52 protein-coding genes and 2 pseudogenes (2 of these 54 cut by a window edge) are annotated in these 57,671 nt (G+C 47.7%); 46 read left to right on the top strand and 8 right to left on the bottom strand.

Annotation, left to right across the window (positions count from 1 at the left end; all coding sequences use genetic code 11):
- The 3 genes from T458_RS30075 to T458_RS30065 form a co-directional block, all read left to right on the top strand.
- On the top strand, positions 1-248 hold the end of the coding sequence (locus tag T458_RS30075; RefSeq protein WP_035316102.1) for a response regulator transcription factor. 469 nt of this gene lie to the left of the window's left edge; 248 of the gene's 717 nt are visible here — the last part of the coding sequence; its start codon lies beyond the left edge, outside the window; the stop codon is at positions 246-248.
- Complete coding sequence (locus T458_RS30070) at positions 245-1,600, top strand: sensor histidine kinase (protein WP_023554182.1); 1,356 nt, start codon at positions 245-247, stop codon at positions 1,598-1,600. Before T458_RS30075 ends, T458_RS30070 begins: the two co-directional genes overlap by 4 nt.
- Positions 1,601-1,714: 114 nt before the next feature.
- Positions 1,715-2,182, top strand: a complete 468-nt coding sequence (locus tag T458_RS30065) for a GNAT family N-acetyltransferase (RefSeq protein ID WP_023554181.1) — start codon at positions 1,715-1,717, stop codon at positions 2,180-2,182.
- A 142-nt stretch (positions 2,183-2,324) separates the two neighbouring features.
- Here T458_RS30065 and T458_RS30060 read toward each other — a convergent pair whose 3' ends face one another.
- Positions 2,325-3,812: an IS1182 family transposase gene (locus T458_RS30060; protein WP_031305284.1), complete on the bottom strand. Its 1,488-nt coding sequence runs from the start codon at positions 3,810-3,812 to the stop codon at positions 2,325-2,327.
- A 479-nt stretch (positions 3,813-4,291) separates the two neighbouring features.
- Between T458_RS30060 and T458_RS30055 the strand changes: the two genes are divergently transcribed.
- The 4 genes from T458_RS30055 (at position 4,292) to T458_RS0128225 (ending at position 8,262) form a co-directional block, all read left to right on the top strand.
- On the top strand, positions 4,292-5,806 hold the full coding sequence (locus tag T458_RS30055) for a YcdB/YcdC domain-containing protein (RefSeq protein WP_023554178.1): 1,515 nt from the start codon (positions 4,292-4,294) through the stop codon (positions 5,804-5,806).
- 39 nt (positions 5,807-5,845) lie between these two features.
- On the top strand, positions 5,846-6,385 hold the full coding sequence (locus T458_RS30050; protein ID WP_023554177.1) for an RNA polymerase sigma factor: 540 nt from the start codon (positions 5,846-5,848) through the stop codon (positions 6,383-6,385).
- Positions 6,369-7,901 carry a hypothetical protein gene (locus tag T458_RS30045; RefSeq protein WP_023554176.1) on the top strand — a complete coding sequence of 511 codons (1,533 nt, stop codon included), beginning with the start codon at positions 6,369-6,371 and terminating at the stop codon, positions 7,899-7,901. Before T458_RS30050 ends, T458_RS30045 begins: the two co-directional genes overlap by 17 nt.
- 160 nt (positions 7,902-8,061) lie before the next feature.
- Positions 8,062-8,262 carry a glycine zipper domain-containing protein gene (locus T458_RS0128225; RefSeq protein WP_427329493.1) on the top strand — a complete coding sequence of 67 codons (201 nt, stop codon included), beginning with the start codon at positions 8,062-8,064 and terminating at the stop codon, positions 8,260-8,262.
- Positions 8,263-8,313: 51 nt separating this feature from the next.
- Here T458_RS0128225 and T458_RS30040 read toward each other — a convergent pair whose 3' ends face one another.
- Positions 8,314-8,643, bottom strand: a complete 330-nt coding sequence (locus tag T458_RS30040) for a DUF3147 family protein (RefSeq protein WP_023554175.1) — start codon at positions 8,641-8,643, stop codon at positions 8,314-8,316.
- 214 nt (positions 8,644-8,857) lie between these two features.
- On the opposite strand from T458_RS30040, the gene T458_RS30035 reads away from it, so the two are divergent.
- The 5 genes from T458_RS30035 to T458_RS30015 all read left to right on the top strand — a co-directional run bounded on the left by T458_RS30035 (position 8,858) and on the right by T458_RS30015 (position 13,533).
- Positions 8,858-9,631, top strand: coding sequence for an alpha/beta fold hydrolase (locus tag T458_RS30035; protein ID WP_023554174.1), 774 nt, complete (start codon positions 8,858-8,860; stop codon positions 9,629-9,631).
- 96 nt (positions 9,632-9,727) lie between these two features.
- Positions 9,728-10,651: a DoxX-like family protein gene (locus T458_RS30030; protein ID WP_023554173.1), complete on the top strand. Its 924-nt coding sequence runs from the start codon at positions 9,728-9,730 to the stop codon at positions 10,649-10,651.
- Between the two features lie 35 nt (positions 10,652-10,686).
- The gene (locus T458_RS30025; protein ID WP_023554172.1) at positions 10,687-11,367 is read left to right on the top strand and encodes a DUF4166 domain-containing protein; all 681 of its coding nucleotides are present in this window, start codon (positions 10,687-10,689) and stop codon (positions 11,365-11,367) included.
- 120 nt (positions 11,368-11,487) lie between these two features.
- A complete protein-coding gene (locus T458_RS30020; RefSeq protein WP_023554171.1) occupies positions 11,488-12,183 on the top strand; it encodes a response regulator transcription factor in 696 nt (231 codons plus the stop codon).
- A 3-nt stretch (positions 12,184-12,186) separates the two neighbouring features.
- Positions 12,187-13,533 (top strand): sensor histidine kinase, encoded by a 1,347-nt coding sequence (locus tag T458_RS30015; protein WP_023554170.1) that lies wholly within the window; start codon positions 12,187-12,189, stop codon positions 13,531-13,533.
- A 39-nt stretch (positions 13,534-13,572) separates the two neighbouring features.
- Here T458_RS30015 and T458_RS30010 read toward each other — a convergent pair whose 3' ends face one another.
- Positions 13,573-15,162, bottom strand: coding sequence for a multicopper oxidase family protein (locus tag T458_RS30010; protein WP_023554169.1), 1,590 nt, complete (start codon positions 15,160-15,162; stop codon positions 13,573-13,575).
- 141 nt (positions 15,163-15,303) lie between these two features.
- Here T458_RS30010 and T458_RS30005 point away from each other — a divergent pair, with 141 nt between their 5' ends.
- From T458_RS30005 to T458_RS29995, 3 genes and pseudogenes are all read left to right on the top strand, one after another.
- A complete protein-coding gene (locus T458_RS30005; RefSeq protein WP_023554168.1) occupies positions 15,304-15,654 on the top strand; it encodes a metal-sensitive transcriptional regulator in 351 nt (116 codons plus the stop codon).
- Positions 15,655-15,809: 155 nt separating this feature from the next.
- Positions 15,810-18,241, top strand: a pseudogene (locus tag T458_RS30000) (heavy metal translocating P-type ATPase).
- Between the two features lie 50 nt (positions 18,242-18,291).
- Positions 18,292-18,951 carry an NAD(P)/FAD-dependent oxidoreductase gene (locus tag T458_RS29995; protein WP_023554167.1) on the top strand — a complete coding sequence of 220 codons (660 nt, stop codon included), beginning with the start codon at positions 18,292-18,294 and terminating at the stop codon, positions 18,949-18,951.
- 58 nt (positions 18,952-19,009) lie between these two features.
- Here T458_RS29995 and T458_RS29990 read toward each other — a convergent pair whose 3' ends face one another.
- Positions 19,010-19,342 carry a hypothetical protein gene (locus T458_RS29990; RefSeq protein WP_031305281.1) on the bottom strand — a complete coding sequence of 111 codons (333 nt, stop codon included), beginning with the start codon at positions 19,340-19,342 and terminating at the stop codon, positions 19,010-19,012.
- A 14-nt stretch (positions 19,343-19,356) separates the two neighbouring features.
- Between T458_RS29990 and T458_RS29985 the strand changes: the two genes are divergently transcribed.
- From T458_RS29985 to T458_RS29960, 7 genes are all read left to right on the top strand, one after another.
- Positions 19,357-20,010 carry a MerR family transcriptional regulator gene (locus tag T458_RS29985; RefSeq protein ID WP_023554165.1) on the top strand — a complete coding sequence of 218 codons (654 nt, stop codon included), beginning with the start codon at positions 19,357-19,359 and terminating at the stop codon, positions 20,008-20,010.
- A gap of 57 nt (positions 20,011-20,067) precedes the next feature.
- Entirely contained in the window at positions 20,068-20,487 is a 420-nt protein-coding gene (locus T458_RS29980) for a MerR family transcriptional regulator (RefSeq protein WP_023554164.1), read from the top strand.
- The gene (locus tag T458_RS0128215; protein ID WP_023554163.1) at positions 20,487-20,768 is read left to right on the top strand and encodes a thioredoxin family protein; all 282 of its coding nucleotides are present in this window, start codon (positions 20,487-20,489) and stop codon (positions 20,766-20,768) included. The genes T458_RS29980 and T458_RS0128215 overlap by 1 nt, the downstream gene beginning before the upstream one ends.
- Positions 20,769-20,892: 124 nt before the next feature.
- The gene (locus T458_RS29975; protein WP_023554162.1) at positions 20,893-21,546 is read left to right on the top strand and encodes a YczE/YyaS/YitT family protein; all 654 of its coding nucleotides are present in this window, start codon (positions 20,893-20,895) and stop codon (positions 21,544-21,546) included.
- A 157-nt stretch (positions 21,547-21,703) separates the two neighbouring features.
- Positions 21,704-22,357 carry a pentapeptide repeat-containing protein gene (locus tag T458_RS29970; protein ID WP_023554161.1) on the top strand — a complete coding sequence of 218 codons (654 nt, stop codon included), beginning with the start codon at positions 21,704-21,706 and terminating at the stop codon, positions 22,355-22,357.
- Between the two features lie 13 nt (positions 22,358-22,370).
- Positions 22,371-22,886: a GrpB family protein gene (locus tag T458_RS29965; protein ID WP_023554160.1), complete on the top strand. Its 516-nt coding sequence runs from the start codon at positions 22,371-22,373 to the stop codon at positions 22,884-22,886.
- Between the two features lie 188 nt (positions 22,887-23,074).
- Complete coding sequence (locus T458_RS29960; protein WP_023554159.1) at positions 23,075-23,674, top strand: D-alanyl-D-alanine carboxypeptidase family protein; 600 nt, start codon at positions 23,075-23,077, stop codon at positions 23,672-23,674.
- A 106-nt stretch (positions 23,675-23,780) separates the two neighbouring features.
- Here T458_RS29960 and T458_RS29955 read toward each other — a convergent pair whose 3' ends face one another.
- Entirely contained in the window at positions 23,781-25,019 is a 1,239-nt protein-coding gene (locus T458_RS29955) for an IS110 family RNA-guided transposase (RefSeq protein WP_031305278.1), read from the bottom strand.
- Between the two features lie 257 nt (positions 25,020-25,276).
- Between T458_RS29955 and T458_RS29950 the strand changes: the two genes are divergently transcribed.
- Positions 25,277-25,978 (top strand): D-alanyl-D-alanine carboxypeptidase family protein, encoded by a 702-nt coding sequence (locus T458_RS29950; protein ID WP_023554157.1) that lies wholly within the window; start codon positions 25,277-25,279, stop codon positions 25,976-25,978.
- A 69-nt stretch (positions 25,979-26,047) separates the two neighbouring features.
- Here the strand turns inward: T458_RS29950 and T458_RS29945 are convergent, their stop codons facing one another.
- Positions 26,048-26,881 (bottom strand): DUF92 domain-containing protein, encoded by an 834-nt coding sequence (locus T458_RS29945; RefSeq protein WP_023554156.1) that lies wholly within the window; start codon positions 26,879-26,881, stop codon positions 26,048-26,050.
- 165 nt (positions 26,882-27,046) lie between these two features.
- On the opposite strand from T458_RS29945, the gene T458_RS29940 reads away from it, so the two are divergent.
- From T458_RS29940 to T458_RS29920, 5 genes are all read left to right on the top strand, one after another.
- Positions 27,047-27,778 (top strand): sugar phosphate isomerase/epimerase family protein, encoded by a 732-nt coding sequence (locus tag T458_RS29940; protein WP_023554155.1) that lies wholly within the window; start codon positions 27,047-27,049, stop codon positions 27,776-27,778.
- Between the two features lie 131 nt (positions 27,779-27,909).
- On the top strand, positions 27,910-29,460 hold the full coding sequence (gene istA / locus T458_RS29935) for an IS21 family transposase (RefSeq protein WP_144083832.1): 1,551 nt from the start codon (positions 27,910-27,912) through the stop codon (positions 29,458-29,460).
- 2 nt (positions 29,461-29,462) lie between these two features.
- Positions 29,463-30,230, top strand: a complete 768-nt coding sequence (gene istB, locus T458_RS29930) for an IS21-like element helper ATPase IstB (protein WP_023554153.1) — start codon at positions 29,463-29,465, stop codon at positions 30,228-30,230.
- 273 nt (positions 30,231-30,503) lie between these two features.
- Positions 30,504-31,367, top strand: a complete 864-nt coding sequence (locus tag T458_RS29925) for a metallophosphoesterase (RefSeq protein WP_031305274.1) — start codon at positions 30,504-30,506, stop codon at positions 31,365-31,367.
- Between the two features lie 50 nt (positions 31,368-31,417).
- Positions 31,418-31,798, top strand: coding sequence for an NUDIX hydrolase (locus T458_RS29920; RefSeq protein WP_023554151.1), 381 nt, complete (start codon positions 31,418-31,420; stop codon positions 31,796-31,798).
- Between the two features lie 73 nt (positions 31,799-31,871).
- Here the strand turns inward: T458_RS29920 and T458_RS29915 are convergent, their stop codons facing one another.
- Positions 31,872-32,753, bottom strand: a complete 882-nt coding sequence (locus T458_RS29915; RefSeq protein WP_023554150.1) for a metal-dependent hydrolase — start codon at positions 32,751-32,753, stop codon at positions 31,872-31,874.
- A 231-nt stretch (positions 32,754-32,984) separates the two neighbouring features.
- Between T458_RS29915 and T458_RS29910 the strand changes: the two genes are divergently transcribed.
- The 6 genes and pseudogenes from T458_RS29910 (at position 32,985) to T458_RS29890 (ending at position 38,458) form a co-directional block, all read left to right on the top strand.
- Positions 32,985-33,422: a hypothetical protein gene (locus T458_RS29910; protein WP_023554149.1), complete on the top strand. Its 438-nt coding sequence runs from the start codon at positions 32,985-32,987 to the stop codon at positions 33,420-33,422.
- Between the two features lie 67 nt (positions 33,423-33,489).
- Positions 33,490-33,633, top strand: a complete 144-nt coding sequence (locus T458_RS57070; RefSeq protein WP_023554148.1) for a hypothetical protein — start codon at positions 33,490-33,492, stop codon at positions 33,631-33,633.
- Positions 33,634-33,786: 153 nt separating this feature from the next.
- Positions 33,787-35,883: pseudogene (locus T458_RS29905) on the top strand (ATP-binding cassette domain-containing protein); the annotation flags it as partial.
- A gap of 454 nt (positions 35,884-36,337) precedes the next feature.
- Positions 36,338-36,967 (top strand): 4'-phosphopantetheinyl transferase family protein, encoded by a 630-nt coding sequence (locus T458_RS29900; protein WP_171819345.1) that lies wholly within the window; start codon positions 36,338-36,340, stop codon positions 36,965-36,967.
- Positions 36,968-37,248: 281 nt separating this feature from the next.
- The gene (locus tag T458_RS29895) at positions 37,249-38,214 is read left to right on the top strand and encodes a hypothetical protein (protein ID WP_144083804.1); all 966 of its coding nucleotides are present in this window, start codon (positions 37,249-37,251) and stop codon (positions 38,212-38,214) included.
- Positions 38,186-38,458 (top strand): hypothetical protein, encoded by a 273-nt coding sequence (locus T458_RS29890; protein ID WP_023554145.1) that lies wholly within the window; start codon positions 38,186-38,188, stop codon positions 38,456-38,458. Before T458_RS29895 ends, T458_RS29890 begins: the two co-directional genes overlap by 29 nt.
- 72 nt (positions 38,459-38,530) lie before the next feature.
- Here the strand turns inward: T458_RS29890 and T458_RS29885 are convergent, their stop codons facing one another.
- The gene (locus tag T458_RS29885) at positions 38,531-39,520 is read right to left on the bottom strand and encodes a MupA/Atu3671 family FMN-dependent luciferase-like monooxygenase (protein ID WP_023554144.1); all 990 of its coding nucleotides are present in this window, start codon (positions 39,518-39,520) and stop codon (positions 38,531-38,533) included.
- Positions 39,521-39,758: 238 nt separating this feature from the next.
- Here T458_RS29885 and T458_RS29880 point away from each other — a divergent pair, with 238 nt between their 5' ends.
- The 12 genes in view from T458_RS29880 to T458_RS29835 are tightly spaced (at most 49 nt apart) and all read left to right on the top strand, a layout consistent with a single transcriptional unit that may run on beyond the window.
- Entirely contained in the window at positions 39,759-40,010 is a 252-nt protein-coding gene (locus T458_RS29880) for an acyl carrier protein (protein ID WP_084567892.1), read from the top strand.
- A 6-nt stretch (positions 40,011-40,016) separates the two neighbouring features.
- On the top strand, positions 40,017-40,277 hold the full coding sequence (locus tag T458_RS0128200) for an acyl carrier protein (RefSeq protein WP_031305273.1): 261 nt from the start codon (positions 40,017-40,019) through the stop codon (positions 40,275-40,277).
- A complete protein-coding gene (locus T458_RS29875; RefSeq protein ID WP_023554143.1) occupies positions 40,277-41,419 on the top strand; it encodes an acyl-CoA dehydrogenase family protein in 1,143 nt (380 codons plus the stop codon). The genes T458_RS0128200 and T458_RS29875 overlap by 1 nt, the downstream gene beginning before the upstream one ends.
- 19 nt (positions 41,420-41,438) lie before the next feature.
- On the top strand, positions 41,439-42,518 hold the full coding sequence (locus T458_RS29870) for an HAD-IIIC family phosphatase (protein WP_023554142.1): 1,080 nt from the start codon (positions 41,439-41,441) through the stop codon (positions 42,516-42,518).
- On the top strand, positions 42,515-43,507 hold the full coding sequence (locus tag T458_RS29865) for a hypothetical protein (RefSeq protein ID WP_023554141.1): 993 nt from the start codon (positions 42,515-42,517) through the stop codon (positions 43,505-43,507). Before T458_RS29870 ends, T458_RS29865 begins: the two co-directional genes overlap by 4 nt.
- Positions 43,508-43,523: 16 nt before the next feature.
- Positions 43,524-44,279, top strand: coding sequence for a class I SAM-dependent methyltransferase (locus tag T458_RS55930; protein ID WP_023554140.1), 756 nt, complete (start codon positions 43,524-43,526; stop codon positions 44,277-44,279).
- 20 nt (positions 44,280-44,299) lie between these two features.
- A complete protein-coding gene (locus T458_RS29860) occupies positions 44,300-49,669 on the top strand; it encodes a non-ribosomal peptide synthetase (RefSeq protein ID WP_023554139.1) in 5,370 nt (1,789 codons plus the stop codon).
- Positions 49,662-50,657 (top strand): ABC transporter ATP-binding protein, encoded by a 996-nt coding sequence (locus T458_RS29855; protein WP_023554138.1) that lies wholly within the window; start codon positions 49,662-49,664, stop codon positions 50,655-50,657. The genes T458_RS29860 and T458_RS29855 overlap by 8 nt, the downstream gene beginning before the upstream one ends.
- Before the next feature lie 2 nt (positions 50,658-50,659).
- Entirely contained in the window at positions 50,660-51,448 is a 789-nt protein-coding gene (locus T458_RS29850) for an ABC transporter permease (protein WP_023554137.1), read from the top strand.
- A 24-nt stretch (positions 51,449-51,472) separates the two neighbouring features.
- Positions 51,473-52,261, top strand: coding sequence for an ABC transporter permease (locus T458_RS29845; RefSeq protein WP_023554136.1), 789 nt, complete (start codon positions 51,473-51,475; stop codon positions 52,259-52,261).
- Positions 52,262-52,310: 49 nt separating this feature from the next.
- The gene (locus T458_RS29840; protein WP_023554135.1) at positions 52,311-56,933 is read left to right on the top strand and encodes an SDR family NAD(P)-dependent oxidoreductase; all 4,623 of its coding nucleotides are present in this window, start codon (positions 52,311-52,313) and stop codon (positions 56,931-56,933) included.
- A 12-nt stretch (positions 56,934-56,945) separates the two neighbouring features.
- Positions 56,946-57,671: the 5' end (the start) of a type I polyketide synthase gene (locus T458_RS29835; RefSeq protein ID WP_023554134.1), read on the top strand. 1,935 nt of this gene lie beyond the right edge of the window; the window shows 726 of its 2,661 coding nt (coding positions 1-726); its start codon is at positions 56,946-56,948; its stop codon lies off the right edge, out of view.

Genomic DNA, 57,671 nt, shown 5'->3' with positions numbered 1-57,671 from the left:
TGGGAACAGAGATTGCTGTCACTCATAAGGAATTTCTCATACTGCGTCTGCTCGAGGGCAACCCGAATCGAGCATTTTCCAGAGATGAGTTGCTCACCTTAGTATGGGGAGATGACTACTTTGGAAGCGATCGCGTGGTAGACGATCTGATTCGCCGTATCCGCAAAAAAATGACGGGGCTGCCGATTGAGACCGTGTGGGGTTATGGTTACAGACTTCGCGTGGCAGAGGAGAAACGCTCGTTATGAAGCTGCTGCATCGGCTGATGATTGCTTTCGGTCTCCTTTTGCTGATCGTGACAGGTGCCTCCGCCTATCTGATCGACTCTATGCTGCTGGATAACTTGATCGATCAACAAAGGAAGGAGCTGAAGCTAAAGGGAGAATTTTGGGCAGAAAAAGTAAGCAGCTCCTCCCAGACAGAAGAGGAAATGATCGAAGAGCTGAACCAGTTGGTGATGTCCAACAAAAAGGTGGAAATTCTTTTGCTGGGAAAACAAAAGAAAGTCATGTACACCACAATCCAAGCCAATAGCTTGAAAGACTGGATGCAGACCCTGGAACGCATGGCGGAGAAAAAGCAGGACAAAAAGTTATGGCTGGTTGGGGAAGCAGAGTATATCGTCGTTTCACAAGCGGTGAAAGCAGGCGAAAATCAGCGGCTGCTGTTGGCGACTCCAGTGCGCGGTATTAAGGATGTCAGATATGAAATCACCACTAACATTATGATAATCCTTTTCATTGGGGTAATCTGTGCCATTCTGCTGAGCTTCTTCATCACCAGCAGCCTTGTCAAACCGTTAAGCTCCCTGATGACAGAGCTGAAGAAGGTTCGCGAACGGCATTTTTCCGAGGTTAAACACATCCATGCCAGCGGCGAGATTGGCACCGTTACACAATCCGTATACTTTTTAGCGCAAGAGCTGGAGCGATTTCAGGAAGTACAAAGACAGTTCTTTCAGAATGCTTCTCATGAGTTGAAAACGCCACTAATGTCGATTCAAGGGTATGCAGAAGGGATACGGGACGGTATTTTTACAGGGGAAGCAGCAAGCCAAGGTCTCAATGTGATAGTAGAAGAAACAACACGCTTAAAAGGCATCGTGACGGAAATGATTCTTTTGGCGAAGCTGGAAAGTGAAGAGAATCTGTTCCATCCTGTTCGCTGTGCAGCGCAGGATGTCATCCAGCAAGCGATTGAGAAGCTGCAGCCCATAGCCATGCAACATGGCATGACGGTTGTCATCCATCATGACAATACGAATCCCGAGATCATGATCGATCGGGATAAATTCCTGCAAGCGGTCATCAACATCCTGGGCAATTCATACCGGCATGCCAGCGAGTGCGTAGAAGTCGGCATGTATACGACCGATCATCAAGTACACATCGAGATAACAGACGACGGCGAAGGTCTATCAGAGGAATTGCTCCCGAACCTGTTTCATCGTTTCGTCAAAGGAAAAAACGGAGAGACAGGCCTCGGCTTGGCTATATCCAGGGCGATTGTTGAACGATCCGGCGGCACCCTCACTGCTCGAAATCACGATAGCAGAGGAGCTGTATTCTCGATTGTGGTTCCTCTCAGCACCTCCAAATAACTGGAAACAAAAAATGTTTCAGCAGGAGTTTCTTTCCAAACCAAGAAAAATGGATGATGGATACTCGATTTTCAAGGAAGTTGTGAGAGTGTGACGAACGGATGGAGGAGTTAGGTGCTAAGGATCGTTACGGTACAAAAGGACTGGCAATATCAGCAGGTACATGAACTATTCGTGGAATACGTAGATTCTTTAGGCGTTGATTTGAGCTTTCAAAATATTGAGGAGGAATTGCAAAACATACCGAGGGAATACGCTCCTCCTCACGGCTGTATCCTTTTGGCTATCTATGGAGACGAAGTAGCGGGCTGTGTCGCTTTGCGAAAACTGGATGAACAACTTGGTGAGATGAAGAGATTGTATGTAAGGCCCGGTTATAAAGGGAAAAAAATCGGGAAAAGCTTGGCCGCTTCGATCATTGAGGAGGCGAAAACCCGCGGGTATCACTATATGAGACTGGATACCCTCCCTACGATGGAACATGCCATTTCCCTGTACCGCTCGCTGGGGTTTTACACCATCCCACCTTACCGATTTAACCCGATTGAAGGAACACTTTATATGGAGCTGAAGTTGACATAAGCTGCATGTAGAAATTGAGAAACGGGAAGGGCTGCTTAGGGAGAGCCCTGCAAAATCCCCTTGTTGGAGCTTGCAACTCGAGTAACCCCATTGAATTGTGTAAAAAAGAGGGCAATAACGAAAAAATGCAGTTCAATCTCCCTCAGGAGGCGGACTGCATTTTCTCTGTTAATTTTATCATCCGTTTTACATTTACGACGAAAGTCGTAAGTATTGCCTGTATTCGCATGCGAAAGAGACCACGGTACTTAGCCTTGGTCATCCCATGATACCTTTTTAGTTCCGCATTTTTATGTTCAATAATCGGTCTGCGACAAATACGTTCCTTGAACGTATCGCTTTTCTCAAACTCGATTTGCTCTTGGTAATGTTCCGCCACAATCCGAATGGAATAGGTTTTGCTCTTCGCTCCTGGCTTGAAGCATCCTTCCTTAAGCGGGCACGCCTTGCATTTCTCGGTATCGAAATAGAAAACAAGAGAACGACTATTGCCACTTTGCTTGCTTCCTTGGACAGCTTTTCGAATACTGTGTTGTCCTGCCGGACAAATAACAAAGTCTGCATCCTTGTTGTATTCAAAACCTTCTTGTCTAAGCCCTCCGTTATGTACGATCGGGTTAAGTGGTACGACGGGTTGAATCTGCTTACTTTTCATCTCTTCCAAATTATCTTTACCCGAATATGCAGTGTCAGCAATCACTTCATGTACTTCTATACCTGCGTCCAAGGTTTGATTCAAAAGTTCTTTGAATTGTTTGCCGTCATCCGAACTTCCTTCAGTAACTTCCACAGCCGTAATGATCTCTTCTTCTGTCATGGCGATATGTTCTTTGTAGCCAAAAAAGGATTTTGTATTGCTCTTCCATCCAAAGCGTGCATCCGGATCAATGGCCGACATAATGCCTTTATTGGCAAGGAGACGCTCGTCTTCCACGATGGCCTTGGCGATTCGAACTTTCTCCGAGATGGAACCTTCATGATCCGGCAACAACAACTCAACAGTTTCCCCAAGATTAGCCAGGTACTGAAGCATGATCTTCTCGGCATCCTCTTGATCTTCTTTCCTCAACCCCGGTAACTTCGGGAGTTTCTTCTCAAGCTTGGGATGCTTTTTCACCACAACACGGAACAGGCGCTTCGCCGCATCTCGAAGTACTTCAAGTGGCTTTTGTTTTTGCGAAGCTGCCAGTGTATGGGTGGAGTCCATGATGATCGTCTTTGACTTCACAAGACCTTTTTCAATGCACTGACGCACAACTGATATGAGCACCTCATCCACGGCTCCTGCTCCTAATCGATGATTACGAAAGCGAGACAGTTGGGAGGGGTCAGGAAGGTTATCCTCCGGATTTACACCTAAAAACCACTTGTAAGCGAGGTTTACCTGCGTTTCCTGAATGATGCGTTCATCCGAAAGATTGTAGAGAACTTGTAAAAACAGCAAACGAAACAGGAGTTCTGGTTCGTTAGCAGGTCTTCCGTAATGCTCACAATAAGAGGAACGAACTAAGTCATGAATAAACGTGAAATCTACGATTTCATTGATTTTTCGTAATGGGTGATCCTCGGGAATCAGTTTGTATAATTCGGCATGGAAAGATGCCGTCATTTGTTTAGAGGGCTGTAGCAATGGTTCCAACTCTTTCGTTTTCTTTTCATTGTACAACAAAACCCAGTGCCAAAGGGGGTACTGGTTGAAAACTCTACGGTTGGGGAGGAGAAGCATGTTTCCAGGCGGAGCGATTGGCGGAGTCCAGCCTAGCGGAACAGCGAAGCCCGGGGAAACGAAAGCGCAACCTATGAATAAACTCCGGAGCTGCGCGCCGTTTTGCGCTTCCCCCGGGATCGCTGTGGAGCGGACAGTTTAACTCCCTTGCGGGACGTAGACCGTAGCGCAGATCGGAAACATGCTTCTCCCCACTACAGCTACATTCACGACACATGAATCCCCAGTACCTAAAAGCACTGGGGATTCAGTTTACAGATAGTAGGTGGACTTTTGCAGGGCTCTCCTTAGGCAGTCTTTTTTTTCTGGAAGTTGAAACAAAATTTGACCTCATTCGAATAATGGGCGTAGGTAAAAAGATTACGTGAAGTGAGGGACAGAAAATGAAAAAAATTCCACAAAGCATGATTGTATTGTTGGCAGCAAGCTTGGCGGTAACGGCTCCCCTTAGCGCGAGCGCAGCAAGTGTCTTGGCAGCGGCAACCCAAGAGAGCAGCGTGGCAAAGGCAGACACAAAGTCGATGGATAAGATCAAAAAAGGGTTGGAGAAGGCAAATCGCTTGCTTCCCTATCTGAAGGATTACCCCATCATGGAAGTGGAGCTTTCTGAGAAGAGTCAGCTTATCATCGTAAACAAGTACCAGTCGGAAGGGAATAAAATTCCAAAAGTAACCCTCTCTTTTGACCAGGAGACTGGGGAGTTGCTCGGATTTCTCCAAGTAAAGGGCACGAAAGGTTTCGACTCCACTTATCCGCCTGAGAAAGCAAAGGAAGTCGCCATCGCCTTTATGAAGGAATGGTATGGAGAAGGTCTGGGCGGCTACCAGGTGAATGAGATTGCAAATGAAGGGAAAACCTCCGTCACCTTCCACAAAACGGTAAATGGCATTCCGTTCCGCAATGATGCGGTCATCCTCAGAGTAAACAGTGAAGGACACGTCGACGCCAAGGCGACGGACGGCCACCGAAAAAGTGTCGTTCTCAGCAAGCAGCCGAACATCGAATTCGGCGATCCCAAAGAAGCCTTGCCTAAAGAACAGGTAGAAAAAATGTTTGCTTCCTACATGAATCCGGTCTATGCACGGGATGTAAATGGGCAAGTGAAGCTGCTTTACAGGCCGAAGCTCGGTGAAATCGATGCTCGTACGGGAGCGTTCCGCGAATCAGACGCAAGTCAAAGCCAAATCGTCAAATTCCAGTCAAAAGGCCAACAACCTACTGCGAAAACAAAAGAAGAAGCTGCTGCATTTCTGGCTGCCAAAACCGGCTACGATATGACGAAAGAGCGAGCCGTCTTCCAGGAAATCAGCGAGGGGAAAGAAATCAATTATTTGTGGCAGACTGATTCGGGGATCATCGGATCCTTGTACGTCGACAAGCAAACGAAAAAAATCACGAGGTATCAGGTATTGGACAGCAAGCAGAAGAGCGAATCCGAAAAGAAGCTGAGCCCGGAGCAGGCCTTGCAGGTTGCCGTTACAGAACTGTCCGAATATCTTCCTGCCAATATTACGGAAATGATGCGTTTGGGAGCGGAACATTACGCTCAATACGATCATGACAGACAACAGTACCATTTCCAATTCAGCTTGATCCATGGTGGGATCCCGGTGGAAGACTCGATGGTGATGGCGGATGTCGATGCAGTGACAGGAAAAGCGGTTCTGCTTGACTGGAGGGTGCCGGACTTTGGGACACTGAATGCATCGCTTCCTGACCCCAAGAAGGCCATTTCCCAGGAAGAAGCAGCTAAGATTTATCTCCAGAAGCATCCGTTGAAGCTGTATTATTCCATGGATGAAGACAGCGAAAAGACCGCTAGCCTCGTGTACGTCACGACTGGTGAGAACGAGGTAGACGCGCTTACGGGTGAGCTGTATCGTTACGGACAAGAATAGGAAGAACCCGTGTCGGTTCTGGAACGGGGAGGGAGTCTGTTGTCAGATGATCTGGCAAAGCAGATCAGCGAAATCTACGAAGCGTATTACAATGACATCTACTATTTTCTGGTGTATTTCACTAATAAACAAGAGGACGCTGAAGATCTTACGCAGGAAGTGTTCTCGCGGCTTTTGAAGGCTTTGCCGCAGTATGATGGCCGCGTGGCGATGAAAACATGGTTGTTTTCGATTGCCAAATACGTGGCGATTGATCATTACCGCAAGATGAGGTGGCAGCGGCTGTTTTCGGACAATTGGCTGATACGCATGATGACCAAAGAAGGTCTTCCAGAGCCGGAGCTGGAGATGAAGGAAGAGCTGCGCCTCATCAAAGAGGCGCTCCAGAAACTAAAACCGCAGCTTAGGATCGTCGTGATTCTCCGCTACATCGAGGAGTACAGTGTCAAGGAAACAGCCGAAATTCTCTCTGTTCCAGAGACGAAAGTGAGAGTGGATTGTCACAGGGGGTTACAATCTTTAAGAAAAATGCTGGCGCAATCGATAGAAGGGGGGATTATCAATGGGATTGCCAGATGAAGAAGAACAACTGATCAGCAAGCTTCGGCAGATCAAACAAGAGACCAAGCCGCCCCGTCCCGAATGGAAGCAGATTGGCAAGGAACGGCTTATTCGCCAGGCGGGAACGGTTCAGCGAAGAAGGCGGGTTTCTCAAGTTTCCGCCTGCGTGGGGACGATAGGCGCAGCTGCGTTGATAGGAATTTGGCTTAGCTCTGGCCATGTTGCCGAGCAAACAACCATAGGGGAGCCGCAGGCATCCTTGCCCGCTGCCTTTGATCAAGAACCTGTAAAGAGTCAGCAGATTCCCTCTGTTGCTTCAACGGAGCAACCAGTGAATTCACAAGAGGCCCCGGCAGGCAACGATCCGGCAAAGAAGAATGTGTCGACAGATCAAGACGAACCAGTCGCAAAAGTGGATTCTACGCCGCAGACAACAACAAGCATGGAACGAAGCATGACTCCTATCGAAGAACGGGCCCTGCGCTTTTTGCAAGAAAAGCTGGGTGAAGAAAGCAAACAATATCAGATCGATCCCGGGCATTCCAGAGAAACGGATGGTTACATCGCGTTCCGCAAGCTGGTTCATGGCATTCCGCTTCAGCTGCACAGTGCAGCGGTTGAAGTGAATCCGCACACCGGCAAGATGAGTCTCTTGCTTTATCCAATTGAGGAAAGCGGCTTGGGAATCACAGCGACGTCTGAGCAGTCTTCAGTGATCGACAAGACGAAAGCGGCACAGGAGCTGGCTTCCGGACTGCGGCTTGTATATGCAGGCAAGGATCGTCCCGTTCTTCAGTACATGTCCGACCCACAACTGGTTATTGATGCGAAGACAGGCAAACCCCTCGATAACAGTCAGGGAGAGAAGCGAATAGTACCTCTCAAGACTGAGGGGAAAAGGCTGATCATTACAGATACGGACAAAGCCGAAGAAGTCATGAAGAAGGAGTTTGGCATCCCGGTGACAGGAAAGGCTTTTATGACGATTGACGAGAAGGCTATATCATTTATCTGGCAAATGAGCGACAAGCGAGAAGTCAGACTGAAAACCGCTGACGATGGTTCCTTTGTCGGCTATGAACTGGATGGGTCCTTCGAGCAAGGTGGTATTCCGCTGGCGTCGCTCCAACAAGCCCAGGATGCTGCACTGGTCCGGGTGGCGAAGTACCTCCCGTCAGATGTAGCAGAAGTACTGGTAGAAAAAGCATTGCAGGAGCGCGGACAGGCTTCCTTTACATTTATTCCCTTGTATCAGGGCGTACCTGTAGTGGATTATCCGTATCTGGTTACGGTGGAGATGGGCAGCGGCATTGTAACAGCCATCCAGGGAGATTTTTCGAGGAGTTCGCTTGTGTTGCCTTCCCATGACAAAGCAATATCACTGGATGCAGCGAAACAACAGTTCTTGAAAAAAGCCCCATTGGAGCTGGTTTACCTCAATAGCCACAGCAATCCTGTACTGGTTTATCAAGTCAGGCTGGATGCTCGAAAACCATGGGCGATTGATGCTCTCACGGGCCACACAACAGAATAGAATCACGTCCATCTTGCGTATTTCTGTCTGCAGTCGGGCAGAATAAATATCGGGACTGCGCTTGCAAACCCTAGTACAAGACCAGGGAGTGAGATGGATGGCTGATAACAACAACAACAAGAACAATCGCATGAACGAAAATGATCGCCAGGATACCAACATGCTGGAGGGCATCGACGCCAGTGAGGCTGTAGGAACTGTGGGCGGTGCAGGTGTAGGTGCTGCCGTCGGTTCCCTGTTCGGGCCGCTTGGAACTGTTGCAGGTGCGGTCGTTGGCGGTGCGGTGGGCAATAAGATGGGCGAGGGTGTCGACGGGAACGAAGACATCGCAAACAGAAACGAACAGAATGAACAACGCTAGAAAAAAAGAATCCGGTTCCTCCTGTTACTGGGGGAACCGGATTTTAACATTTTATCCTGCAATCTGTTTGTAGATCCAAAAATACAGAAAAAGAATGACAATGGCGAATAGGATCGCATACAGCGGTTTCACCCAAGCAGTCAAGAAGTAACAGGATGCAATAAAGAGAACCAGCCCGAGAGCACCAAGTATCCCGCTTTTTTGGGCCAAGTGAAATTCCTGATCATTCATGTATTTGATCTGAAGCGTCATATTGAGCAGCGTGATGATCGGAAGCGTTGTAATGATACCAGAAAGAAAAATGTTTTTGGACTTGCTAAGGTAGGTTGCCAACACGACGAGCGAACCACCCAAAATGAACTTAATAACATAGTCGAGCATGGAATGAAAAGCCTCCCAGATGAATACGAGAAATGTTGTTAATCAACTTGTCCATTATAATCCTGTTGATTGAAAAAATGTAGTCATTTGTTTACTTTCATGAAACTGGAATGAGGTCCCGAGATATTTGAAGAAAGTGGCATGCTAAAAATGCTTGTTCAGTTCCATAATGGTAATACCCTAGTGATCCTACATATACTCTGGGAGGCAGAGGATGCCAATCATAAACGTGAATGGAGCTTCACTTCATTACATAGAAAAAGGGACAGGTACCGCACTGATCTGCATTCATCCCCCCGTGTTATCCAGAAAAAATTTTAGCTGTCAATTGGAGCATCTGTCCCGTTTCTTCCGTGTAATCGCCTTTGATATCCGCGGACACGGGCAGAGTAAAGCATCCAAAACGCCTGTAACCTATCCATTGATCGCGGACGACATCAAAGCTCTCATGGATCGATTGGATATTCATATGGCATTCTTTTGCGGTTATTCGACTGGTGGATCGATTGTGCTGGAATGCTTGTTATCCCACCCCGATCGCTCACTCGGAGGAATCGTCATTGGCGGCATGCCAGAAGTGAACACAAAGCGTGTAAAACGCCTGATCGCAACCGGAGTGTTCCTCGCGAAGATAAAGGCAATCAACACCATCGCATTGGGTGTTTCTTGGTCGAATTCAATCAATATGAAGCAGTTCCGGGAGTTATATAGAGATGCGAAAAAGTGTGACGCTAAGAACGCAGAAGAGTATTACCGGTATAGTTTAACGTATAACTGTACGAAGCAATTGGGAGAAATCAATCCCCCCGTGCTGCTTCTATATGGCGAAAAGGACAAGCCATTTCATCCTTACGCTCATCTGTTGCAGCAACGCTTGCCCCAAAATGAACTGTATATGATACCAGGCGTGGATCACAGGGTGCCGACCAAGGCATATGAGGAGTGCAATGCCCGGATTGAGACATTTATCAAGAAGCATGTTACCTAGACATGGTATAATAAGGAAGTCAGAACAATAGGGTAACCGCCGTTGCCAAGCCAGGGGAGACTCTGGCTTGTTTCGGAAAGATGCAGGGGGATCAACTTGGCAAAAAGCAAACCGATCTACGTAGAGAGTACAATCCAGACAACACTGGAATCCTTGTGGACATACACACAAACCCCGGAGCTTCATGAGCAGTGGGATCTTCGTTTCACCAAAATTTCGTATCTTCCGAAGAAAACAGAAGATGAACCCCAACGATTCCTCTACCAAACGAATATCGGGTTTGGCTTCTCCATATCCGGAGAAGGGGAAAGTGTTGGTACGACCGAGAAAGATGAGACGAAGACGTCCGTCCTGAAGTTTTCGTCGGGCAATCCCATCTCATTGATTCGGGAAGGCGCTGGGTTCTGGAGATACGTCCCTTGTGAAGAAGGAATTCGTTTTTTTACCCGCTATGATTATCAGACCAGATTTGGAGCGATGGGCAGGTGGCTGGATCGGCTGCTGTTTCGGCCGTTGATGGGCTGGGCGACGGCATGGAGTTTTGACGCCTTGCGTCTGTGGCTGGAGAAAGGCATTCATCCCAATATCTCTTTGCGGCGCTCGCTAACGGAGTTGATATGTCGGATCATTCCGGCTTTTATCTGGATCTATCAAGGGCTGTTTCCCAAACTGCTTTATCCGCATACGGGAGAACTGCAGCTCCTGCAGGCCACGCATTTATTCCCAGGCTATGAACAACTGGCCTTGCTATTTGTTGGAGTGGGAGAGATCTGCTTCGGGCTGCTCTTCGCTTTTGCAGGAAAAAGCTGGAGAAAACCCCTTTACCTCTGGAATATCATCTTGCTTGTTGCGCTTGGAGTAGGAGCATTAGCAGAACCAACCGTTATGGTCGAGCCGTTTAACCCGGTTACGTTAAATCTGGGCATGATGGCGCTATCGGTATGCGGCATGCTCAGTCTTCCGGATCTGCCCAATGCGTCAGCCTGCTTGCGAAATCCTGAAAAAGAAGAACGCTACTGAACCATCTGATTTCACCGTGAGGAGATGAAAGAATCTTGAGTTCCATTTATCAAAGATTGCTGGGGCCAGACTTCGCGAAGCTTCACCCCAAGATACAAGAACGATTCGGATTTTCCAGCAAAGATCAGCGAGCCTCCATTGGTCGCGGAATCATGGAAAAAGTGTGGTACGGGAAAGCATACACGCTCCCTTTTCTCTATATTGGGACGTGGAGAAACATTATGTTTCCGCAGCAAGGGGCAGATGTCCCGTTTACTATCGAAAATTATGCTTATCTCGACAGCTTTGGCCGCGAAACCGTAACCTGGGTACGAAAATACCAATTCCCCAATCGTACGCGCCGCTTCGATGCCACCATGATCTACAGTGAGGAAAAGCAAAAAATCATTGATTACCTCGGCACTCATCAGCATTTGGCCGTGGAGATCGAGATGTCCGTAGGTGAAAATGGGGGAATGCATCTGCGATCCGGCAATCAGTATTTTTACGAGGGATGGGTTGGCTTCCAATTCCCGATGCTGTTCTCTGGCTATGCAGATGTCCAGGAATGGTACGACGAAAAAAGCGATAAGTATCGGATCGACGTGAAGGTTACGAATCCGACTTTTGGAGATCTGTTCGGCTATTCAGGAGCGTTTGACGTGGAATATCTGCAAGTGGAGCCTGAGCAGATACCCAAAGATGTGAAACCGGTTCGGGAAGAAAGAAGGGAATGAGTAGGAAAGCACTCGGTATTTGGGAGTGCTTCTTTCTTTTCCGTAAATGGGAATAATCTTGACGCATGATACGTAAGGGGGGTATATTTGGCTTGAAATCCGGACTGGGAGGTGTTCCAGATGTCCACGATCCTTATAGCAGATGATGAATCGCAAATCCTAGAAATCTTGTCTTCCTATTTACGAAAGGAAGGATACCACGTAATGACCGCCGAGGATGGCAGACTGACACTAGAGTATGTAACTGCCTATCCCATTGATCTTATTATCCTTGATCTGATGCTGCCAGATATGACGGGTGAAGACGTGTGCAGGGAAATACGCAAAAAATCACGCGTCCCGATCATTATGCTGACGGCGAAAAGTGGGGAAGCCGACAGAATCATCGGTTTGGAGATTGGGGCGGACGACTATCTGGTTAAACCATTTAGCCCGCGTGAGCTCGTCGCGAGGGTTCGGGCAATATTAAGAAGAGCAGGAGATTACCAAGTTTTGAGTGATCGCATTCAATTTGGCAATTTAAAGGTATCATTACGGGAGAGAAGTGTTGCCAAGAAGGAACAAGCTGTAGAATTAACAACCAATGAGTTTCGCTTACTTACCACCTTGCTCCGTTATCCAGGCCGGACATGGACACGTGAAGAGTTGGTCGAGGAGGTTCTGGGAATCGACTATATGGGAAGCGACAGAACGATCGACACGCATATCAAGAACCTTCGTCAAAAAATTGAAGAAGACCCAAAACAACCAGAGTACATTAAGACCGTATACGGATTGGGTTACCGCTTTGAAAATCCCGCCAAGGATAGGGGTTAACACATGAAAAGGATTTGGATGAAGCTGGCTTTGGCTTTCATGGCTGTTGGCGCCGGCGGGATTCTAATCGCCACGGTCCTTTCCATTCAGGAAATGGATTATCATTTTTCCCTGTATCTAAGCGATGTCAATCAACAGCATGAGCAGGATCTGCGAAGTATCCTGCAAGACGAGTATCAACAGGGAACAGGATGGGATGATCATACCCTTTTAAAACTTGAGACAGCATCCCAAGTCCTGACGATACAAATTGTTTTGCTTGACCAGAATGGGAAGCTTATTCGCACATTTGGCAATACGACTGGTCTCGAAATTATAAATAGCGATGACATGATGCCGATACTGGTTCAAGGAAATACCGTAGGGTATGTGGGAATCAGGTATGACAATGAGAGTGCTGTACCTTTGGAAGATCATTTCCGGATGGCCCATACGAATGCATTGCAATGGACGATGCTTGCTTTGCTTTTGCTTGTCTGCTTTGCCAGTATCTTTATAGCGAGACGCATTGCCAGACCGATCACGGATATGAGTAACGCAGCGCAGGCGGTGGCAAAAGGGGATCTTTCCGTAAGGGTGGCTGTCCCAGAAGAAAAGGACGAACTGTCCATTCTGGTCGAAGCGTTTAATAATCTAGTGCAAAACCTTCAACAGCAGGAGGAATTGCGAAAACGTCTAACGTCAGATATCGCCCATGAGCTGCGAACGCCATTGAATACATTGCTGGCCCAGACAGAGGGCATGTTGGACGGCATTTGGGAAGCAACACCCGAACATTTGGAAGCAACCCGCTCCGAGGTATTGCGTCTGACCCGGATTGTGAGTGACTTGGATCAGGTCATTCAGGTGGAAGCCGGAGCCCGGCACATCTCCGAGGAAGTCATAAATCTACACGATGTCGTGGAAAGCGTAGTGGAATCAATGACAGCAGCGTTTCAGCTACACGGTATTCAACTTACAAGCCATCTGAATACAGCTGCCTGGATGTTGGGAGATTCGCAACGCTTGGCTCAAGTCGTAGCCAACCTGTTCACGAATTCTTTAAAACATACGCCCCAGGGTGGAGAGGTAATGGTCAAGGTTGAAAAAAAGGAACAAACTATTGAAATTAAAGTAGTTGATAATGGTACGGGAATCCCTCTTGGAGATTTGCCTTTTGTTTTTGAACGGTTTTATCGTGGAGATCGTTCACGTAAAAGGGAAAAAGGGGGAGCAGGCCTTGGCTTGACGATCGTGAAGGGGATTGTGGAGGCACACCAGGGCAAGATCACCATATCAAGTGAAGAAGGAAAGGGAACCATTGTATCGATTACGTTTCCTGCGATAGAGAACATGATCAACGATGGATAAAAGACAAGGCAGAACGATTGTTCTGCCTTTTTTTCGGTTTTATTCCGGCATGTTATTTACAGTTGGATCGATGGTAAAGTCGGGTTTGAATCCATCGTATTTTACTTCTGACATCATCCCTTTTGCGGCATGCCCCAGATCATGACAGTGGAACATCCAGTTTCCGGGATTATCTGCTTTGAAGGCGACGACATATTCTTCCCCGGGTAAGATGTTTAAAGTATCTTTTACTAGAGGAGACCCCGATATTGGTTGGCCATCCTTGCTAAGAACCTGGAAGAAGTGGCCGTGCAGGTGCATAGGGTGAATGTCTTCAGGCGAACGATTTACCATTTTTACTTTCACCAAGTCTCCTTCTCTTACATCAAGAGGAGGGGTATCTGGATACGTTTTCCCATTAATGGTAAAGGTCATGTCTCCATGACTCATATCGGTATTGAGATCCATCGAATACGTAACGTCGTATTGATCATCAAGTGAGAAGGTTCCCTTTGCCGCTTCGCCGTATTTGGTGATATCAACGACAGGCAAGTCCATGGACTCCGATTTCACAGAAGCATGTTCTTCGCCTTCGTAGACAATGGGAATTGCCAGAGATTTCGCACCTGGATTCGTACTGTGCTCATCGAGGAGCCATTTGCCTGGATGATTTGCGACAAATTCCACATCGTACCGTTCTCCTGGCGCGATATTCAACAGTTGGTCTTGGGTTTCAGGCGGGTTATGAATCGGTTGGCCGTCCGTTGAGACTATTGTAAAACTATGACCGGGCAAGTGCATTTTGTGGGAGAGATATCCTGCATTTATCAGCCGAATTCTCACTTTCTCTCCCTTTTTAACGATCAGGGGTTGAATGGCAGAGCCCGTCTTGCCGTTCGCAGAGAAGATGGTGTACATCAACGGCATCATTTCGGCATCGCTCATACCGCTCATATCCATATTTGCATGTTCAGAGGAATCTTTACTCTGGCTATGCGCTGAGTGGCTGCTACCAGCACTGTGCATTTCGGCCATGCTGTCGTCCTCCATCCATTCATCCAGCACAAGAGTAAAGTCTTTATCTACCGGTTCAGCATCCTTCGGCTCGACAACGATGGAACCATACAAGCCTTTATCGACCTGATTGACTCCATTTTGGTGGGAATGGTACCAGTACGTACCAGGTACATCTACCTTAAATTCGTAGGTGAAACTTTCTTTTGGCTTCACAGCATTTTGTGTTATTCCTGGAATGCCGTCCATGTTGTTGGGAACGGGCAAACCATGCCAGTGAATGGTAACTGGCTCGGGCAGCTCATTATTCAAAACAACCTTTATCGTTTCACCTTGCTTAACACGCAATTGCGGTCCAGGGACCGTTCCGTTATACGTCCAGGCCGTTTTCATCGTGTTGTCATCGAGCATCAGCATACTTTCCTTAGCGGTCAGGGTGAATGTATTCCCTGTCAGCACTTCAAATGGTGGATCGAGTGAGGCAGACATTTGTTTGAGGTTCTCATGTTCTGCTGTACTCGCGGAATCCATCTTCGACATGTCATGACCAGGCATCTTCGTTTGATTACTATTGGAACAAGCAGCCAGCACAAGCGTAGCCGTAAGTATTGCGGGAAGTGGGATCCACTTTTTCATTCTCATCCTCCTTTACGAAATCTAGGTGAAGGGTAACATACGAATGTGAAGAAAAAATGGAGATCGAACAGAAGGAGCCGCTTGACTAATATAGGGTATGGGGGTATAGTATGATTATCTCGCGAAGGAGGGAAAAACAAAATGAGCACAACAATAGACCATATAGAAAAAAACCTTCAGGAAGATACCACTTGTTGCTCGCATGACCAATCCGAAAGAAAAAGCCATCATTCCGATCAAGTAAAAAGCAATTTAATCAGCCGTTTAAATCGAATCGAAGGCCAGGTTAGAGGCGTAAAAGGAATGATTGAAAAGGACACCTACTGTGATGATGTACTGAATCAAATCGCGTCTATCCAGTCAGCTTTAAACGGAGTAGGTAAGCTGCTGCTTGAACATCACATGAAAAGCTGTGTAATCGAACGGATTCAGGAGGGGGATACAGAAGTACTAAAAGAGCTCATGACCACCATGAATAAATTGATGAAGTAAAATGAAATGGGCAGCCGCAAGCTGCTATTATTTCGCCCTTTAATATAGGGTACAGGGGTATAGTAAAAAGTTGTTGATTTCACATACCTTATGTGGGTATATTGTGATTACCAAAAAATGAATCGCCACGATGAAAATGAGGAGGGGTAGGGAGTATGGAAGCATTACAGGCTAAGGGAAATAAGCAAGTCAACCTGCAGATTACTGGCATGACTTGTGCAGCATGTGCCATTCGGATTGAAAAAGGCTTGAACAAAGTGGATGGCGTAGCAAGCGCCAATGTCAATTTTGCCATGGAGAAAGCAAGTGTGGAGTATGACCCGGAGAAGGTTGATGTAAATCGTCTAGAGGAAAGCATTCACAAACTTGGTTACGGAACAGTCAAAGAAACGGTTGACCTCCAATTGGAAGGGATGACTTGCGCAGCATGTGCATTGAGAATTGAAAAGGGCTTAAATAAGCTGCCAGGTGTAAAGCAAGCCACTGTAAACTTTGCTTTGGAGACAGCCCACGTCGAGTATTCGCCAGGTGAAGTATCGATTCATGATTTGCAAAAGAAAGTGAATCAGCTTGGATACAAAGCCAGCTTGAAAACAGAAAAGGAAGCGAACCAGGATCACCGTGGCAAAGAAATTCAGAATCAGAAACGCAAATTGCTTTTCTCGGCCATTCTCTCATTGCCGCTTTTGTGGAGCATGGTAGGTCACTTTTCCTTCACTTCCTGGATCTATTCGCCAGAAATTTTTATGAACCCATGGTTTCAGCTTCTTCTGGCTACACCAGTCCAATTTTACGTGGGCAGACAGTTTTATGTCGGGGCCTATAAAGCATTGCGAAATGGCAGTGCAAACATGGACGTCTTGATTGCCCTGGGTACGTCTGCAGCCTATTTTTACAGCGTTTATCAGACAATCATTTGGTCTTCAGGCAATGGAGGAGCTCACCATGTTCCGGCTCTCTATTTCGAGACCAGTGCGGTCCTGATCACCCTCGTGATTTTGGGTAAATTGTTTGAATCTCTTGCTAAAGGAAGATCCTCGGAAGCCATTAAGTCCTTGATGGGACTGCGAGCCAAGACAGCAATCGTAGTCCGTGAAGGCCAGGAGATCTCGATTCCGGTGGATGAAGTTATCGTTGGCGATCTGGTTCTTGTTCGACCAGGCGATAAAGTGCCTGTTGACGGTGAGGTATTGGAAGGAGTATCGACTGTTGACGAATCCATGCTGACAGGCGAGAGCATCCCCGTCGAGAAAAAAGCGGGCGATGCTGTGATAGGAGCCACCGTTAACAAAAACGGGGTGCTTCGAATCAAAGCAACCAAAGTGGGAAAGGAAACTGCTCTTGCCCAGATCATCAAAGTTGTGGAAGAAGCACAAGGTTCCAAAGCACCGATCCAACGGATTGCTGACGTGATTTCAGGAATTTTCGTTCCGATCGTTGTCGGTATCGCGATTGTCGCATTCCTTGCTTGGTACTTCTATATTACCCCGGGCAATTTTTCAGGAGCTCTGGAAATCGCAATCGCCATCCTGGTCATCGCTTGCCCTTGCGCTCTTGGCCTTGCAACTCCTACCTCTATTATGGCAGGATCAGGACGTTCTGCCGAATTGGGAATCCTTTTTAAGGGCGGAGAGCATTTGGAACAGACGCATAAAATCGATACGATCGTTCTGGATAAGACAGGGACTGTCACAAAAGGAAAGCCGGAGCTGACGGATGTCATCACCGATGGAGATGAGACGGAGTTCCTTACACTTGTGGGGACAGCCGAGAAAAATTCGGAACATCCCCTTGCTGAAGCGATCGTGGCTGGAATTCAAGAGAAAGGACTCTCTTTATCCGGAACAGAAGCGTTTGAGGCTATTCCCGGATTTGGAATTAAAGCAGTTGTGGAAGGTAAAGAGGTACTCATTGGCACAAGACGCTTACTGGAAAGATTTGAAGTAGATGCGAAGAACGCTTACGATACGATGGCCAAACTTGAAAATCCGGAAAAACAGCTATGCTTGTCGCGATAAATAAACAGTACGCGGGTATGGTAGCTGTGGCGGATACAATTAAAGAAACCTCCAAAACGGCTGTCGCTCGTCTAAAAGATATGGGCATCCAAGTCATTATGATTACGGGGGACAACACAAGAACGGCAAATGCAATTGCTGCTGAAGTCGGTATTGATCAGGTACTTGCTGAAGTCCTTCCAGAAGGAAAGGCTGAAGAAGTGAAGAAACTGCAGGCACAAGGCAAAAAGGTTGCGATGGTTGGAGATGGCATCAATGACGCGCCAGCTCTTGCAACAGCAGATATTGGCATGGCCATTGGGACGGGTACGGACGTCGCGATGGAAGCGGCAGATGTAACACTCATGCGTGGAGACCTGTCCAGTATTCCGGATGCAATCTATATGAGCAGAAAAACCATGAGCAATATTAAACAAAATTTGTTCTGGGCTCTCGCTTATAACTCGCTCGGGATTCCTATTGCAGCACTCGGTCTGTTGGCACCGTGGGTGGCGGGCGCAGCTATGGCGTTAAGCTCCGTGTCTGTCGTACTGAATGCCCTTCGCTTGCAACGTGTCAAAGTTCGATAAGCGACACATGATTGTGCCAAAAGAACTGTAATGTGAGAGGAGAAAACATAATGGGAGAAAAAACGAAAATTGCCGTTGCCCCGGCGATCCAAGTGGGAGGAAGTCTTTTTACACCGGGGCAGCTGGCAGTAATGGGGACTATTGTTGGGCCTGACGCCAAAATCGAGATGACACCATTCAAGCAGATCTACGTAGAGATTCCTCTTGAAAGCCGCGATGCTATCGTTGACGAGCTCCAACGTTCTGGTTTGGAGGTGTATCCGGCTGGTTTTGTCACGAAGAGTCTGATTGCATGCAATTTTTGCAGAGGTGCTGAAGAGGCCGGGCTGGATATCGCGAAGGAGTTAAACAAAGCCATCGCAGGGATTGAAACCCCCACCCCGATCAAAGTAGGCTATGCAGGCTGTGCTTTAGGAACGAGCGAGCCGCTGTTGAAGGATATCGGTGTTGTGAAAATGCGAGACAGCTACGACATTTATGTGGGTGGAGATGCTAAGGGATTAAAGGCTAGCCTTGCGAATCTTCTTGTATCCGAATTGAACGAAACACAATTAATTCCTGCGATCACTACGCTGATTGACTTTTATAAGGTGAACGCAAAAGGCAAAGAAAAGTTCAGCAAATTTGTCAATCGCATTACGTTGGACCAGTTGAGAAGCGTAGTGGAGCAAGGGGATGGCGGCAATGTCAGCATCAATTACATTTGTTAACGGTAGGAAGGCTGTCGAGAAAATCGACAGCCATTTTGTTTTACATAATGTTATAGGGCTATGCCATATCTCCTGATAGTAAGCGCTTCTTAAACCATGGCTTTATCAACGGCAAAACCACAGTCGGCTGCATTGCTTTCGTATGGTCCATGTCACTTCCAGCAAGGATTTCAATATCCCAGCCTAGGTCATTCAGATTTTTTCTATTCTTCGTTACTAACCCGACAATATCAACGGCAAAATTTCCGAAATTTTCACCGTAAACGATGGTGTCTTTTTCTCCTGCAAAGGCTAGTTTGGGAATATGAAGCTTGTGTTGATTCCTGCGATCATCAAAAGTAGTGAGGCTCTGGTACAAGGAAACAAATTGTTTCGTTACAACGGGATTCATTGTAACGGTCACGTTTGCGGAGATATGAAGATCAAGATTTAATTCCGGATGTACCCAGATCAGCTAGTAACCGCAGATGCTACACATCCATCCACTTGCAAGCCTTCGTTACAATTCGTGCGTTATTGCGAGGATATGATATTCCGGTTGTGCATGAGGTAATGAGGAAGATGAAGAAGCTGGATATCGAAAATGCGCTCTGGATGATTAATCAGCAGCAGCATCATACTCAAATCGAAAAACAGAGGGTAGAAGAAATCTTGCGTATGCTGCGAAATGCCGATCTTCCGAAATACAGAAATATGAACGTAACCGATTCCATGACAATTGGAGAAGTTGCACAAATTGCTGGTGTCAAAACATCGGCTATTCGACATTGGGAACAAGAGGGGCTAATCCAATCGAGGAGAAACAAAGAGAATGGGTACAGAGTGTTTACACGTACAGAGCTAAGAAAAATTATTTTGATTAGCAGCTTAAGGAAGACCGTGTACTATATCGAGAATATGAAACAACTTTTGAATGATTTGGAAACTCAGCACTATAAACAAGTGGAACGATCTTTTCAGCTTGCCTTGCAAAACTTGAATAGTCAATTAAGGAAGCAGTTTCTTGGGAGAGCAGAGCTCATGAAATATGTAGGCTTTTATAAAGTATATTCCGATTAAACCCCTTGACTCCGTATCTACGTACAGGGTTGATAATACCAGGTAAGGAGGAAAAACATGAATGGGTTAACCATTAGTCAAGCGGCCAAAGAAGCTGGTGTTCATATCGAAACCATACGATATTACGAAAGGAGAGGACTTTTACCCAGCCCACCGAGGACAAATTCCGGATATAGAATGTTATCAGTAGAAACTGTACACGACATTCGGTTTATTAAACGAGCGCAGGATCTCGGATTTACCCTTGAAGAAATCAAGATGCTGTTATCCATTTACAAAGCAGAGGACTACTTTCCTATTGCGGAAATGCACCAATTTGCGACTGAAAAAATCAGCCAAATCGAGGAAAAAATCGAGCAGCTGAACAAATTTAAATCCATTTTGGAACTCGTGGCACAGAGGCCCTTTTCTGGCCGCACACCTTCTAAAAACGATTGTCCGATCATTCAAAACTTATCCAACGGAGGGAAGGAATAATGGCAAAAATAGAAGTGTTTGTAGCGGGAACTTATCTGTGCGAGGATATCGTCAAGCAAGTGAATCAGTTTGCTTGCTCCAAATGCGATGTTGTGATTTACGATCTACATCAATGCAGCGCGACCTCGGAAATGAAGGACATAGCAAAACAATATGGGGTCCAGTCTGTTCCGTGTGTGGTGTTGAATGGTAAAGTGATTGACGTCGAAAAAGTGAAGAAAGAGAAAATGCATGAGCACCCAGCTCTTGGGAGAGAGAGGATGGACTTGAACCGTATTTGAGTCGTGACAAATCCTGTGAATTGATTAATAATCAAAGCTACCGAATCAAAATATCGATTTTCCCCTTATCTGACCTGAAAAGGGAAATCAAATAGGGGGCGAACCCTCCATAGGGGGATCAATCATGGGTAGGAAGTTCTTGTTTCATCCGCTTGCAGTTCGATACAGTGTTTTTATGCTTGGATTGGCCGTCATGGGTTATGGGATCGCCATGATGATTGAGGCCAATGTAGGCGTTGCTCCGTGGGATACGCTGCATATCGGATTGCAAAAGACGTTTGGTTTAACCATCGGTATGTGGTCACAAATCATGGGCTTCAGCATCATTATCGCGTCCTATGTCATTGGCAAAATAAAGCCTACCGTCGGAATGTTTTTAAATATGATTTTTTTCGGTCTGTTTATCGACTTGTTCATGTGGTTGAAATGGGTTCCCATCGGGGATACACTCTTAGAACGAGTCGTCTTGTTTGCTGCCGGTCTGCTGATTTATACATTCGGTACAGGCATGTATATCTCGCCACGAATAGGGGCTGGACCACGCGACAGCTTCATGCTGGCCTTACATGAACGAATGGGCTGGGGCATCGGCAAAGTAAGAGTTGGGATTGAATGCACGGTTACGCTATTGGGATTTTTGCTAGGAGGTCCGGTATCGGCAGGGACCCTGGTGACGGCTCTGGCAATCGGCCCGTTAATCAAGCAGTTTATCCCGTTGTGGGAAAAAATGATGGCAAAACCGTACGGAAAAACATCCGAGATGACTCTTATTGACTAGCTTCTGGGAAACCACCACGTGAACCATTACGGCGTGGTGGTATTTTGTTTCAGTCGCCATCGGGAAATAAACCGATCCCGAAATGAAGATCGAATCAAGGATAAAAATGGTAGAATCAAAGGTGTTGGCATACTCAATCACGAGGAGGTACATTCGGTTGAAAAAGAAAAATAGGGAGATTCAAAAGCCAGATCTTCCCCAAAGCTTGGAGCCTCTCTCGATAAAAGAGATTGCTGATCATTCTTCCTTCGAGTTGGGGAGGATGGAAACAACAGTTGGCCCCATTCATGCGAAACACGTTCGATTTCGTGAAATTCATGTAAGAAACGTCGTGTTTGAGAAAACTCATTTGCCGTTTTCTTCTTGGATAGATGTTGTTTTTGAAAAATGTGATCTTTCCAATGCTGATTTCAGTGGTGCTAAATTGAACCGCGTGGAATTTATAGATTGTAAAATGAGAGGTGCCAATTTTGATCATGTTGTGATGCGGGATGTTTCATGGGTGAACTGTCAGGCACCCTATTCTCGGTTTAGTCTCACAGAGCTGAAAGATGTACGATTTGAAAATTGTTTCTTATCCGGTTCCAATTTTCTCGATTCATCTGTGGACAATCTTCAACTAGGTACGACGACAATCGATGATGTCCAGTTCTCCGGCACCTCTTTAAAAAATGTAGATCTTAGTGAGTGTCAATATACTTATATACATCTCCGTGAAGACGATTTGCGAGGCGCTATTGTGTCTCCTGAGCAAGCTATTTCTTTGATTGAAGTTTTTGGGGTGAAAGTGAATCACCATCCTATTTCCTGAGGAGGTCTATGAGATGAATGTTGTGGTAACAGAATACCGTGATGAATGGACACAACAATTTAGCGAGGAATCTCAAAAAATGAAGGAGATCTTTGGTGATGAGGTAATTGACATTTATCACATCGGCAGCACTTCTGTTCCCGGGTTAAAAGCAAAACCTATCATTGACATCATGCCCGTCGTAAAAGATATCAAAAAAATTGATTCGTATAACGAACAAATGCAGGGCCTTGGTTACGAATGTATGGGGGAGTTTGGTATAAAAGGAAGAAGATATTTCCGGAAAGGAGCAGAGCATCGCACGCATCAAGTGCATGTGTTTCAAGAAGATAACAAAGACGATATTACTCGCCATCTGGCGGTCAGGGATTACCTCAGAACGCACCCCGATGAGGCCAGAGCATATGGAGATTTAAAAGAAAGTCTCGCCAAACGTTTCCCGAGGGACTTCGAAGCATATAAGGATGGCAAAGATATGTTCGTCAAAGAGCTAGAAAGAAAAGCGTTGCACTGGTACAAGATGATGTAAAAAGAGGGCAAATGACCCTCGACCTCTTACCTCTCTATGTAAACGGGTGGGTTCTCAAAGGCAGGTACTCGACAATAAGCAGTCAGATTCCATAACCCTTTGCCTTTCCAATTGGGAGAGATAAAGGGTATTATTTATATTTCGGGCCGTTTATTGGCCGGACATGTTTGTTAAGAGGAGAGATTATTTTGAAACCATGTAGTAAACCCTTCCTATTCGTAATGATTATGCTTTCTCTTTTTGCTGCTCCCGTATCAGCTTTAGAAGAAACAGGCATATACACGGCATCAACGACAGAATCTGCCGCCGGAAAAACGAATGCAGAAGCAGTCAAACTCAATCTATCCCTCAGGTCAGCCGTTCTGGTGGAACCTGTAACGGGTCAAGTCCTGTTATCCATAAACGCAGAGAAAGCTTACGCTCCAGCAAGTATGACGAAAATGATGACGGCATACATTGTCGCGGAATCAGTTAAAAAAGGAGATTTTTCATGGAATGACGTTGTAACAGTCAAAGAAAATGCATCGAAAACCATCGGTTCACGTGTTTACATTGCGCAGGGGGAGACCCACACTGTCAAAGAATTATTTACGGCAATGCTCGTACATTCCGCTAATGACGCGGCTGTAGCTCTTGCGGAATACGCAGCTGGTTCTGAGCAGCAATTCGTTACAAGGATGAACCAGGAAGCCAAACGTATGGGAATGATCCATACTTCCTACATCAATGCGACGGGACTTGACCGCATAGATATGCCGAAGAACTTTCGCCCTGAGGAAACCAGCTAATATTTTGTCAAGAGTATCCTTATTATTTTCTTTGAAGTTGTGCTATATTGTTGAAAAGCATGCAAAATAACCTCTCTAAAGGGAGAGGTTATGGAAATTCATTCCATTACGCTGACTGAAAGTCAGCCTTATAAGGTTCGCTTCTCGTTAAAATGCAGTATATCCAGCGGATTAGCTTATTCACACAAGCAATCACAACCTGTTTGTGGGGCTTTCCTTCCCCCTTTTTCACGTCATAATACTCACGTAATCGCTGATTTACTGAGCTTTGTAAGAGACACCCCTTTCGTCTTCTTACTCCGCATTGTACAGCTTGGTACAGCGCTCTTCGCAAGCGTTTGGAACCCCGTTTGGTAATTCGGTTTGTGCTTGCTGTGAACTTTCCGGAGGATGTGACACTTGGGTCAACCCCAGCGAATGCGACCAATTTCTTTGCGTGGTCAAACCGTTCGATTTCCCCAATTTCGGCCAGGATTGTGGCAGCAATCTTGTTTCCCACGCCGGGAATCGAACGGAGTAGATCATATTCTTTTTTTTCTTCAGCCAGGGCATCTATTTGTTTTTCAAGCTTGGATAGATGCTCCTGGTATTGAAGTAGCAACGTGATGAACATACGTAAACTAAGCACATAACTCTCATGGACCCCTTCTTGAAAGGGGCTTTTTTCTGCCGCTGCCATCATATCTATTGCCTTTTCCTTTGCCCACTTCGGTGACCGTCCACGAACAAGCTTTGTGTTCATACACTCCGCTAGCTTGTCCACTCCTGCCGTTTTTACCGCCCCTGGTGTTGAATACATTTCCAACACTCCCAATGATACCGTTGAATACAAATCCCCAAACACACCTTCATACGTGGGAAAGACCTGGTCTAGGACAGCCCGAAATTGCAATTTTGTCTGAACATACATATCCGTCATTGCCTCATGTTGTCTCGTGAGATGACGTAAATGAAGCCAGTGCGTTTCCTGCTTTTGGTACGGTTCAAACTCCTCTTTGTAATAAAGTTCTCCTAAATGAACCGCGTCCAATTTATCGGTCTTCACTTTTCTTAGGTGCGTTTTCTTAGCCCGCTGGGCTAATAAGGGATTAAGGATATACAGGTCATAATTTTTCTCCTCTGCCCACTCTACAATGGGAAGGTGGTAGTGACCTGTAGCCTCAAGAATAATTGCTGGACGACAACCGCTGTCCTTTTCTACTTCCTTTAGCCTTCCATGAAGCCATTCCAAATCTGTTATGGTATGCGAAAAACGAAATCCTTTTCCGTATAATTTGTTCCGATCCAGAAAGATCTGTGCTTGGCTTTCTCCTTTTGCCACATCGATTCCTACAACTGGATTCACGTTCTTCCTTCCCCTCACTTCTTTTACCGGCAGCCCCTTTAGCACTTGTATGCCATAGCTTCGCATGTGATACGGGATCTTGTCCCAACCAGCCCAAACATAGTTGTACAAGTAGGGGGTGAACAGTTTCCTCCACGGGTTTTTCCCAAAAAGGGGATCGTTCTACCCGGCTACCAATAGAGTAAAGCCATTTCCATGAAAAATGGCCAGCCAGTTTTTTCTGGCTGACCTCATAATACGAAAAAGGGGAGAATCTGATGTCTGCAATGGACGTTGCGACACTGGTTAGATCTATCATCCAGGATCATCCTGAAATTCTGGAGGTTACTAGCATTCTGTCTTTTCAATTACGTGCATCAGACAAGGAGCCCCTTCTCAACACAAATTGGATGCTGGCATCTAATCAGAACAATAACAAATATAAACAGTACGCATATGAAGGTCTTGACGGGTTGAAGACAGGATTTACCGACAGCGCGGGTTATTGCTTTGCAGGTACTGCCGAGCGTGATGGGATGCGTCTGATCAGTGTCGTGATGGGAACAGAATCGATGACGAAACGATTTACAGAGACGAAAAAAGTCTTGGATTATGGCTTCCAGCACTTTGAAGTAAAACAAGTGGTAGCAGAAAACAGTCCAGCAAAAAACGTTTCGGTCAAAGAGGGAGTAAAAACAGAGGTTCCTGTGGTCACTGAACAAGCCGTTCATTTTGTTGTTCCAAAAGGGATCGATCCTTCACAGCTTCCCATGAAGACCCATATTGAGGTAGATGCGCTCACCGCTCCCTTTCAAGCAGGGATAAAGGCCGGTACCATTACATACACGTACCAAATCGAGGGGATGGATCAGGTCCAAGAGAAAACGGTGAACCTGGTCGCTGTGGAACAGATGGAAAAGGGAGGATGGTTTCGCCTGATGTTCCGTTCAATATTGGAATTTTTTACTGACCTATTTTGAGTTCGAAAGACGTAATAACGGAAAGACTTGCATCGTTCGCGGTACAAAGTCTTTCCGTTTTGTTTTCTGCTAGGCTAGGACTAATGCCAGCGCCACCAGGGCGGCTAATGCGCCGCCAACCAGCGATCCGGCGACATTGACGGCATCGTTGTTCCAGCCGGCACGGCCACGGATCCTTATGGCTGGCTTGCCGCAGTGGTGGGCCTGTTCGATTTCACGACTACAAGAACGACAGCGATACATTTGCTGCCATGTCGCACCGATCCACGAATCGGCCAGCGATCCTATGATACCTGCCAGACTGGCTATTCCGATCCAGGCCGCCGGTCTAAGTGCCGCCGTGACCGCATCCGGAGCAGATTGGCCGGACATCGCAAGCAGCATCCACGCTGCGGCACCAATAAAAAGACCGCCAGCTAGTGAAGCGCCCATGCCAAGGACAGAAACGCCTCCAGACGTGCCCGGGGGGACGCGTTGCCCCGTCTTGATTGATCTCGGAGCTGTCCGACTTAAACAGCCGATTTCTGTAGCCCACGTATCCGCTGTTACAGCCGCCATAACACCGAGGAAGGCGTACCACCAAAGCGGATGCGGAATTGCCCAATATGCCACACATAACAGCAGTCCAAGCACTCCGTTTGCGAGTACCTGTCCTGCATCGCGCCTCCCGGATTTCTCATAACCGCTTTCAGCATCTTGTTTTCTATGCTTTTTCCATTTGGACAATAAGGTCGACGAAACAAAAAAAGCAATAAGGGAGCCGAACCAGATCACACTTCCGAGCGCGTACATCACCGCGCCAAGCAAGATCGCTGCTATGAAGCCGGATCCAGACAGCGACCGTTTTGCATAAGCTGTCCCTGCGATTAAAGTGCTGCAGGCAAATCCTATTAACCACTCCACTGATTTTCCGCCCCCTTTGCTTGAACCATTATACCCCATCCTAGGAGACTACGTGCTTTGATAGGAGGTAATCGTGGAAATAAGCGATGCTTGAGCGCATGAACTAACAGGCTGTATGTAGATATGGTAAAATTAGGGTATGGATAGCAACTGGGGGGAGTCACATTGAACAAACATAGATTTGGTGTATCTGGAAGTACCATTTTAACGAGTCCCGAACAATTTGGCGAATTATTTTGGGATGATATTGACGTCATTGAAATTGGAGAGTTTCCGAATGAATCGGCTTTCCGTGCTTTCTTAGATCTTTGTAAAGAAAAACAAATGCCTTTTGGCGTTCATTCTCCGTTACTACGCAATGGAAGTAAATACGACCTGATTGAAAAGGTTTCTTTTGAACCTATTGCGGCTCGAAAGAACTTGGAGAGGGAGGCTGCATTACTGTCTCGTTTAGGGGCGGAATATATTTTGGTACATTTTCCCTATTTTAAGGGTGAAACAACGGAGAATGTAAACGAGAAGATTGAAAATGGACTGAAAGATTTGTCCAGAATTCAAAAAGAATACGGCATACCTATTGTTTGTGAGCCTAAATTAGGCATGGGACGTTCTGCTAAAGGCATACAGTACCTTGATTCTTTTCCAATAAAGAAATGGGAAAAATATAACCTAAAACTATGTATAGACATCGGTGACTATCTAATTGCAACAGGAGATGAAATCGTAACCTATCTAGAGAAGTGGAAGGATCATATCAAAGTTGTTCATTTGCATAATGTTGCGTATGAAGGCGATAGATATATTTGGATTCCTGTACATCCGAGCCATGAGGATAAAGGGAAGCAGTATAAGATCGCACATATCCTGAGTTTCTTATCAAAATGCAAAGAGATGTAACTGCTAAACTAAATTCAACAGTATCCGCCAAATAGAAATGAACACTTTTTTCTTTCACTTGGTAACCCAGTTAAGCTATGATTACTTGTTCAACATAGCTTGGCTGGGGGATGGGAAAGGTGGAAAAATTACTGTTGTATCTTCAGGTTCATCAATTAAAAGAGCAAGGATTTAAGGTGGCAGCCATCGCAAGGAAATTGGATCTGTCGAGGAACACGGTCTATAAATATCTAGATATGACTTTTGAGGAGGCATCAGATTGGGTCAATTCCCTTGGTAACAGAAGCAAAAAGTTGAATCCCTACCGGGATAGGATTCTCAGTTGGTTACATGAACATCCAGATCTGTCTTCTTCTCAGGTCGAGGACTGGTTAAAGGAGAAATATCCTTCCATTAAGATTGGAGGAAGCACAGTTCGATCCTATGTTAGTGAGCTAAGGGAAATATACCATATTCCGAAAATTGTACATATTCGTGATCACGAAGCAGTGGACGAGTTGCCAATGGGCCAACAGGCTCAAGTGGATTGGGGAGAAGTCACGGTTAAAAATATGGAAAAAAAGGACGTGAGATTATACTTCATCACTTTTGTTCTCTCCCACTCCCGTTTCAAGTATGTAGAGTGGCAAAGCAGACCCTTTACCACAAGGGATGCAATCAGATGCCATGAAAACGCATTCGTATTTTTCGGAGGAATGCCAGAGGAATTGGTTTATGACCAAGATCACCTGATCACCGTAAGTGAAAATGCAGGAGACATTATCCTGACGAGTGAATTTCAGTCTTATAAGCAAGAACGTGGATTTCGCCTTTATTTATGCCGCAAGGCAGATCCGCAAAGTAAGGGCAAGATAGAAAACGTAGTGAAATTCGTGAAAAGAAACTTTGCCAAACACAGGGTTTTCTCCAATATCGATGCATGGAACGAACGGTCTCTGGCCTGGCTATCACGGACAGGCAATTACAATGTGCACCATACAACAAAAAAGAGACCGGTTGAAGTGCACGCCCTCGAAAAGCAACACTTGAAGCCAGTCTCTCCCCTGCTCTCTTTCGAGAGCAACCGTGGATCCAGTATAACAAGAACTGTCCATAAGGACAATGTGATTAAATATAAATCCAATCGGTACTCCCTTCCTTTAGGGACATACCGTCCAAGGGGAGAGAATCAAGTATTTATCGAGATTCATGAAGAGGAACTGATTGTCAGAGCAACTCCGCAAGGAGAAGTTCTTGCACGACATCGGCTTTGCCACGGAAAAGGAGAGCTTATAAAAAGTAGACAGCACTCACGTGATCGATCTAAAGGGATTCATGCTTATAAGGAGACCATTATCCGCCAATTTCACGATCAAGAAAAAGCAATGCTGTTTATTCATGAGATAAGCGTTCGGTATCCGAGGTATGTACGTGATCATTTGCAAATCGTTCAATATGCCATCACCCATTTCCAACCTGATATTGAGGAAGCCTTGGATGTATGTGTAAAAGACCATTTATGGAGTGCAAATGACCTCCGGGATGTTGCACAGCACCTTTCCCGACTAAAAGATACCAAGCCCTCCTCAGAACCTCGTTTCGATCAAGCAATACCAAGCAACTTCCGCAACCTCTCCGCATTACAAGCCACTTCACCAACGAGGGAAATGGATAAATATTTAAAAATACTAGGGGGCATTTGACGTTGAACAGCACCGTACAGACCATGCAAAATTACTTCCGCCATCTTCGGATGGCGGAGACAGCCAATGAACTGCCTGAATTCCTTCGTAAAGCTGAAAAATTCTCTTGGACCTATCAGGAATTTCTAGAAGAACTCTTAACCTATGAATTGAAACGGAGAGAAGCAAAAAATGCGGAGAGGAGATTGAAATGGGCCAAGTTTCCCTATCAAAAGACCTTGGATGAATTTCAGATCGATGAGCAAAAGTCAATCAGTTCCCGCCAAATCAAACAGTTGAAGGAACTGAATTGGCTAGAACAACAGTACAATCTGATCCTTCTTGGTCCTCCAGGAGTGGGCAAAACCCACATTGCAATTGGACTTGGGTTAGAAGCGATACAAAAGGGTTTTCAAGTTACCTTTTCAACCATGGGAGAGTTGATCCATCTATTGAAAACCCAAGAGTACCTCACAAAATCACAAACGCAGCTTAAAAGAATAAACGAATCCGATTTGGTCATTATTGATGATCTCATGTATATGGCAATGGATCAAAGGGAGGCAAACCTATTTTTCCACCTCATAAACAACCTGTATGAACGAAGTTCAATCATATTAACATCCAACAAAGGACCCGAACAGTGGGGAGAATTAATAGGTGATCAAGGAATTACGACGGCTATATTAGATCGATTGCTTCACAGAGTGGAAGTGATCCAACTAAACGAAGACAGCTACAGAATCAAATACAGGAGCTCTATTTTCGGAGAAAAAAGTGTTCAATCTTAATGAGCAAAAAGTGTTCAAAACTACTTGACGGTTACAAGAGATCAATTTTATATTTGAACATACTCCCCATACCAACCCGAGCAAAGAATTCGTTTTGCAAGGATATTTGTGGACAAGAAATATAGTTAGGTCCAGTGGAACCAATGAGTAGCCGCTCTACGGGTTCCGCAACTAGCGCATTCGAATGGTTATTGTAACGAATCCATTTGCCTAACGTAAATCCATATTGATGGGGAAGAGAAATATTCAATGCTCAAAACAAAGGGAGAAAACATGAATGATCCAAGAATTGCCCCAATCTCGCGCAAAACGTTTATCAGCAAAGCGATGAAATGGTTGGGCGGGATTGTTGGGTTGGGTGTAGCAACAGGCGCTTACGCATATGGCTGGGAGCGAACCTGGCTGGATGTGGTTCGAATTACCCTGACAATACCCGGTTTACGAAATCGTTATAAAGGAACGAAACTGATTCATTTTAGTGACGTGCATCTCGGACATTTTATGGGAACGAATGATCTGCAAGCAGTGGTCGCTGTAATCCAGGAGGAACATCCCGATGTGATCTGCTTTACTGGTGATTTGGTCGATGAGTCCATTTCACCTCTGGCCGCTGCTGTTCCGATTCTAAGCCAACTGCAGGCCCCGTTGGGAAAATTCGCCGTGCTGGGAAACCATGATTATCGCATCGATCAACAAAAATCGGTGCAGGAAGGTTTGACTGCGTCAGGATTTGAAGTTTTAGAGAACAGACATGTAGTCGTTACAAAAAACGGAGAGTCTTTATACATTGCAGGAGTCGAAGATGTCTTGCATGGCAAACCTGACCTGGCACGGGCTATCGCCGACATACCAGAAGGGGAGAACGTGATTTTGTTAGCCCACGAACCCGATTTTGCAGATGAAGCAGCAAAACATCCGATTCATTTGCAATTGTCGGGTCACAGTCATGGTGGACAGGTGCGGTTGCCCTGGATTGGTCACCTCGTGACTCCACCTCTAGCTCGCAAATATGTACAAGGGCTGCATCGGGTAGGGCCTGACCAGATGCCAGTCTATACGAACAGGGGTTTAGGAACCACTATTTTGCCCGTGCGACTATTTTGCCGTCCGGAAATTACCGTACTTACTCTGCAGTAAACTCGTCATACTTGCGGCGATGCAAATAAAGCGTGGAAGAAGGTGAGGACATGAACTGGCATCTTCCTGTATCCGTAAAAGGAATCATCCTACATCAGGGTCGAGTCATTTTACTCAAAAATGAAAGAGAGGAGTGGGAATTGCCCGGCGGGAGGTTGGAACCAGGTGAAACGCCAGAAGAGTGTCTACGAAGAGAGATTCGTGAGGAATTGTCGATATCTTGTTCCGTACTGCGATGCATTGACGTTTGGGTTTATGAAGTGCTTGAAGGCCGGCATGTTCTGATAGTCACGTATCTTTGTGAGTCTACGGAAACAGATCGATTGAACATAAGCGAAGAACATTCCGAATGGGCGAGTGTCGAAGTGGAAAAGATCGATGAGGTTCTTATGCCAGAAGGGTACAAACATTCGATTAAGAAAGCGTTGTAAAAGTTTCTACCTCCTATTTAGATTGCGGAAGAGTGTGAAGGTATTCAACACCCTTCCGCAATTCGCTTTGCTCCTACCTGATCCCCGTCTTTTCCACTGACTCAAACAAAAACGATTCACCATTCCGATAGAAACGGGGATCATACAATCCCAAGCGCTCTTCATCATTTACAATGACGACAAAAGGAGACCATTCATACAACGTTTTTGCCCTTGGGTTTTGGGCGAACAACGTCTCCAAATCCGCATCTTCCCGGGATTCAAGGATGGCAACTACCTTCAAATCCGACCAGACTGATCCGTGTAGAAGCTGAACTTCTTGATCACGCTCGCCCACGACGGTAAACATTCCTGGGATAAAATCGGCTGTCAGCGTAGTTTGTTCAAACTTGGCATTGACACTGTTGACAAGCACTGCCCCTTGCACCGATTGAAAAATGACATGCAGGGCCATCAACACCCATACGGTGCGGAAAACACGATGGGATGAGAAGCGTCCGCGACCCAATCGAGCAAACAGCAACCCCGCTGCCATCAACAACCAGAAGACCACATCCACGATCGGGATGGTCCCCAATGTTAGTCGAACAGAAGAGAAGGGCTCAAAATAACCTGTTCCCCAGGCGTTGAAAATGTCGCTTGTATTGTGGATCCAGACAGCCAACATAGCAAAGAGGAACCAATACCAGCCACGAACGCGGAACAGTGCCCGGACAATGGCCGCGATCAGTGCCCCCCAAACTGGTACCATAAACAACGAGTGAGTAACGCCGCGATGCCACATTTGGTACCTTCCAGCCGTGTCCCACCATGAGGAAATGACGTCGATATCCGGTATCTGTGAACCAGCAATAGCGGTGGCCAGCAACGCCCTTTTTTCTTTTTTGGTCATTGTTGATTTATCTACTGCCCCGTAGAGCGTTAATCCAAAAAGCGTATGTGTAACGGAATCCATATTTCCCTCCGATGTAAGCCAGCGTCAACACGGTCAACTTGCGTATGAGCTAAATCAAGATCGATATGGTTTTTTTCGTATTGTCTCATGCAAAGTCCTTCCTGTCTAACCCGAGATTTCTATTTAGAAAACAAACGGTGTTACAGATCTAACAATGGCAGATCTGACATCCTATTCCGTGGTTGAATATGCTTTGTGCATTCCGTGGTGCGGCGATGGTGTTGGTCGCCTTTGACATCGTCCGTCGTTCATGCTGTAAAAAATAGGATACATTATATTAATGATCAGGAAGCTGCCAAAACGTTCGGCACGATCATCGAGAGCGATATTGCCGTCACACACGCTCCCATTCATCGGGATAGCTGCCGGAATTTGCGAATCTATGAGAAAAGAATGGCTGCCGGGGAGCAGTTTACGCCTCGTGGTCTATTTTATTACGCCAATGAATTGAAAGATCACCGTATCTTTGACCGGGCCATTCATTACTATGAAACATTTCTCCAAACGAAGCAAGGGTGGATCGAAGACAACATCGCAGCCTGTGAAAAGCCTGCCCCTCACTTCCGGTTTGAGGAGGGTGACATCTTGCAGATGGGTGAAGAAGTTCAGTTTGATATCGTATACACTTCCAACATCCTTCGCATTTTTCGGGCCCGCTGTCGGTCATAAAAAAATGGTAAGGCATACCCGAGCTGCCCTCATCATTTTGGTGCCATTTTAAGAAGAGACGCTTAACATGGAACATATGTATCGATTCGATTACACTGATTTCCCTTATAAACTGGATCGTCTCCAGCTACGGTCGCTGCAAACCATAGATCTTGCCATATTCCCCTATACCTACTGGCATGGCAATCAGGTATTGGCGATTTATCAGTGAGCGAAACCGGCAGCAATTGGTTCGCTGCCGGTTTCGGGTGTTTAGAATCCTACAACCTAAAAAGAGGGGACTGGCTTTCGGACAGCCCGCCTTTTTTGTAAGATAAATGGTACAATGTGGATATTAATGAACAATATCGGAAGGATGGTAAGGATGAGCGAATCCAACCAGGAGTATATCGGAATCTCGGGTGCGAGGGAAAACAATCTAAAGAATGTATCCTTGCGAATTCCCAAGCGGAAGATCACGATCTTTACCGGGGTATCCGGTTCGGGAAAATCGTCGATCGTCTTCGATACGATTGCCGCAGAATCCACACGTTTGCTAAATGAGAACTTCAGCATGTTCGTGCGTACTTTTCTACCGCGCTATCCACAGCCAGATGCGGATGCGATCGAGAACCTGAGCATGGCAGTTATCGTGGATCAGAAGCGGCTGGGTGGAGGTTCTCATTCCACAATGGGTACAGTTACCGATATCTCTCCCATTCTCCGACTTCTCTTCTCACGAGTGGGTCAGCCCTTTATTGGACAAGCGAACATGTTCTCGTTCAACGATCCGCAAGGCATGTGTCCCGAATGTCATGGGATCGGTCGCAGGCTTTCCGTCGACATGAACAAGGCAGTAGATATGTCAAAATCGTTGAACGAAGGGGCCATTATGCTACCGGACTATTCGGTTAACGGCTGGGATTGGAACATCATTGTACAGTCAGGTTCTTTTGATCCCGATAAAAAGCTCTGTGAATATTCGGAAGAGGACCTGGAGCAGCTGCTGTACGGCAAGGCAAGGAAAGTGAAGATGGATTTTGCCGGTAAAGCAACTAATATAACCGTGGAAGGCGTCATCGAGAAGTTCACCAACAAGTACATCAAGCAGGATGTGAAGACGAAGTCCGAGCGAACACAGCGAGCAGTTGCGCCATACATATCAGAGGGTCCCTGTGCGAGTTGCCGTGGCACGAGACTCAGTTAGGCCGCACTTACTTGCAGGATCAATGGTCTCAATATTGCTGAGATGTCCTCCATGGAGGTGGGACAGCTCATCCGCGTCATTCGGGAGATTAACGATCCTGTCGCTGCGCCGATCGTCAAGTCGTTAGCGGAGCGGCTGCAGCATCTTGTAGATATCGGACTTGACTACTTGACACTGGACCGTGAGACGGATACCTTGTCCGGCGGCGAGTCACAACGAGTCAAAATGGTGAAGCACCTGAGCGGCAGCCTGGTGGATGTTACTTACATTTTCGATGAGCCCAGCGTTGGCTTGCACCCCCGAGATGTACACCGGTTAAATGAGTTGCTGCAGAAGCTGCGCGACAAGGGCAATACCGTGATTGTCGTCGAGCATGATCCCGATGTGATCAAGGTGGCGGATCATATCGTTGATGTCGGGCCTTATGCAGGCAGCCGCGGCGGTACCATCGTGTATGAAGGAAGCTTTCAAGGCTTGCTTGAGGCAAGTACACTGACAGGTACTCATATGAAGAGACCGCACCAACTGAAGCATGACTGCAGGCAGCCGTCTGGCAAGCTGTCCATCAAGGATGCCACACTGCACAATCTGCGGAATGTGAGTGTAGATATTCCAACCGGAGTTCTGACAGTCGTTACGGGCGTTGCCGGCTCTGGCAAAAGTACACTGATTCATGAAGTATTCCTCAGCCAGCATCCAGATGCGATCGTTATCGACCAGTCGGCGGTAGGTGTGTCAACTCGTTCGAATCCCGCAACCTACACGGGGATTATGGACGATGTGAGAAAGGCGTTTGCTTCTGCGAATAAGGTCAACCAAGGCTTGTTCAGCTTCAACTCCAAGGGGGCTTGCGAGAACTGCCAAGGGTTGGGAGTTGTGTATACAGACCTTGCCTTCCTGGACAGTGTGAAGCTGCCATGCGAAGTATGCGGAGGTAGACGATTCAAGGAAGAGGTGCTCGCCTACAAGCTGATCGGCAAATCCATTGCAGACGTGCTAGAGATGACTGTGGAGCAGGCACTGGAATTTTTTCAGCAAAAAGAGATTGTGCGCAAGCTCCAGGCGATGAGTGATGTGGGACTGAACTATATTACTCTCGGCCAGCCACTCAGCACGCTCTCGGGGGGAGAATGCCAGCGCATCAAGCTTGCAAGCGAGCTGCATAAGAAGGGCAGCATTTACGTGATGGACGAGCCGACAACGGGCCTGCACATGTCAGATATCGGTCACCTGCTGGGGATTATGAACCGCCTCGTGGATGCCGGCAATACGGTAAGGGAGGTCCGGCAACAAGGGCAGAGAAGGGAAGTGGGACAAAGGAGACACTTATATTTTCTCTGAATCTCCATGAATAGCCATTAAGGCCTATAAAATTCAGTTCCATAGATATATTTTTTTACCATACATGTTTTCTGACTATTAAAACAATAATTCCATTCTGAATTATGGATTTTATTCCACAAAAAGGTATATAATAATAATCTCAAATTACTGCTTGATTTAGTAGAAAAAGGTAAACCGCATATTCATCATTCTGAGTCAATAGGTATTTAACGGGTATAATATCACAAAATTAAATAGTCACTTGATCCCATAGGTTAAATGGAGTTGGATAAGCTAGAATGGGTCCAAACCCTGGAAAATGCTAGAAGAAAGCGAGAGATTTCGATTGGTCAACGTCTACGCTGTCCGGGTTCCTTCCTTTCTGGAACAGGATGTGTATCACTTCTTGCTAATGCAAATCGCACCAGAAAAACGACTACGAGTCCACCGCTTTCATAGGCAGGCAGATGCCTATCGTGCGGTGCTGGCGGATGTTCTCATTCGTTCCATCCTAGCCCAAAGCTTCGGGCTCTCCAATGAACAGATTTCCTTTCAAGTAACCCGGTACGGCAAGCCTTTTGTCGAACAGCTTCCCGATTTTCACTTCAATCTTTCTCATTCAGGCGACTGGGTGGTTTGTGCTACCAGCAATGCCCCGGTAGGAATTGACATTGAGCATATCCGGCCCATTGAGATAGATGTCGCAAAACGTTTCTTTTCGTGCATCGAATATGAAGATCTCCTGGCACAACCGCGTGAAGAGCAGCTTGCCTATTTCTATGACCTTTGGACATTGAAGGAAAGCTATCTAAAGGCTTTGGGAATGGGACTATCTAAGCCGTTGAATTCTTTTTCTATTCGAAGGACTGAGGGAGAAAAATTCCATCTTGTCCTGCAATCAAAAGAGCTGTTGTCATGGTTTCTGAGACAATACGAGATAGATGTGGGGTATAAACTATCAATTTGTTCACGAATACCAACTTTTTGCGATGAAATCAAGTATTGCTACGTGGAAAATATACTCCCGAAAAAATAGTCTAAATATTCGAAATGTGGATTGACTAATAAATAATAATGGATTATTATACCAATATGGAAAAGGAGGTGATCCAAATGGTAGAAGTGAAAATCGAACCAGTAGCTTCCGGCGGTGTAGAAACAAACGGTTGCAAAACAACAAACTAAGATTCGTAGACAGAGTCTAGGCATATTGCCTGGACTCTCTCTCTACCCATTCGAAATGTACATAGATATAAATTCTGAACGCCGGAGGAAAACATGCGCTCTTTTCCTGAAGTTCATGGTGAAAATTGTTTTTTGGAAATCCTCAGTCGCTGGATCACTTTTACTCGCGATCTTGACGTATCAACCCCTTTTTTGTTTTTGGCGTGCGGAAAACTAGGGTTTCACTATCAATCGAAGCAAGACAGTCCTACACTGGTTTTCCCCACGGTAAATTTGCTGCAGTATGGCGAGATGGCAGGAATTCGCGAGCTTATTGGTGTGGAAGAGGTCACGTACGAATCTGCATCTGGTGAATCTTGGTCTGAACTCGAAACCGCGCTTGAACAAAAGAGGATCCCTGTCATCATGGGGCTGAGCACGTTGCTTCCCAACGAGCCCCAGGTGCTTCCTACCGTGACTCTATTAGCGGTTCATCAATGGGACCCGTCACAACGACGGGTACGCGTCTCCAACCCCTTGTACAACGGATGGATAAACCTGCCGAAGCTGCAGGAGATTCAGCAGGGCATCCAGGAATACGGTCAAGAACCCCACACCTGGATCGAGTTTCGCTGGATCAAGGAACCGAAACCAGAGTATCGCAACGATATCATTGGGCGTTTACGCAACAGTGTCGTGCAAGAAGAGATTGCCTTGCAGTCAGAGCAGAATCTGCAGCGCTTTTTGGCCGATTTAAAGCTTCTCGAACAGGTGACGCCGGTATTGAAGGGCCTGATCCTGAAATATCTGACCAAACAGATGTATCATCCTTGGGGGCCAACCGCCACAAGTTTGTTAAGCGTACAGGCAATGGAGGAGTTAGCCAGCCACAAGATTATCCGCTCCGAAACCGTCTCGCGATTTCAGGAAGTTCATCAAGAATGGAAACAGGTACAGCTCATGTTTCATAAAAGCTCTTATTCACCATCAGCGGAGATTCTGGAGCGAATTATGATCAGGCTCAACGGCATCCTTGATATGGAGCAGAAAGCCTTTCATGCTTTGAAAATGCAAATCGGGGAGGGGTTCCATGGAGAAAAAGTATCTATTTCTCTCTGAGCAAGTTGAGATTATGGAGGATGCCGGCATGAAGCTCATCGTGCAGGCCAACATGAATCGCGTACTTAAAGTTTCTGCGGATACGATCGACTGTCTTGAGTTTTTGAAGAAGCCGAGGACCCGAACCGAAGTGACGCATTACTTTCTCGACCACGGGACCGGTAAAGACGTTGTCGAAGAGCACGTTGCTGCAGCACTTTCACTGATGGAGTCGTATCGACTCATCAAGGTAGTAGGTGAGTAGCAGCAGCTGATTGCTGACAAAAAACAGGAGGAGCAGTCGTCTGCATTCTCCTGTCGTTGTCGAAAAGAGAGCTTATGCGTCCCATTCCCCAGCAAGTGCGGTCAACCGGTCCAAACTGGCGATCATGTTGGGCTCGTCAATCCCAAAGTCCACAAGAGCAGCGATTTGGGTGACGCCCATTCTTTTTACGTCATGGATCAACTTACGGCATGTTTCCATCGTGCCGAGTAAGGAGTAATCAGGCGAAAATTTGTTGAAGGTGTATGTCCTGGCGATTCTCTTTTCCCGTTCCGTGGCATAGATCGGATTGTTCATCAGATTGAGAAAGGAATCCTGATAAAGGAAGAAAGGGTCCTTGGCGACGGTTTCCACTTCAGCCTGTGAATTCGCAATGTACGTATGAAGCATGAGCGCAATATCCTTCTTCTCCCACTCATGCCCCCCGTCTCGGAGCCCTCGGCGGTAATGATCAATTTTCTCTTGGAGATGTTTCATATCATTGATGACAAAATTAGTGAGGAGATGGTAGCCGTGTAATCCTGCCTGATAGCAGGTTTCCAAACCACCTATGGCCGTGATGTAAATGGGGATTTCCTTTTGGTAGGGCTTGGGATAGAGGGTGTATTCTTCGACTTCGTCCTGCCAGAGCTGTTTGATTTGCTGGATCCCGTCCCACATTCTTTGCCTGCGGTCATCGAAACGCTGGCCAAGTCGAGAGAATTCCTTCACGTTCCAACCCGAGGCGAAAGAGACGGATACCCGTCCCTTGGAAAGCTGATCAATCATCGCCCATTCCTCTGCAACCAGCACAGGAGAGTGGAGCGGTAGAACAACGCTACCCGCATACAAACGCAGCCGGTTGGTATATTGCGCCATTGCGGATGCCATTACTGCAGGACTAGGGAACAAGCCTCCAAAGGGATGAAAGTGGCGTTCTGGCACCCAGACACCATGGTAGTTGTGGTCTTCTGCATAGCGTACCAGCCGGAACAAGAAATCGTATTTTTCGGCAAAAATGTCATGTGGAAGCAAATTGGAGAAAAAACTTAGCGAGAATTTCATGTGGGATGCCCCTCCTTAATGTACTAGTATTACGAATAATCTGTCATAAACTTGCAGGATAAAACAAGAGAATCTTGAAAAATAAGAGTTTTTACATATGAATAAACAGGGATTTTTACCCAAAAAATGCAGGAAAAGTAGATAGTATGTAGTAATTGTTGGAATAATTGTAATTTATTGTTTTTTTACAAAAGTTCTTGTTGTATAGTATTGACAAGAATTTACACAAGGAGCGTAAATGATGTCAGTTGGTCTAAAAACTAGTTTCCAGAAAGTGCTGAAAGATGCGCTCGGGATGGATGTCATCGGAAAGTTCGGCTATGAGACGGACCTACGAGAGACAGGAGTCAATTCATTAACCTTTATCAAAGCAATAGTCGCGATCGAAAACGAATTTGGATTTGAATTTCTGGACGATGAATTGGATATGAGCCAGTATGAAAATTTCCAGGATTTAATTGATTTTATTGAACGAAAGAAAGGTGGATAACAACAAATGGACAAAAAAGCGAAAATACGCAGCTTCATTCTGCGGGCTTCTAAGCAAAAGAACATTGAAGACCACGATGACATTTTTGCAAGGGGATACGTGAATTCGCTGTTTGCCATGCAGCTAGTCATGTATCTGGAGAACGAATTTTCTTTGCAGGTCGAGAACGATGATCTGGAGCTAGAAAACTTTCAATCCATCGATGCTATCGCGCAATTTGTCGAGCGCAAGCAATTGACGGCACTTGGATTGGAAGAAACCAGGTGATGTCCGTGCATTCAGGAGAAAACTCCCTGCTGCGTGCCTGGCAAGAAGAAGCTGCTAGTTTTGTCGATCAGCATTTGGCTCCGTACGCGAATCAATTTGACCAGACCGAACAGATTCCTGGTGAATTCATTGGCCAATTGGCACAAAAAGGGTTTTTAAGCGCGATGCTGCCTGCGGAGTACGGCGGAAGAAATTTCGATATGATCACACTTGGGATTCTGGCGGAAGAAATCGGCCGCGGCTGCTCGTCGGTCCGAAGCCTCCTTACCGTTCATGGCATGGTCATTCAGGCGATCTATAAATGGGGTACACGGGATCAAAAGACAAGATGGTTGCCATCCCTTGCTGCGGGAGAATCGATCGGTGCCTTTGCTCTCTCCGAGGAGCAGGCTGGAAGCGATGTACAGGGCTTGCAAACGGTAGCCGTCGAAACAGAGGATGCGTATTGGATAACAGGGGTGAAAAAATGGACAACTTTTGGTCAAATCGCGGATGTCTTTCTAGTATTTGCTCTTCTAGATGGGCAACCGAGCGCATTTCTCATACCGCGTGAAAGTCCCGGCGTCCGCGTGAAAAAGCTGACGGGAATCCTGGGGACGCGGGCCTCGATGCTGGCTGAAATCCATTTCGACCGCTGCAGGATTTCGAAAGACGCGCTGATCGGGAAAAAGGGCTTCGGCCTGTCCCATGTCGCAACCTCTTGCCTGGATTACGGGCGCTATACGATTGCCTGGGGATGCGTAGGGATCGCAGAAGCTTGCTTACGAGATAGTCTAAAATACACTAGCAGCCGCAAACAATTCGGCGTGTATTTGCGGGAACAACAGTTAATTCAGAAGATGATCACCGAGATGGTCTCGGGTGTGAAGGCTGCCAGACTTCTCTGCATGCGTGCCGGGGAATTGAAAGATGCCGGTCACCCCGAAGCCATGATGGAAACCTGGGTGGCAAAATATTTCGCATCAACTACAGCTACAAAAACAGCGAACCAGGCCGTACAAATTCACGGTGCCAATGGATGCAGCCCTGACTATGCGGTCCAGCGGTATTTGCGCGATTCCAAAGTCATGGAAATTATTGAGGGAAGTACACAAATGCATGAAATCCTGATTGCGACTCATGCCTATACGACACTCGATTAAAACAGGAGGTGCTCAAAGCATGTCGAGTCAAGCAGAAGTCATTTCCCAAGACCAGTTAGACGCCCGGCAGCAGGGGGGGAAAATCAAATGTCTAGTCTGGGACTTGGACCATACCTTATGGAACGGCGTCCTGCTCGAAAACAGCGATGTCCACCTGCGGGATCAGGTCATCTCGGTCATGGAGGAACTGGATGCCCGCGGGATCCTGCAGTCGATCGCTAGCAAAAACGACTATGACCATGCGATGGACAAGCTCAAAGAGTACGGCATTGATCACTTTTTTATCTATCCACAAATTAACTGGAATCGAAAATCTCTGTCGATTCAACAAATTGCCGAATCGATCAACATCGGTATCGATTCCTTAGCCTTTATCGATGATCAACCATTTGAACGCGAAGAAGTCGCACACACCCATCCTTCGGTTCTGTGTCTGGATGCAGAGGAGTTGTTGCAAATACTGGATTATCCAGCATTCAAGCCGCGCTTTGTCACGGAGGATTCGAAGCTGCGTCGAGTCCTGTATCAGACAGATCTGGAGAGGAAAAAAGTAGAAGAGGAATATGTGGGGCCTCAAGCCGATTTTCTAGCATCCTTGCAGATGAAGGTGCGAATCGGCCGGGTACAGCCCGGAGATCTGCAGCGTGCCGAAGAACTGACTGTCCGAACTCATCAGCTGAATACCACAGGCTACACATACTCTTACGAGGAACTGGATGAGCTGCGCCAATCAGATAGCCATCTTCTCTTGATCGCTTCGCTCGATGACAAGTACGGTACTTACGGAAAAATTGGACTGACGATGCTGGAGTGCCGAGAAGAGGTGTGGACGATCAAGCTGCTGCTCTTGTCCTGCCGCGTGATGTCCAGAGGTATTGGAGGCATTCTGATCAATCAGTTGCTAAGGATGGCGAAAGAAGCTCAGGTTCGACTGAGAGCGGAATTTCTGCCGAACTCTCGCAATCGCATGATGTACATAACATATAAATTTGCGGGATTTCAGGAAGTGCAAAAACAAGGCAATCTGGTTATTTTGGAGCATGACGTCTCTCTCATCCCGGCTGCTCCAGAATATGTAGATGTCGAGGTTTCCCTATGAATCCGCCGCTGCTGTCTGCATTGTCCCCCTTGCATGATGAGGCACGCAGCTGCTTCACAGATCAACTGGTTAGCGTAGTGCACTGGCTGGGGCGAAGACATGAGCTGATGTACTTGGAGTCATGGGGCTTTTCCCTTGATTCTGCATCGGCGAAAGCAACAACTTTAGGTGATCGGGTACATCCAGGAACCGGGGATACACTAGCGAATTTAGAGCGTTACCACGGCATCAGACTATATAGGCTCAACCCGCAGTCATTGCCAGAATGGAAGGGTATCCTTCAACAGCAATGGTCCCGAGAAATGCCGGTCATCATCTCAATGGATACATACACCTGTCCATGGGATGTCGGCTATCAGCGCTTTCATTCATCCCATACCTGTCTAGCAGTTGGTTGGGATGAAGGCGAAGATGCCATCATTTGCTGTGATGCTTTTTATCAAAAGGAACGGATTGCCTATCCCGTCTCCGGAATGGAGGGGGAAATCGGACCCTGCTGGATTTTTGAGGTGGTCGGGGAAGAGAGGAAGGACGTGAACGCGCAGAAGATCACGCGCTTGGCAGTCTCTCACTTTCGTCAACTTTCCTCCTTGGAAGCAATTCTCACCTTTTCCCAGGAGATCACGGAGCCAGAAGCGTTTAAGAAAGAGTTGCAGATCCTTGAAAGTGGTCATACGTATGGCTCTCCATTGATGCTCAGTCTGCTCGACGTGGCTCGTTTTCGAAAGCTAATGGCTCAGCTGTTTCGCTATTTGAATCAATTGGATTATTCACGTCATCTGGAAGCCTTCCAGTCTGAGTTTGAAGAAGCTGCCCGGCGGTGGGCCGTTATACGCGCGATGTTCATCAAGGCCCAGCACCTGCGGCAACCGGAAAAACAGGCTGAAAAGCTAGCAGATCGTATACGGGAGGCTGCCAGCCAGGAACAGCGCCTCTCCAGCGACATGCTTGAATGGTCCTGCCAAGCGACAGAAAGAGACAATCGTTAAGAAGGGATTGTTACATTTGGCTGAAAATTTGTTCATTGAAAGGTTAGACGCTCAGGAAGTACACCTTCCGCAAATTATGGAAGATCTGGATTTCTCCATCCGCTCCTTGTTTTACCATGGAATGGAGCAGCGTCTGTTTGACTTCTTTCAAATTAAGCCTAACATGCGAATCCTCGATTTGGGCTGCGGGACTGGGTTTCTCACGGAGTGGCTGTATCGAACATATCCGGACCACGAATTGGAAATTGTCGGAGTTGATCTGCAAGAAGCACTTCTGTCGAAAGCCACAGAGCGTGCGAACGCTGCGAGTTTTCCGATCGTCTACATGAGGGGAGATGCCCATGCACTTTCCTTTGCAGATGACAGCTTTGATCTGATCGTCTCTCACACGCTGATCAAATGGGTAGAAGAGCCGAAGCGCGTGCTATCCGAAATGTACCGGGTATTGAAACAAGATGGGTTGCTTTGTATCGGAGAACGTATCCTGCCTCCAGTATTTTTAAGCAAAGATCGCATCGATCAGATCGTACAGCGAAAAACGGAGAGTATGATGAACTCGATTCCTCATCCCCAGATCGCGCTAGAGCTGCCGGAGCGTATGAATCAGATGGGAATGCGTGAGGTCGACTGCATTGCCTTTTCTGTACCGACTCGCATGGGAAAAACAGGGGAAGCATTGCGCAACTTTGAGAGTAAAATCGACACGACGGGGAACAGGGAACAGGTTCGTTTGTTCATTCACCAGCTGCTTTGGGCATCCGGCAGGAAATAAAGGCGAAAGGGAGGCGCATGATGTCAACATATACAAAATGTCTAGCCTTTTCAAACATGGTCGAACTTCTGAGGTATCGTGCTGAAAAACACCCCGACCGGATTGCCTATCGATTTCTCGAGCATGGGGAAAAAGAGACAATCGCGATCTCTTATGCGGAATTGGACGTACGAGCAAAACAAATCGCGCTTAGCCTCCAGCCCCACATCAGCGATGGAGATCGTGTACTGCTACTGTTTCCTCAAGGAATAGATTTTGTCTGCGCATTTATGGGATGCCTGTATGCGCATGTGACTGCCGTCCCAGTTTACCCACCCAAACCTCGAAGCATGGACCGGCTGCAGGGTATTGTGGAAGACTCCCGGCCAGCTGTCGCCTTGACCACATCGGACGTTCGGGGGAGTATGAATGCTACTCGTTTGGTTGACAAGTTGCGGGAAGTGCCTTTGCTGGATATCGATATGATCGACTGTGATCCCAACGATTGGGTAAAGCCGGAGAAAATGACAGCAGACAGCCTTGCCTTCTTGCAGTATACCTCTGGCTCAACCTCTTCCCCCAAAGGGGTCATGGTCACTCACGCCAACCTACTCGCCAACCACGAAATGATCAAACAAGCATACGGACATGACGAACAATCCATATTTGTGAGCTGGCTTCCTCTGTTCCACGATATGGGGTTGATCGGAAATGCCCTGCAGACCCTGTATCTTGGTTCTACCTGCATCCTGATGGACCCGGCTGACTTCATCCACAAGCCTGTAAGATGGTTGAAAGCCATCTCGACCTATCGGGCTCATACCAGCGGCGGACCTAACTTTGCCTACGAACTATGCGCACGGGCTATAACCGACGAACAATGCAAAGGTCTTAATCTGAACCATTGGCAAGCGGCGTTTAACGGTGCCGAACCTGTACGCCAGAAAACCATGGATCAATTTGTCCAACGATTTGGACCGTACGGCTTTCGGCAGGACGCGTTTCAACCGTGCTACGGAATGGCTGAAACCACACTTCTGGTGACAGGCGGGAAAAAGCCCAGCCTGCTGCAAAAAATAATCGTCGATCCGGAGGAACTAAAGAACCACCGAGTATCTCCGCTGCCCCCCGCCGAACAATCTAAAGGAAAAACCGTAGTCGGCTGCGGCTCTCCCTGGCTCGATCAGGAGGTGCGGATTGTACATCCGGATACCCGGGAGGCATTGGGGCAGATGCACGTAGGGGAGATATGGATCCAGGGTCCACATGTTGCCAAAGGGTATTGGAACAAAGCGGAAGCAAGTTTGGAAACGTTTGGTGCCAGGCTGGCTGATTGGAGCTCCGGTCCATATCTACGAACGGGTGACATGGGATTCATGATCAACAATGAGCTGTTTGTGACCGGAAGATGCAAGGACCTAATGATAATTCGCGGACGAAACTACTACCCACAAGATTTGGAATATACGGCAGAGCGCAGCCATGAAGCCATTCGCCACGACTGCAGCGCTGCATTTGTCATCGAAGAAGAAGCTTCTCAACAAATTGTGCTGGTACATGAGATTGAGCGAACCTATCGCTCGAAAAATTTGGACCAGGTCGTAGATGCGATCTATCAAGCCATCTCCGAAGAGCATGAATTGCAAGTGAATGCCATCATCCTGATCCGGCCAGGCAGCATACCGAAAACCACCAGCGGAAAAATCCAGCGCAGTAAGACACGGGAGGCATACTTGAGAGGAGCCTTGCCCACTCTCAAGGAATGGTGCAGACTCGGCAAAGAAGAAGCAAACGGCGAGCAATCCGCGCCAGCTCTAGACAATCTCCAAAACCTGGAGCAGTGGCTGAGCGGTCGCGTCGCAACAATTTTAGGTGTTTCGCCTGACAGAATTGAATCGGACCAGCCCTTGACACGCATGGGTTTTGATTCCATTCATCTCATCCAGTTTTTACATGCTATAGAAAGCGGCCTCCAGTCTTCGGTTACTTTGAAACGTCTCTTGGAAGGCCCTACTCTGCGTGAATTGGCGGCGGAGCTATCCGTTTATCTGCCGGAAGCCATCGAAAATCAGCAGCGTGAGGAGATTCAGACAGAGAAATTGACCAGCATTCCGATGACTGACATGCAGCGATCACTATGGTTCATGCAGAAATTGGCGCCGGCCAGTACCGCTTATCATGTGACCAAAGCTCTCCGCCTTCCTATGGTTGTGGATGAAATGGCACTGCAAAACGCATTTGGGCAGTTGGTTGAACGCCATGCTATTTTGCGGTCGTCCATTGCGGAAGCAGGAGAAGAACCAAGGTTGTTGATCCATCCCTCTATTCCGTGGGGAATACATTGGGAAGACGCAGACGTACTCTCTGACAAGATGCTATATCCAAGGCTGAAACAATTGGCAGAGCAGCCTTTTGACCTGGAGAACGGTCCTTTGTTTGAGGTGTATGGTTTCCGAAGACGGGATGACCTCGTCCTGCTCTTGCGGTTTCATCATATCATTGTTGATTTTTGGTCACTTGGCATCTTACTGCAGGAATTGGGAACGATCTATACCGCCCTAAGCGAGGGACGACAAGCAGCTTTGCCCGAACCAACCAGTACGTTTGCCGATTACGCCGCCTGGCACCGCCAATGGATGGCAACGACGGAAAAAGAACGTCAACTCACGTATTGGGAGGAGCAGCTTTCAGGTGAACTGCCTGTCCTTGACCTTCCGACGGACAAGCCTCGTCCGGCGATCCAAACCTACCGGGGGACGATTCACCAGACGAGTGCCGACGCAAAACTTTTGCAAAAGCTCAACAGGATCGCACGGCAAAACCAAACGACGCTCTATACCTTGCTGTTGTCTGCCTACCAGATTCTTTTGCACCGCTATACCGGACAAGATGACATTCTGGTTGGATCTCCCAGTGCGGGCAGGACGAGAGCTCGTGATGCAAAGCTCGTTGGGTATCTCGTGAATCCGCTTGTCATGCGCGGCTGCTTGTCCGGTCAGCCGTCCTTCGAACAATTTCTCGCGCGGATGCGTCAGGTGGTGGGAGAAGCCCTCGCCAATCAGCTGTGCCCGTTTTCCGAAGTGGTCAAAAGGGTGGGACAAGATCGTGATCCAAGCCGTTCTCCCATATTTCAAACGATGTTTGTCATGCAGCAGGCACCGATGGAGGGGATAGCGGGACTGACCGCATTTGCCCTGGATGAGCCGGATGCCGGGATCAACCTCGGAACCCTGGAGATGAAAAGCTATACCGATCCAGAGAGGATGGTTCAGTACGACATCACACTGACTGCGGGGGTGAGCCCCGGGAGACTGGCCCTGTCCTGGGAATACAATACCGACTTATTCGCAGTGGAGACGATCGAGCGTATGTCTCGCCATTTCGTCAATCTGCTCGAAAGCATTGCGAGCAATCCTAGTCAGAGCATTGGATACCTGTCTATGCTGGATCCATCCGAAGAACAGATGTTGCTCCACGGGTGGAACATGACCGATTGTCCAAAACTCCAGGAAATAGATTTGGAGAAGACCTGTCTACCGGAAATGTTCGCCAGACAAGCTACTAAGACGCCGGATGCGATTGCCGTGTCGGACCCCAAGCATCAGATTTCTTATCGGGAACTGGATCAATGGGCCCGTCGTATTGCTATTACCCTTCATCGTCAGGGCTGCAAAGCTGAGAACATCGTTGCCATCTACATCGACCGGTCATGCGAACTAATCGCAGCAATCCTTGGGGTCTTGCAAGCAGGGGGAGCGTATCTGCCCATCGATCCTGCTTATCCGCTCGATAGAGTCAGGCGTATCCTCGACGATTCACAAGCCACCTTCATCCTGACAACGAAGAAGCATGCCGCCTTCTTCGAGGAGAAGGACGGCAGAATCATTCTGCTCGATCAGATTGCTCCAGACGATCTCGAGATATCTGGATTGGAAAATGAAGTGGCGGGACTGCCGGAAATTCGCTCTTCCGAAGAGGTGGCCAGTCTCATTTATACCTCTGGTTCGACCGGACAACCAAAAGGGGTCATGCTGACTCACAAAGGCATCGTCAATGTCATCGCCTCATTTTTGCTCTCATACGATCCATCGACGCAAGATCGCATGCTCCCGCTGACCTCCGTAGCCTCTGCCAGCTTTATAGGGGAGATGTTTCCCATCTTGTGCGCAGGGGGGGAACTGGTATTACCGGATACTTACGATGTTCTAGATCCAGACCGACTAATCCGGATTATCGAAGACAAGCAAATCACCATGCTGAGCACGGTGCCAGCTGTCATTGCCCGTCTGAATCAAATGGCCGCTCGTCTGCCCAAGCTGCGCCTGTTGTTGAGTGGGGGAGAAGCCCTTTCCTGGCAAGACGTCGACCAGTTGATAGGTCGCGTCACCCTGGTCAACGGATACGGTCTGACGGAAACGACAGTTTGTTCCACATATGAAGAGCTTGATGCTCGCTTCTTGAAAGAAAAGGGGCGGATCTCGATTGGTAAACCGGTCATCAATACACAGGTCTATCTGCTGGACGAGCATCTGCGTCCCGTCCCGGTAGGCGTAACCGGAGAGATGTACATCGCCGGATACGGCGTGGCTCGCGGATATTGGAATAATGAGAGGCAAACGAATCAGAGCTTCCTCCCAAACCCGTTTCGTCCCAACAGCAAAATGTACAAGACCGGTGACCTGGCTCGCTGGCTGCCTGATGGATTGCTCGAGTACAAGGGAAGGGCCGACAAACAAATAAAGCTTCGGGGATACCGGATTGAGCCCGGAGAGATTGAATTCCATTTGAACAGGCACGCGTCTGTAAATAAAGCCGTCGTGGTTCTGCAGCCCGTATTGAACGAAAAGCGTCTAGTGGCGTATTTCACGCTCAAGGAAGGGAGCAAAGCTCCATCTCTTCATGAATGGCGGCAATGGTTGAAAACCGTTTTGCCTGACTATATGATACCCGCTGCTTTTCTAGAGATCCCCAAGCTGCCTTATCTCGTCAACGGAAAACTGGATGTTTTGGCTCTTCCGCTACCTGAGACGACTTCATCTGAGATGATCCCTCCAACGGCTGCACCCAAAAGTGAATGGGAACGGATCATTAGCGAAATTTGGCAAGAGGTTTTGCAGGTTCCCCATGTGGGCAGAGATGACAACTTCTTTGATCTCGGCGGACACTCTTTGAACATCGTTACCGTGCAAAAACGGTTGATCGAATGGCGAAAACAGGAGATACCGCTTGTGGATATGTTCAAGTACCCGACAATCAGAAGTCTAGCGGTCTATTTGTCAGCACGTGATCAAGGCGAACAGACAAAACAAATCGATGCAAAGCATATTCACAGCTTTGCGGATGCCCGTAAAGCGGCGCTCCACAAGCGCAAGCAGATGCATATGCGGATAGGAGGCGGAACAAATGATTGAGGTGCGAGGACTCTCCAAGCATTACCGAATCGCCAAACGCAAGCAGGGCTTGCTTGGGGCGATCCAGGGCCTGTTTATCCGGAAATACACCAGCAAAAAAGCGGTGGATGATATCAGCTTTACGATCGCATCCGGGGAAGTCGTCGGTTATATCGGATCAAACGGAGCCGGAAAATCCACCACAATTAAAATGCTCTCCGGAATCTTGACTCCAACCTCTGGAGACGTGCTGGTCAATGGAATTGTACCGTACAGGGAACGACAAAAAAACGCCAAAAAGATTGGGGCCGTCTTCGGACAGCGGACGCAATTGATGTGGGACCTCGCACCTCGTGAATCCTACGATTTGCTCAAGCACATCTACCAGATTCCAGAAGCCATCTATCAAAAAAACCTGCATGAAATGACCGAAAAGCTGCAACTTCATTCGTTGCTTGACATTCCAGTACGCCAGCTATCCCTCGGACAAAAAATGCGTTGTGAGTTCGTTGCCGCTTTCCTGCACGATCCTGCCGTGGTCTACTTGGACGAGCCGACGATAGGTCTGGATGTAGCGGCCAAATCTCGCATTCGTTCCTTTATAAAGCAAATGAATGAGGAGAAGGGAACGACCATCATCCTGACCACTCACGACATGCAGGACATCGAGGAGCTGTGCCGTCGAATTATTATCATCGACAACGGCCAAATTCTGTACGATGGCGATTTGCACGCCGTCAAGAACAGCTTTTTGCATGAACATGTCATTTCCTTTGAACTGGACGAAGAAAAAGAGGAGATTTTGATTCCCGGAGAACTGGAGGGGTTGGTCACCTACATTCCGGAAGAGGGGAACAGCAACAAGCTGACACTTTCTTTTCACCCTGAGACTATCTCGGCGGCCCAGGTGATCGCGGCGGTGCTCCACCATTACCGCGTCCGCGACGTCTCGATTGCGGAACCAAAAATCGAGAGCATCGTCCAAGAGATCTACGAACGAGGAGCATAGCGATGCAAAAATACTGGAAATTGCTCCTGTCCCAAGTCAAGTTGGATACCGCCTATTCGCTTCGCTTTTGGGCGGGCTCGATTACGTCGGTTATTAGGTTGGTCATGCTCTATGCATTCTGGCAAGCCGTTTACGAGAATCGGACTACCATTGTCGACATTTCGTTGGAACAAATGCTAACCTATTCGGTTTTGGCAGTCCTTTTGAGCAGCTATATCGCAGGGGCGGGGACACAGCTAGCAGCAGGTGTCCTAAACGGAGACGTAGCCATTGAGCTGATGCGTCCCTATGACTATATCAACAAACTGATCTCGCTGGATTTGGGAAGCAAGCTGACTTCCATCATCCGTGAGACACTGCCGATGCTTGTCGTCGCCTTGTTATTTATCGGGATTCATGCTCCGCATTCGTGGGAGCACGCTCTTCTGTTTCTGTTTAGTACCCTGACCGGAATCCTCATCGGGGCACAGATTGATTTGGTCGTAGGCCTGCTATCATTCTGGACGATCAATATCTCGGGTCTGCGAATACTGCGTGCTTCATTTCTACTGTTTTTCTCAGGAACGCTTGTGCCGATCACTCTGTTTCCGCAATGGCTGCAGATTGTCTGCACCTATATGCCGTTTCCTTCGATGGTCTTTGTTCCCGTTTCCATTTACACCGGTCAAATTCAAGGAGCGGATATATACCCGGCCATCGGTTTGCAACTTTTTTGGCTGTTGGTTTGCTGGATGGTCAGCCGTCTCTTCTGGTTGCTGGCGAAAAGGCGGATCACCATTTTCGGAGGGTAGCGGAGAGGAGGTACAGGGCAAAACATGCGTTATTTCCAGCTGTATGTATGTTTTTTCTCAGCCAGGCTAAAAGCAATGATGGAGTACCGTGTTGATTTTCTTATCGGAGCTCTTTCGATCCTGTTTATCCAAACTACCTCCATTCTGTTTGTGAAAATCGTCTTTGACCACATTCATACCCTGCAAGGCTGGACGTTTCACGAGGTATTGTTCATTTACGGCATCGCGGCTACCGGAAGAGCCATTCATCAATTTTTCTTTGAAAACCTCTGGGTGCTAGGTTCCGCTTATATCCGCACTGGGAACTTCGACCGCATTCTACTTCGTCCGATTCCGCCGCTTTTTCACCTGATTGCTGATCGGATACAACCGGACGGAATTGGTCAGTTGATCATCGGAGTGATTGTGCTGGGCATTGCGATTCCGGAGCTCTCCATGCCTTGGGGGGGACTAGAGACACTGATCCTTGCCTTATTGATCCTGTCCAGCGGGTTGATCTTTATTGCAGTGAACCTATTTTTTGCCACCTTTTCCTTCTGGATGGTAGACAGCTTCCCTATCATGTCTACAACATACCAGCTAAGCAGCTTTACCAATTACCCTTTGACAATTTACAACAAGGGATTGCGCTTTGTGTTAACGTGGATCATCCCGTACGGGTTTACATCGTTTTACCCGGCAGCGGTGTTTGTCGACCAGGGCGGATACCATACCGTTGGCTATCTGACCCCGGCAGTGGCGATTCTCTGTTGTATGATCGCTTATTTCTTTTGGAAAAGAGGATTGCGTTCCTTTGCCAGCACAGGGCATTAATAACCGTGGTGGGACGCGCTTTCTATCACAAGACGAGGAGGAAAGCTGCATGCACGATTGGGTTGATTCAGTGGATGGCATCGCGGTGATTGGCATGTCCGGGAGGTTCCCCGGCGCCGACAATGTGGAGCAGTTTTGGAACAATCTGTTGCAAAAGGTGGAGTCTATCACGGAGCTGACGGACGAGGAGCTGCTTGCTTCCCGGATTGACCCAGCCATCATCGCCAATCCCCGCTACATAAAAGCAAAGGGCATTCTCGGAAATACCGATCAGTTCGATGCAGCCTTTTTCGGATATAATCCGCGGGTGGCGGAGTTGACGGACCCTCAGCATCGGATATTTCTGGAATGCTCGTGGGAAGCCATCGAGGATGCGGGATACAACCCGGATACCTACGAGGGGCGCATCGGCGTTTTTGCTGGGCAGAGCATGAATACGTATTGGTTGCACAATTTATACGAGCATGTGGACTTGATTGCTTCAGTCGAAAGCCTGCAGGCAGCGATTGGAAACGACAAGGACAGCCTGACAACGGAAGTCTCTTACAAGCTCAATCTCAAGGGACCTGCCGTCACGATTCAGTCCTCCTCTTCGACTTCTCTCACCGCGATTCACTACGCATGCCAAAGCCTGCTCAGTTACGAATGCGACATGGCACTGTCCGGCGGTATATCGATCCATTTTCCGGAAAAGGCAGGATATCTCTATCACGAAGGAGGAACTACTTCGCCGGATGGACATTGTCGAGCCTTTGACGAGAAAGCCCAGGGTTTCGTCAGCGGACACGGTGCGGGATGTGTGGTGCTAAAGCGTTTGTCGGACGCTTTGCGCGACGGGGACCATGTCTACGCAGTAATCAAAGGTTCAGCAGTCAATAACGACGGCACGAACAAAGTGAGTTATATGGCGCCGAGCGTTAAGGGCCAGGCAGAAGTGATCGCCATGGCTCAAGCTATGGCGGGGGTAGAGCCTGAAAGCATAACCTACATTGAGGCGCACGGGACCGGTACAAGGATCGGGGATCCGATCGAAGTCGAAGCATTGACGGAAGTGTTTCGCCGAAGTACGGACAAAAAAGGATATTGCGCGTTAGGCTCCGTCAAGACAAACATCGGACACCTTGATACAGCGGCTGGCGTCATAGGCTTGATCAAGGCTTCTCTAGCCGTGAAGCACGGAATCATTCCGCCGACGCTACATTTTGAGAAGCCCAATCCGCAAATGGATCTGGAGAACAGTCCCTTTTACGTTCCGACAGAAGTGACAAAATGGGTGACAGGGGATCAGCGGCGGCGTGCGGGAGTGAGTTCCTTCGGGATGGGGGGAACAAATGCCCATGTCATTTTGGAGAATGTACCTGAACCAGAAGAAGCCCAAAGCAGTATCTCGCGACCCTATCAGCTTCTTACTTTTTCCGCCAAAACGGCTACTGCATTGAAGAAGCTGACGGACAATCTGGCCAATCATTTGAAAGACCGTGAACAGCTGCCGTTTGCAGACGTGGCATACACTCTAAATATAGGAAGAAAGACGTTATCGCATCGCCGTTTCATTGTTGCTTCTGACACGGACGAGGGGATCCAAGCCTTGCAAGAAGGTAGCTATCGAGCTGGTGAATCATCAGTAGAAGAGGAGCGGGAGAGGCCTGTTGTTTTTCTCTTTACAGGACAAGGCTCGCAATATGTCAACATGGGGAAAGGGCTCTATGAAACAGAGGCTGTGTTCAAAATGTACGTAGACCAGTGCTGTGAATTGCTTCTTCCCGTCCTTAACCTGGATTTGCGCGATGTGCTTTATCCCCCTGCAGACCGGGAGGCAGAGTCAGCTGAAATGCTGCGGCAAACCTGGTTGACACAGCCGGCATTGTTCGTCATCGAATATGCCTTGGCCAAGCTATGGATGGCATGGGGCATCCAGCCGCAGGCGATGATTGGACACAGTGTCGGAGAATACGTGGCAGCTTGCCTTTCAGGGGTATTTACACTCGAGGATGCGCTCCACATAATCGCGATGCGCGGTCGGATGATTCAAGAGTTGCCGGCCGGCAGCATGCTTTCGGTCCAACTTTCTCCAGAAGAGCTGGAACCTCTGCTTGATGCTCGACTATCGCTGGCAGCATGGAACGGCAATCGGCTATGTGTAGTGTCTGGGGAGACGGAGCATGTTATGCAGTTTCAGCAATTACTGGAACAGCAAGGAGTGACGAGTACACTGCTCCAGACCTCTCACGCCTTTCACTCCCATATGATGGAGCCCATTGTACAGCGTTTTACAGCCTGCATGCAGCAAATCAGTTTGCGTTCTCCCCGGATTCCGTACCTGTCCAACGTGACAGGGACCTGGATCACCGAACAGGAAGCCACCGATCCGGGCTATTGGGCAAAGCATTTGCGGCAGGGTGTTATGTTTGCGCCGGGAATCCAAACCTTATTAGAGGAGCCCTCTTATCTGTTCCTGGAGGTTGGACCGGGCAGTACGCTTCATTCCCTGGTCAAGGAATTGAGACAAGCTCATCAAAGACAGGTCGTTCTTCACTCGCTTCGCCATCCCAAGGATTCGGTACCGGATGCACGTTTTTTGATGCAAGTCGTGGGCAAGCTTTGGCTGGCGGGAGCAGTGGTGAATTGGCAAGCCTTTTACCAAGAAGAGCAGCGTCGTCGTGTCCCATTGCCAACCTATCCGTTTGAAAGACAGCGCTATTGGATTGAACCGCTTGACAAAATCAAACTTCATGGCAGTGGGGGTAACAATCGACGTCAGAGACCCGAGGAATGGCTGTATCATCCGATCTGGAAGCAGTCAGCTGTTCGATCGCCGAGGGAACAGATACCTGTATCGCAGACCTGGCTAGTATTGGAAGGGGAAGATCCCTGGAGCAGACTGTTGGTCCATCGTCTGATGGAACAGAATCAAACGGTGATTTCCGTGCGGAAGGGTCATGCCTACCAAGTGCTGGACGAAAACGTCTTTGTCATTCGGCCCAATCGAGAAGAGGATTACGCAGCTTGTCTGCAAGAAGTGGCTGCACGTGGTCTTCGTCCCGATCACCTCTTGCATGTCTGGTTGTTGGAAGAAAAGGAGTTCCAAGATAAAGAACCTTACAGCGTCTTTGAGACCTATGTCGAAAGCGGTTTTGACAGCCTGCTGTCACTTGCACGAACGTGGGAAACCTGCAATGGTACGAATGCAGTACGCCTGACGCTGTTGTCGGATCGCTTGCACGATGTCATGGGCAACGAACAAATCATTCCGGAAAAAACCGTCGCCCTGGCAGCAGGCAAAGTAATAGCACAGGAATTTCCGCAAATTCAGGTGTCTGCAGTGGATCTGGACCTTCGGCACGATAGTACGGTGTCTGTAGACAATTTGGCTGATTTTGTCATCGAGCAATGCAGAAGCAAGCACCGGGAAGGGGTCGTCGCCTACCGGGGGAACAGACGATTCGTCCCCGCTTACGAGAATATGGAGATAGAAACATCGACTCCGCTTTCACTTCCCCAGCTTGAGACTTGCCTTATTACAGGTGGTCTCGGGGACCTTGGGCTGTTGATCGCGGAAGTACTGGTGAAGCAGGGCGTACACAAGCTGGCTTTGCTAGGGCGTACTCCGGTTCCAAAGCGTGCAGAGTGGGAACAATGGCTTCGTTTGCGTCCCGATGATCCAATGACAGAAAAAATTCGTCGGGTTCAGTCCTTGGAACAAATGGGGGCTAGGGTAATGGTGCTCGAAGCGGATGTTTCCTCACTCGACCAGATGCGTCAAGCGACTGATGAAATCATCGAGCAATGGGGCAGTCTCGATGGAATCTTCCACGCAGCCGGTGCTGTCCATGAACGTTATTTTCAGTTTATTCGGGAAACGACAGCCGACCTAAGCAGCCAGCACTTTGTGGCAAAGGTACAAGGCTTGTATGTTCTCGATACTCTGGTGACGCAGCTTCGTCCAACATGCTGCATCCTGATCTCTTCGTTGGCTTCCTTGCTTGGTGGAATGAAGAGCGCTCATTACGCGGCTGCCAATCAATTCATGGACTCCTTTTCTGTTTGCTCCAATCGAGCAGGAAAAACAATGTGGGCGAGCTGGAATCTGGACGCGTTTCTCTTTGGAGCAGAAAAGGAACAAGTGAATCTGATCGAGCAGAGCAGCTTTTCTGAAAATGCAATGCGCCCCCATGAATTTGCGCTGATTTTACCGGCTCTTTTGGCACGGATAGATATGGGACGGGTGGCCGTGTCAACAATTGACCTGAATCAGCGTAGCCAAGAGTGGGTCAGTACAGGAGCATTTGCCCCGGAGCAAGCGATCGAACTTGCCCACCAGGCCGCGCTCCATCCTAGGCCATCCCTGCAAAATCCGTATGTAGCGCCGCGCAACGAGATCGAAAAGAAAATTTGTGACATCTGGCAGCGTACTCTGGGAATCGATCAGGTCGGCATACAGGACAACTTTTTTGAGCTTGGAGGAAATTCCTTGGTCGGTATCAAGCTGATTGCCCAGATCAACGAAGCATTTTCTACCACTCTGCTTCCAGTCCGCTTGTACGAAGGCCCAACCGTGCAGACTTTTGCCGAACTGCTCGGGGACAATCAAATGGAAAAGCCTGCGCTGGCCACCAGCAAAAACAGAGGGGAGCTGCGCAGAGAAAAGCGCAAACAGCTCACCAAATCCTAATAGGAGGAGCTTATGAAGCTGGACGGAATACTGCAATCCATGTCGGGCAACGAAATCGCCATCATTGGGATGGCTGGGAGGTTTCCCGGTGCACCTACGATTCGGGAGCTTTGGGACAGACTGTGTGATGGGCATGAGACAATCAGGCATTTGAGCGAGGAGGAGTTGCGCGAGCGCGGAGCAGGGGATGACATCATTCGTCACCCCCACCACGTTCCTGCGGTTGCATCGATCGATGGCATGAAGCATTTTGATGCCGAATTTTTCGGAATCAACCCTCACGAAGCAAGGCTGATGGACCCTCAGCAACGCCTATTTCTGGAAGGTGCCTGGGAGGCTCTGGAGGATGCCGGTCATGTACCAGATCGGTTTGACGGAACCATCGGTGTGTTTGCGGGGTCTTCGCTCAGTACCTATCTATTGAAGAACATCATGTCCCGCCCAGACATTCTGCAGTCCTTCGATCCTGTGCAAATCGAGATCGGGAACGCTCCCGATTCGCTGACGACGCGAACCTCGTACAAATTGAACCTGCGTGGTCCAAGCCACATCGTCCAAAGCGCTTGCTCCACCTCGCTGGTCGCCGTACATGCTGCATGTCAAAGTTTGCTTTCTTACGAATGTGATATGGCATTAGCGGGCGGGGTGTCCATCAATCTGACCCACGATACGGGATATTTCTATATGGAGGAAGGGATCGTTTCCCCCGATGGACATTGCCGACCATTTGACAAGGAT

Source organism: Brevibacillus panacihumi W25 (assembly GCF_000503775.1).
Taxonomy (GTDB): Bacteria; Bacillota; Bacilli; order Brevibacillales; family Brevibacillaceae; genus Brevibacillus; species Brevibacillus panacihumi_A.
This window is presented reverse-complemented; position numbering and strand designations above follow the sequence as displayed.

Bases quoted from the DNA above. Each gene is read 5' to 3' on its own strand.
- T458_RS29965 (WP_023554160.1), top strand. From the start codon at position 22,371: ATGAATGTTGTGGTAACAGAATACCGTGATGAATGGACACAACAATTT.
- T458_RS29845 (WP_023554136.1), top strand. From the start codon at position 51,473: ATGCGTTATTTCCAGCTGTATGTATGTTTTTTCTCAGCCAGGCTAAAA.
- T458_RS29855 (WP_023554138.1), top strand. From the start codon at position 49,662: ATGATTGAGGTGCGAGGACTCTCCAAGCATTACCGAATCGCCAAACGC.
- T458_RS29840 (WP_023554135.1), top strand. From the start codon at position 52,311: ATGCACGATTGGGTTGATTCAGTGGATGGCATCGCGGTGATTGGCATG.
- T458_RS29870 (WP_023554142.1), top strand. From the start codon at position 41,439: ATGTCGAGTCAAGCAGAAGTCATTTCCCAAGACCAGTTAGACGCCCGG.
- T458_RS30055 (WP_023554178.1), top strand. From the start codon at position 4,292: ATGAAAAAAATTCCACAAAGCATGATTGTATTGTTGGCAGCAAGCTTG.
- T458_RS0128200 (WP_031305273.1), top strand. From the start codon at position 40,017: ATGGACAAAAAAGCGAAAATACGCAGCTTCATTCTGCGGGCTTCTAAG.
- T458_RS30015 (WP_023554170.1), top strand. From the start codon at position 12,187: ATGAAAAGGATTTGGATGAAGCTGGCTTTGGCTTTCATGGCTGTTGGC.
- T458_RS30045 (WP_023554176.1), top strand. From the start codon at position 6,369: ATGGGATTGCCAGATGAAGAAGAACAACTGATCAGCAAGCTTCGGCAG.
- T458_RS30070 (WP_023554182.1), top strand. From the start codon at position 245: ATGAAGCTGCTGCATCGGCTGATGATTGCTTTCGGTCTCCTTTTGCTG.
- T458_RS29875 (WP_023554143.1), top strand. From the start codon at position 40,277: ATGTCCGTGCATTCAGGAGAAAACTCCCTGCTGCGTGCCTGGCAAGAA.
- T458_RS0128215 (WP_023554163.1), top strand. From the start codon at position 20,487: ATGGCAAAAATAGAAGTGTTTGTAGCGGGAACTTATCTGTGCGAGGAT.
- T458_RS30020 (WP_023554171.1), top strand. From the start codon at position 11,488: ATGTCCACGATCCTTATAGCAGATGATGAATCGCAAATCCTAGAAATC.
- T458_RS29975 (WP_023554162.1), top strand. From the start codon at position 20,893: ATGGGTAGGAAGTTCTTGTTTCATCCGCTTGCAGTTCGATACAGTGTT.
- T458_RS30035 (WP_023554174.1), top strand. From the start codon at position 8,858: ATGCCAATCATAAACGTGAATGGAGCTTCACTTCATTACATAGAAAAA.
- T458_RS30010 (WP_023554169.1), bottom strand. From the start codon at position 15,162: ATGAAAAAGTGGATCCCACTTCCCGCAATACTTACGGCTACGCTTGTG.
- T458_RS29920 (WP_023554151.1), top strand. From the start codon at position 31,418: ATGAACTGGCATCTTCCTGTATCCGTAAAAGGAATCATCCTACATCAG.
- T458_RS29915 (WP_023554150.1), bottom strand. From the start codon at position 32,753: ATGGATTCCGTTACACATACGCTTTTTGGATTAACGCTCTACGGGGCA.
- T458_RS57070 (WP_023554148.1), top strand. From the start codon at position 33,490: ATGGAACATATGTATCGATTCGATTACACTGATTTCCCTTATAAACTG.
- T458_RS29885 (WP_023554144.1), bottom strand. From the start codon at position 39,520: ATGAAATTCTCGCTAAGTTTTTTCTCCAATTTGCTTCCACATGACATT.
- T458_RS29850 (WP_023554137.1), top strand. From the start codon at position 50,660: ATGCAAAAATACTGGAAATTGCTCCTGTCCCAAGTCAAGTTGGATACC.
- T458_RS29880 (WP_084567892.1), top strand. From the start codon at position 39,759: ATGATGTCAGTTGGTCTAAAAACTAGTTTCCAGAAAGTGCTGAAAGAT.
- T458_RS29890 (WP_023554145.1), top strand. From the start codon at position 38,186: ATGGAGAAAAAGTATCTATTTCTCTCTGAGCAAGTTGAGATTATGGAG.
- T458_RS30005 (WP_023554168.1), top strand. From the start codon at position 15,304: ATGAGCACAACAATAGACCATATAGAAAAAAACCTTCAGGAAGATACC.
- T458_RS29865 (WP_023554141.1), top strand. From the start codon at position 42,515: ATGAATCCGCCGCTGCTGTCTGCATTGTCCCCCTTGCATGATGAGGCA.
- T458_RS0128225 (WP_427329493.1), top strand. From the start codon at position 8,062: ATGCTGGAGGGCATCGACGCCAGTGAGGCTGTAGGAACTGTGGGCGGT.
- T458_RS29995 (WP_023554167.1), top strand. From the start codon at position 18,292: ATGGGAGAAAAAACGAAAATTGCCGTTGCCCCGGCGATCCAAGTGGGA.
- T458_RS29925 (WP_031305274.1), top strand. From the start codon at position 30,504: ATGAATGATCCAAGAATTGCCCCAATCTCGCGCAAAACGTTTATCAGC.
- T458_RS29860 (WP_023554139.1), top strand. From the start codon at position 44,300: ATGTCAACATATACAAAATGTCTAGCCTTTTCAAACATGGTCGAACTT.
- T458_RS29990 (WP_031305281.1), bottom strand. From the start codon at position 19,342: ATGAATCCCGTTGTAACGAAACAATTTGTTTCCTTGTACCAGAGCCTC.
- T458_RS30040 (WP_023554175.1), bottom strand. From the start codon at position 8,643: ATGCTCGACTATGTTATTAAGTTCATTTTGGGTGGTTCGCTCGTCGTG.
- T458_RS29950 (WP_023554157.1), top strand. From the start codon at position 25,277: ATGTCTGCAATGGACGTTGCGACACTGGTTAGATCTATCATCCAGGAT.
- T458_RS29980 (WP_023554164.1), top strand. From the start codon at position 20,068: ATGAATGGGTTAACCATTAGTCAAGCGGCCAAAGAAGCTGGTGTTCAT.